Origin of the sequence: Streptomyces sp. NBC_00076, from assembly GCF_045041235.1 — a bacterium.
Lineage (GTDB): Bacteria > Actinomycetota > Actinomycetes > Streptomycetales > Streptomycetaceae > Streptomyces.
In genome coordinates, this window is sequence record NZ_CP108242.1 from 7,818,974 (window position 1) to 7,876,644 (window position 57,671).

Annotated in this window: 32 protein-coding genes and 1 pseudogene (2 of these 33 running past the window's edge); 22 read left to right on the top strand and 11 right to left on the bottom strand. The window is 71.0% G+C overall.

All coding sequences use genetic code 11. From position 1 onward, the window contains the following. From OHA64_RS35205 to OHA64_RS35215, 3 genes are all read left to right on the top strand, one after another. Positions 1–594 carry the 3' end of a type I polyketide synthase gene (locus OHA64_RS35205; RefSeq protein ID WP_405620120.1) on the top strand. 9,687 nt of this gene lie to the left of the window's left edge, so 594 of the gene's 10,281 nt are visible here — the last part of the coding sequence; its start codon lies off the left edge, out of view; its stop codon occupies positions 592–594. An 82-nt stretch (positions 595–676) separates the two neighbouring features. Beyond that, positions 677–16,600, top strand: a complete 15,924-nt coding sequence (locus OHA64_RS35210) for a type I polyketide synthase (protein WP_405620122.1) — start codon at positions 677–679, stop codon at positions 16,598–16,600. A 154-nt stretch (positions 16,601–16,754) separates the two neighbouring features. After that, on the top strand, positions 16,755–28,337 hold the full coding sequence (locus tag OHA64_RS35215; RefSeq protein WP_405620124.1) for a type I polyketide synthase: 11,583 nt from the start codon (positions 16,755–16,757) through the stop codon (positions 28,335–28,337). A gap of 106 nt (positions 28,338–28,443) precedes the next feature. Here the strand turns inward: OHA64_RS35215 and OHA64_RS35220 are convergent, their stop codons facing one another. After that, positions 28,444–29,964, bottom strand: coding sequence for an ArnT family glycosyltransferase (locus tag OHA64_RS35220; protein WP_405620126.1), 1,521 nt, complete (start codon positions 29,962–29,964; stop codon positions 28,444–28,446). A 335-nt stretch (positions 29,965–30,299) separates the two neighbouring features. Here OHA64_RS35220 and OHA64_RS35225 point away from each other — a divergent pair, with 335 nt between their 5' ends. The 5 genes from OHA64_RS35225 (at position 30,300) to OHA64_RS35245 (ending at position 36,066) form a co-directional block, all read left to right on the top strand. Then, positions 30,300–31,739: a class I adenylate-forming enzyme family protein gene (locus tag OHA64_RS35225; protein ID WP_405620127.1), complete on the top strand. Its 1,440-nt coding sequence runs from the start codon at positions 30,300–30,302 to the stop codon at positions 31,737–31,739. Positions 31,740–31,789: 50 nt separating this feature from the next. After that, entirely contained in the window at positions 31,790–32,740 is a 951-nt protein-coding gene (locus OHA64_RS35230; RefSeq protein WP_405620129.1) for an ACP S-malonyltransferase, read from the top strand. After that, complete coding sequence (locus OHA64_RS35235; protein ID WP_405620131.1) at positions 32,740–34,011, top strand: cytochrome P450; 1,272 nt, start codon at positions 32,740–32,742, stop codon at positions 34,009–34,011. The genes OHA64_RS35230 and OHA64_RS35235 overlap by 1 nt, the downstream gene beginning before the upstream one ends. A 65-nt stretch (positions 34,012–34,076) precedes the next feature. Then, the gene (locus OHA64_RS35240) at positions 34,077–35,195 is read left to right on the top strand and encodes an agmatinase family protein (protein WP_405620133.1); all 1,119 of its coding nucleotides are present in this window, start codon (positions 34,077–34,079) and stop codon (positions 35,193–35,195) included. 124 nt (positions 35,196–35,319) lie between these two features. Continuing rightward, on the top strand, positions 35,320–36,066 hold the full coding sequence (locus tag OHA64_RS35245; protein ID WP_405620135.1) for a thioesterase II family protein: 747 nt from the start codon (positions 35,320–35,322) through the stop codon (positions 36,064–36,066). 150 nt (positions 36,067–36,216) lie between these two features. Here OHA64_RS35245 and OHA64_RS35250 read toward each other — a convergent pair whose 3' ends face one another. Continuing rightward, complete coding sequence (locus OHA64_RS35250; protein ID WP_405620137.1) at positions 36,217–36,414, bottom strand: hypothetical protein; 198 nt, start codon at positions 36,412–36,414, stop codon at positions 36,217–36,219. Between the two features lie 460 nt (positions 36,415–36,874). After that, entirely contained in the window at positions 36,875–37,264 is a 390-nt protein-coding gene (locus tag OHA64_RS35255) for a hypothetical protein (RefSeq protein WP_405620139.1), read from the bottom strand. Here OHA64_RS35255 and OHA64_RS35260 point away from each other — a divergent pair. Together OHA64_RS35260 and OHA64_RS35265 are read left to right on the top strand one after the other, a co-directional pair. Further along, positions 37,263–37,985, top strand: coding sequence for a sensor histidine kinase (locus tag OHA64_RS35260; RefSeq protein ID WP_405620141.1), 723 nt, complete (start codon positions 37,263–37,265; stop codon positions 37,983–37,985). The two genes, OHA64_RS35255 and OHA64_RS35260, sit on opposite strands and share 2 nt — an antisense overlap. A gap of 10 nt (positions 37,986–37,995) precedes the next feature. After that, a complete protein-coding gene (locus OHA64_RS35265; RefSeq protein ID WP_405620143.1) occupies positions 37,996–38,658 on the top strand; it encodes a response regulator in 663 nt (220 codons plus the stop codon). A 347-nt stretch (positions 38,659–39,005) separates the two neighbouring features. On the opposite strand, the gene OHA64_RS35270 is transcribed toward OHA64_RS35265, so the two are convergent. Next, positions 39,006–39,785 carry a sensor histidine kinase gene (locus OHA64_RS35270; RefSeq protein ID WP_405620145.1) on the bottom strand — a complete coding sequence of 260 codons (780 nt, stop codon included), beginning with the start codon at positions 39,783–39,785 and terminating at the stop codon, positions 39,006–39,008. On the opposite strand from OHA64_RS35270, the gene OHA64_RS35275 reads away from it, so the two are divergent. The 4 genes from OHA64_RS35275 (at position 39,784) to OHA64_RS35290 (ending at position 44,876) form a co-directional block, all read left to right on the top strand. After that, positions 39,784–40,173, top strand: coding sequence for a hypothetical protein (locus OHA64_RS35275; protein ID WP_405620139.1), 390 nt, complete (start codon positions 39,784–39,786; stop codon positions 40,171–40,173). The genes OHA64_RS35270 and OHA64_RS35275 overlap by 2 nt on opposite strands. Positions 40,174–40,495: 322 nt before the next feature. Continuing rightward, positions 40,496–41,053, top strand: coding sequence for a PH domain-containing protein (locus tag OHA64_RS35280; RefSeq protein WP_405620147.1), 558 nt, complete (start codon positions 40,496–40,498; stop codon positions 41,051–41,053). Further along, the gene (locus OHA64_RS35285) at positions 41,050–42,630 is read left to right on the top strand and encodes a PH domain-containing protein (RefSeq protein WP_405620149.1); all 1,581 of its coding nucleotides are present in this window, start codon (positions 41,050–41,052) and stop codon (positions 42,628–42,630) included. Before OHA64_RS35280 ends, OHA64_RS35285 begins: the two co-directional genes overlap by 4 nt. A gap of 98 nt (positions 42,631–42,728) precedes the next feature. Then, entirely contained in the window at positions 42,729–44,876 is a 2,148-nt protein-coding gene (locus tag OHA64_RS35290) for an MMPL family transporter (RefSeq protein ID WP_405620151.1), read from the top strand. A 139-nt stretch (positions 44,877–45,015) separates the two neighbouring features. Here the strand turns inward: OHA64_RS35290 and OHA64_RS35295 are convergent, their stop codons facing one another. Beyond that, positions 45,016–45,276: a DUF5988 family protein gene (locus OHA64_RS35295; protein WP_405620153.1), complete on the bottom strand. Its 261-nt coding sequence runs from the start codon at positions 45,274–45,276 to the stop codon at positions 45,016–45,018. 149 nt (positions 45,277–45,425) lie between these two features. On the opposite strand from OHA64_RS35295, the gene OHA64_RS35300 reads away from it, so the two are divergent. Continuing rightward, positions 45,426–47,021 carry a methylmalonyl-CoA mutase gene (locus OHA64_RS35300; protein WP_405620155.1) on the top strand — a complete coding sequence of 532 codons (1,596 nt, stop codon included), beginning with the start codon at positions 45,426–45,428 and terminating at the stop codon, positions 47,019–47,021. 56 nt (positions 47,022–47,077) lie between these two features. Then, positions 47,078–47,497, top strand: a complete 420-nt coding sequence (locus OHA64_RS35305) for a cobalamin B12-binding domain-containing protein (protein ID WP_405620157.1) — start codon at positions 47,078–47,080, stop codon at positions 47,495–47,497. 99 nt (positions 47,498–47,596) lie between these two features. On the opposite strand, the pseudogene OHA64_RS35310 reads toward OHA64_RS35305, so the two are convergent. After that, a pseudogene (locus OHA64_RS35310) lies at positions 47,597–48,262 on the bottom strand (DUF418 domain-containing protein); the annotation flags it as partial. A gap of 659 nt (positions 48,263–48,921) precedes the next feature. Between OHA64_RS35310 and OHA64_RS35315 the strand changes: the two are divergent. Next, positions 48,922–49,260, top strand: coding sequence for a MerR family transcriptional regulator (locus OHA64_RS35315; RefSeq protein WP_405620159.1), 339 nt, complete (start codon positions 48,922–48,924; stop codon positions 49,258–49,260). Between the two features lie 242 nt (positions 49,261–49,502). Further along, on the top strand, positions 49,503–49,706 hold the full coding sequence (locus OHA64_RS35320; RefSeq protein WP_008734837.1) for a cold-shock protein: 204 nt from the start codon (positions 49,503–49,505) through the stop codon (positions 49,704–49,706). A gap of 265 nt (positions 49,707–49,971) precedes the next feature. On the opposite strand, the gene OHA64_RS35325 is transcribed toward OHA64_RS35320, so the two are convergent. Then, entirely contained in the window at positions 49,972–50,859 is an 888-nt protein-coding gene (locus tag OHA64_RS35325) for a YihY/virulence factor BrkB family protein (protein WP_405620161.1), read from the bottom strand. 202 nt (positions 50,860–51,061) lie between these two features. Between OHA64_RS35325 and OHA64_RS35330 the strand changes: the two genes are divergently transcribed. Then, on the top strand, positions 51,062–51,229 hold the full coding sequence (locus tag OHA64_RS35330) for a DUF5670 family protein (protein ID WP_405620163.1): 168 nt from the start codon (positions 51,062–51,064) through the stop codon (positions 51,227–51,229). Positions 51,230–51,465: 236 nt separating this feature from the next. Then, the gene (locus OHA64_RS35335) at positions 51,466–52,617 is read left to right on the top strand and encodes an FUSC family protein (RefSeq protein ID WP_405620165.1); all 1,152 of its coding nucleotides are present in this window, start codon (positions 51,466–51,468) and stop codon (positions 52,615–52,617) included. Between the two features lie 634 nt (positions 52,618–53,251). Here the strand turns inward: OHA64_RS35335 and OHA64_RS35340 are convergent. Further along, positions 53,252–53,437 carry a DUF397 domain-containing protein gene (locus OHA64_RS35340; RefSeq protein ID WP_405620167.1) on the bottom strand — a complete coding sequence of 62 codons (186 nt, stop codon included), beginning with the start codon at positions 53,435–53,437 and terminating at the stop codon, positions 53,252–53,254. Next, a complete protein-coding gene (locus OHA64_RS35345; protein ID WP_405620169.1) occupies positions 53,434–54,300 on the bottom strand; it encodes a Scr1 family TA system antitoxin-like transcriptional regulator in 867 nt (288 codons plus the stop codon). The genes OHA64_RS35340 and OHA64_RS35345 overlap by 4 nt, the downstream gene beginning before the upstream one ends. Before the next feature lie 252 nt (positions 54,301–54,552). On the opposite strand from OHA64_RS35345, the gene OHA64_RS35350 reads away from it, so the two are divergent. Next, the gene (locus OHA64_RS35350; protein WP_405620171.1) at positions 54,553–55,032 is read left to right on the top strand and encodes a hypothetical protein; all 480 of its coding nucleotides are present in this window, start codon (positions 54,553–54,555) and stop codon (positions 55,030–55,032) included. A 509-nt stretch (positions 55,033–55,541) separates the two neighbouring features. Continuing rightward, positions 55,542–55,733 (top strand): hypothetical protein, encoded by a 192-nt coding sequence (locus OHA64_RS35355; RefSeq protein ID WP_405620173.1) that lies wholly within the window; start codon positions 55,542–55,544, stop codon positions 55,731–55,733. A 70-nt stretch (positions 55,734–55,803) separates the two neighbouring features. Here OHA64_RS35355 and OHA64_RS35360 read toward each other — a convergent pair whose 3' ends face one another. Both OHA64_RS35360 and katG read right to left on the bottom strand, forming a co-directional pair. After that, positions 55,804–56,322, bottom strand: coding sequence for a lamin tail domain-containing protein (locus OHA64_RS35360; RefSeq protein WP_405620175.1), 519 nt, complete (start codon positions 56,320–56,322; stop codon positions 55,804–55,806). 363 nt (positions 56,323–56,685) lie between these two features. Next, on the bottom strand, positions 56,686–57,671 hold the 3' end of the coding sequence (katG, locus tag OHA64_RS35365; protein ID WP_405620177.1) for a catalase/peroxidase HPI. 1,237 nt of this gene lie beyond the right edge of the window; 986 of the gene's 2,223 nt are visible here — the last part of the coding sequence; the start codon falls outside the window, past its right edge; the stop codon is at positions 56,686–56,688.

The window sequence follows — 57,671 nt, forward strand, 5'->3', positions numbered from 1 at the left end:
GCAGCCGGCGCGGCCGACGGCCCGGCCGCGACCGGAAGCGCGCCCTTGCTGGCGCGCCTGGCCGGACGCGACTCCGCCGAGCGCGACAAGATCCTCACCGAGCTGGTCTGCACCCATGTGGCGGCCGTCCTGGGGTACGAGTCCGCGGCATCCGTCGACGCCCACCGGGCCTTCCGCGAACTGGGCTTCGACTCCCTCACCGCCGTCGAACTGCGCAACGCGGTCAACGCGGCCACCGGGCTGCGCCTGCCCGCCACCCTCATCTTCGACTACCCGAACCCGGCCTCCCTCGCGGCCCATCTCGCCACCGCCCTGCCCCTGGACGAGGCGGGCGCGACGGGCGCGTCGACAGTTCTCGACGAGCTCGAGCGGCTGGAGAAGGCCCTGACGACCGTCCAGGCGGACACCATCGCCCAGTCGAAGATCGGCATCCGGCTGCAGAGCCTGCTGTCGCGCTGGAACGACACCCAGCGCGGCGGCCCCACCACCCCAGCCGGCGCCACCGCCACCGCGGTCGGCGACGACCTGGACCTGGACACGGTCTCCGACGAGGAGCTCTTCGAGGCGCTCGATGACGAACTCGGCCATTCCTGACGGCCCGCCCGGGCACCCCGCGGTGCCCGACCCGGCCCGCACCCGCACGACCCCTTTCACACCACGAGGAGCTGACGGAGCAATGTCGAACGAGGACAAGCTGCGCGATTACCTCAAGCGGACGACCTCCGACCTGCGTCAGGCTCGTCGTCTTCTGCGCGAGATGGAGGAGCGCGACCAGGAGCCCATCGCCATCGTCGCGATGAGCTGCCGCTACCCCGGCGGGGTCGGCAACCCGGAGGAGCTGTGGAAGCTCGTCGCCGACGGGACCGACGCTCTGACCCCCTTCCCCACCACCCGCGGCTGGGACCCCGACGCCCTCCACGACCCCGACCCGGACAACCCCGGCACGAGCTACGCCCGCGAAGGCGGCTTCCTGCACGACGCGGACCGCTTCGACGCCAGCTTCTTCGGCATCTCACCGCGCGAGGCCCTGGCCACCGACCCGCAGCAGCGACTGTTGCTGGAGACCTCCTGGGAACTGTTCGAGCGGGCCGGCATCGACCCCACGACGCTGCGCGGCAGCCGCACCGGAGTCTTCGCCGGCGTCATGTACCACGACTACGCCTCCCGGCTGCACACCGTCCCCGAGGAGGTCCAGGGCTACCTGGGCACCGGCGCGTCCAGCAGCATCGTCTCCGGCCGCGTCTCGTACGTGTACGGCCTCGAAGGCCCGGCGGTGACCGTGGACACGGCGTGCTCGTCGTCGCTGGTCGCCCTGCACCTGGCGGCACAGGCGCTGCGGCAGGGCGAGTGCAACCTCGCCCTCGCCGGCGGTGTCACCGTGATGTTCACGCCCGGCACCTTCGTCGACTTCAGCAAGCAGGGCGGCCTCTCCACCGACGGCCGCTGCAAGCCGTACTCCGACGCCGCCGACGGCACCGGCTGGGGCGAGGGCGTCGGCCTGCTCCTCCTGGAGCGGCTCTCCGACGCCCGGCGCAACGGGCACCCGGTGCTCGCGGTCGTCCGCGGCTCGGCCGTGAACCAGGACGGCGCCAGCAACGGCCTCACCGCCCCCAACGGCCCCTCGCAGCAACGAGTGATCCTCCAGGCGCTCGCCAACGCCCGGCTCGCACCCGAGCAGGTCGACGTGGTGGAAGGACACGGGACTGGTACGACGTTGGGTGACCCGATCGAGGCGCAGGCGTTGCTGGCCACGTACGGGCAGGGGCGGTCGGAGGATCGGCCGTTGTGGCTGGGGTCGGTGAAGTCGAACATCGGGCATACGCAGGCTGCCGCGGGTGTGGCCGGTGTGATCAAGATGGTGATGGCGATGCGGCAGGGTGTGTTGCCGCGGACGCTGCATGTGGATGCGCCGAGTTCGCATGTGGACTGGTCGGCTGGTGCGGTTGAGCTGCTGACGGAGGCTCGGGAGTGGCCGGAGCGGGACGACGCGCCGCGTCGGGCGGGTGTGTCGTCGTTCGGTGTGAGCGGCACGAACGCGCATGTCATCGTCGAGCAGGCGCCGGCCGAGGAAAAGCCTGCCACCGCGGCACCTGCGCCGTTCGGTGTGGTGCCGTGGCTGGTGTCCGCAAGCGACGACGACGCCCTGCGTGAGCAGGTGGAACGGCTGCGTGCGTATGCGGGCTCCCGCGGCGACCTGGATGCCGGCGATGTGGGCTGGTCGCTGTTGTCCGCGCGGGCGGTGCTGGAGCACCGGGCGGTGATCCTCGGCAGGGGCCGTGACGACTTCCTCCAGGGCCTGGAGGCGCTGGCTTCCGGTGGTCCGGGGGTGGTGTCCGGGTCGGTGGTCGAGGGTCGGCTCGGGGTGTTGTTCACCGGGCAGGGCAGTCAGCGGCCGGGGATGGGGCGGGAGCTGTACCAGACGTTTCCCGTCTTCGCGGACGCTCTCGACGAGGTGTGTGCCCACTTCGATCCGTTGCTGGAGCGGCCGTTGGCCGAGGTGTTGTTCGGCTCTGAGGCTGAGGCGTTGGAGCAGACCGGGTACGCGCAGCCGGCGTTGTTCGCGGTCGAGGTGGCGCTGTTTCGGCTTGCGGAGTCGTTCGGGTTGCGGCCGGAGGTGCTCGGTGGGCACTCGGTGGGTGAGCTGGTGGCGGCTTATGTGGCGGGGCTGTGGTCGCTTCAGGATGCGGTGCGGCTGGTGGCGGCCCGGGGCCGGTTGATGCAGGCGTTGCCTGAGGGTGGCGCCATGCTCGCGGTGCAGGCCGCTGAGGAGGATGTAGCGCCTTTGCTGGAAGGTGCGGTGGGTGTGGCGGCGGTGAACGGGCCGTCGCAGGTGGTCCTGTCCGGTGACCGTGCCGCCCTGGAGGCTCTCGCGGAAACCTTCAAGGCTGAGGGTCGTAAGACGCGGTGGCTGCGCGTCTCCCACGCGTTCCACTCGCCGTTGATGGAACCGATGCTGGATGACTTCCGGCAGGTCGCCGAGGGGCTCACCTACGAGGCGCCGAGTCTGCCGGTCGTGTCGAATCTGACCGGCCGCATGGCCACGGCGGAGGAGCTTCAGGACCCGGACTACTGGGTCCGCCACGTCCGTGAGGCGGTCCGCTTCCACGACGGTCTGACCACCCTGGCGGCCGACGGTGTCACGACCGTCGTCGAGCTGGGCCCGGACGCGGTCCTGACCGCGATGGCTCACGACACCCTCACCACCCCCGAAGCCCAGGCGGGCCTGATCCCCGCCCTGCGCAAGGACCGCCCGGAACCGGACACCTTCCTGGCCGCCCTGGCCCAGGCCCACGTCCGAGGCGCGACCGTCGACTGGACCCCGCTCCTCGCCCCCACCGAGACCCGCCGCCGCGTCGACCTGCCCACCTACCCCTTCCAGCACGAGAGCTTCTGGCTGCACGCCCCGGCGCTCACGGGTGACGTGACCTCGGCCGGTCTCCTGGCTGCCGATCATCCACTGCTCGGCGCCCGTGTCCAGGTCGCGGGGAGTGACACGCGGCTGTTCACCAGCCTGCTGTCGGTCGACTCGCACCCTTGGCTCGCCGACCACACCGTCGGCGGCGAGGTGCTGCTGCCGGGCACGGCCTTCGTCGAACTCGCCGTGCGCGCCGGGGACGAACTCGGCTGTGACCTGCTCGAGGAACTGATCCTGGAAGCCCCGCTGGTGCTGCCCGAGAACGGCGACGGCCGGCAGCTCCAGCTCTGGGTCGAGGAGCCTGACGAGACCGGGCGGCGCACGTTCACGCTGCACTCGCGCGGCCAGGGCGACCCCGACGGCGTACTCGACGAACCGTGGATCCGGCACGCGACCGGCGTCCTGAGCGCCGCCGAAGGAGCGGAGGCCGGCTTCGAACTGACGCAGTGGCCGCCGTCCGACGCCGTCGCCGTGGAGAGCGATGACCTCTACGCAGGTTTCGCCGCAGCCGGCCTCGGCTACGGTCCCGCGTTCCAGGGAGTACGGTCCGTCTGGCGCCGCGGGGACGAGGTCTTCGCCGAGGTCGCGCTGCCGGACGAGCACCGCACCGATGCCGCCGAGTACGGCCTGCACCCCGCCCTGCTCGACGCGAGCCTGCACGCGATCGCCTTCACCGCCGCCGGTGACGGTCAGGCGCGCCTGCCGTTCTCGTGGAGCGGTGTGTCCCTGTTCGCCACCGGCGCGTCCGTACTGCGCGTACGGCTGACCGCGGCCGAATCCGGTTCGGTGACCCTGGCAGTCGCCGACGACACGGGCCGACCGGTCGCTTCCGTCGACTCCCTCGTCCTGCGCGCCCTCAGCGCGGACGACCTCGACACCCCGGCCGCCGGCGGCGAGCACGACTCGTTGCTGCGGGTGGAGTGGGCTGTCGGGTCGGTTGTGGGTGGTGGGGTGGCTGGTGGTTCCTGTGCGGTGGTCGGGGACGGTTCTGGCGGCTTCGAGGGTGCTGGGGTGTTCGCGGACGTGGGGTCTTTGATCGCTGCGGTGGAGGGGGGTCTGGAGGCGCCGGAGTGTGTGGTGGTGCCGGTCCTGGTGCCCGGTGCCGTGTCCGGTGTCGCGTCTGCTGATGTGGTGCGGTCGGTTGTGGGTGGTGTGCTGGACGAGGTGGGTGCGTGGTTGCGGTTCGGGGGTGCTGGTGAGTCGCGCGTTGTGGTGGTGACTGAGGGCGCGGTGGGTGCTGGTGGTGTGGTGGCGGATCCGGTGGGTGCCGCGGTGTGGGGGCTGGTGCGGTCGGCGGTGTCGGAGCATCCGGGGCGTGTGGTGCTGGTGGATGTGGACGGCCGTGCCGAGTCCTGGGAGCGGGTGCTGGAGGTCGCCGGCGGTGAGGAGTCGGAGGTCGCGCTTCGCGAGGGCGTGGTGTGGTCGCCGCGGCTGGTGAAGGCCGCGGGGGCCGGGCTTGCGGTCCCTGCCTCGGGAGCGTGGCGGTTGGGTTCGCGGGAGCCAGGGACGCTGGAGAACTTGGCGCTCCTTGCCGACGCGGAGGCCGGTGCGGAGCGCGAGCTCGGCGCGGGTGAGGTGCGGGTCGCGGTGCGCGCCGCCGGCGTGAACTTCCGGGATGTGCTGATCGCGCTGGGGATGTATCCCGGTGATGCGGAGATGGGCACCGAGGGCGCGGGTGTCGTGCTCGAAGTGGGTCCCGAGGTGTCTCATGTGGCGGTCGGCGACCGGGTGTTGGGCCTGTTGGACGGTGGCTTCGGCCCGGTGGTGGTGGCCGACGCCCGGTTGGTGGCGCGCATGCCCGACGGCTGGTCCTTCGCCCAGGCGGCCTCGGTGCCGACCGTGTTTCTGACGGCGTGGTTCGCACTACGCGACCTGGCGGGGGTGCGTGCGGGTGAGCGGGTGCTGGTGCACGCGGCCGCGGGTGGTGTGGGAATGGCGGCGGTGCAGCTGGCGCGGCATTGGGGCGCGGAGGTGTTCGCGACGGCGAGCACCGGCAAGTGGGACGTGGTGCGCGGCCTGGGAGTCGACGAATCGCGGATCGCGTCATCACGGTCGGTCGACTTCGCCGATCACCTGCTGCGGGCCACGGACGGGCGTGGTGTGGATGTGGTGCTGAACTCGCTGGCGGGCGAGTTCGTGGATGCCTCGCTGCGGCTGCTGCCGGGCGGTGGCCGGTTCGTGGAGATGGGCAAGACCGACCTGCGTGATCCCGGAACCGTCGCCCAGCACCACCCCGGCGTGGATTACACCAGCTTCGACCTCGCGCAGATATCGCCCGACCGTGTGCGCGAGATGCTCACCGAGGTCATGGAGCTGTTCGGGCGTGGCGTGCTGGAGCCGTTGCCGGTGCGGGCGTGGGATGTGCGTCGGGCGGTCGATGCTTTCCGGTATCTGAGTCAGGCCCGGCATGTGGGCAAGGTGGTGCTGACTCTGCCGTCTTCGTTGGAGGCGTCTTCGTTGGAGGCGTCGGGGACGGTTCTGGTGACGGGTGCGTTGGGTGGTCTGGGTCGGCTGGTGGCCCGGCATCTGGCGGAGCGGCACGGGGTGCGGGAGCTGTTGCTGGTCTCCCGTCGTGGTGAGGCGGCGCCTGGCGCGGGTGAGGTGCGTGCGGAGCTGGAGGCGCTGGGCGCACGGGTGTCGATCGCTGCCTGTGATGTGGCGGACCGGGAGGCGCTGGCCTCGCTGCTGGAGGGTGTCGCTGATCTGTCGGCGGTGGTGCATGTGGCGGGTGTGGTGGACGATGGTGTGTTCACTTCGCTGAGCCGCGAACGTCTGGAGGGGGTGTTGCGGCCGAAGGTGGACGCGGCGCTGAACCTGCACGAGTTGACCGCGGATCGGGATCTGTCGGCGTTCGTGTTGTTCTCCTCGGCGGCTGGTGTGCTGGGCAGTGCGGGGCAGGCGAACTACGCCGCGGCGAACGCGTTCTTGGACGCGTTGGCCGAGTACCGGCGTGCGCGGGGGCTGCCGGCGACGTCGCTGGCGTGGGGGTTGTGGGCCGAGCAGGGTGGTATGGCCGGTTCCCTGGGGTCGGGTGATGTGGAGCGGATGCGGCGGGCGGGGGTCAACGCCCTGGACGCCGGGGAGGGTCTGGCCCTGCTGGATGCGGGAGTGGAGACCTCCGGTGGCGCGCTGGTGGCGATGAAGCTCGACCTGCGAGCCCTGCGGGCGCAGTTCGGCGTACACGTACCGCCACTCTTCCGCACCCTCATCCGCGGCAACCGCACCCGGCGCGTCGTCGAGATCGCCGCGACGACCGGCGGTGGTACGTCCTTCGCCGACCAACTGGCCGCTCTGGTACCGGAGAACCGTGACCAGGCGGTGCTGGATCTGGTCCGCGCGCAGGTCGCCGGCGTACTCGGATACGCCTCGCCGGACGATGTCGTGGCGACGAAGGCGTTCAAGGAGCTGGGCTTCGACTCCCTCACCGCCGTCGAACTCCGCAACCGCCTCACCGCCGCGGCGGGACTCCGCCTGCCCGCCTCGCTGATCTTCGACTACCCGACCCCCAAGGCCCTCGCCGCACACCTGCGCACGGAACTCCTCGGAGCCGACGCCGAGGCGGCCGTACCGTCCACCATCCGCGAGGCGGCGCAGCAGGCCGCGGTGCTCGACGAGCCGATCGCGATCGTCGGCATGAGCTGCCGCTTCCCCGGCGGCGTGCGGACACCGGAGGACCTCTGGCGCCTGCTCACCGACGGGGAGGAGGCGATCACCGAGTTCCCGGACGGCCGTGGCTGGGATCTGGGGGCGCTCTACGACCCCGACCCGGAGAACTCCGGTACGAGCTACGCCCGCGAGGGCGGTTTCCTGCACGACGCGGGCGAGTTCGACGCCGCTTTCTTCGGTATCTCGCCGCGCGAGGCCCTGGCGATGGACCCGCAGCAGCGGCTGCTGCTGGAGACGTCCTGGGAGGCGTTCGAGCGGGCCGGCATCGACCCGGCCGCCCTGCACGGCAGCCGAACGGGCGTGTTCGCCGGCCTGATCTACCACGAGTACGGCTCACACCTCACGAGCGTCCCCGAGGGCGTCGAGGGCTACCTCGGCACCGGAACCTCCGGCGCCATCGCCTCGGGCCGCATCTCCTACACCTTCGGCCTCGAAGGCCCGGCGGTGACGGTCGACACGGCCTGCTCGTCGTCCCTGGTCGCCCTGCACCTGGCCGCGCAGGCACTGCGGCAGGACGAGTGCACCCTGGCCCTCGCGGGTGGCGTCACGGTGATGCCCACCGCCGGTACCTTCATCGACTTCAGCCGCCAGCGGGGCCTCGCCCCCGACGGCCGCTGCAAGCCCTTCGCCGCCGCGGCCGACGGCACCAGCTGGGGCGAGGGCGTCGGCATGCTCGTCCTCGAACGCCTCTCCGACGCCCGCCGCAACGGCCACCGGGTCCTGGCGGTCCTCCGAGGCTCGGCCGTGAACCAGGACGGCGCCAGCAACGGTCTCACGGCCCCCAACGGGCCGTCGCAGCAGCGCGTGATCCGCGCCGCCCTCGCCAACGCCCGCCTGACGCCCGCCGACGTGGACGCGGTCGAGGCCCACGGCACCGGCACGCCCCTCGGCGACCCGATCGAGGCGCAGGCGCTCATCGCCACCTACGGCAAGGACCGGCCCGACGACCGGCCGCTCCTCCTCGGCTCGGTGAAGTCCAACATCGGGCACACGCAGGCCGCCGCCGGTGTCGCCGGGGTCATCAAGATGATCCTCGCGATGCGGCACGGCGTGCTGCCCCCCACGCTCAACTTCGACGAGCCGACCCCCGAGGTCGACTGGTCGGCCGGTGCCGTGGAACTCCTTCCCGAGACCCGTGAATGGCCGCAGAGCGACCACCCGCGTCGGGCCGGCGTGTCGTCCTTCGGTGTGAGCGGCACCAACGCGCACGTCATCGTGGAACAGACGCCGGCTGAGGAACCGGCCGAGGGCGAGACGCCGTCGGAACCGGTGGTGTCGGGTGTGGTGCCGTTGGTGCTGTCGGCCAAGTCCGAGGACGCGCTGCGGGGGCAGGCGGCGCGGCTGCGGGAGCACATGACGTCCGGTTCCGAACTCGCCGACGTGGCCTGGTCGCTGACGGCCGCGCGGTCGCGATTCGAGCATCGGGGTGTGGTGCTGGGCCGGGACCGGGAGGAGCTGCTGGCGGGGCTGGAGCGGTTGGCCGGGACGGACGCCCCCTCTCCGGGTGTGGTCGCGGGTCGGGCCGCTCCGGGCACTGTGCGGCCGGTGTTCGTGTTTCCGGGTCAGGGGTCGCAGTGGGCGGGGATGGCGGTCGAGCTCCTCGGCTCCAGTCCGGTGTTCGCGGAGCGGATGCGTGAGTGTGCGGGGGCGTTGTCGGGGTTCGTCGAGTGGGATCTGTTCGAGGAGCTGGGTGGTGAGAACTTCGATCGGGTGGATGTGGTCCAGCCGGTGTTGTTCGCGGTGATGGTGTCGCTGGCCGAGGTGTGGCGGGCGGCGGGTGTTGAGCCTGCGGCTGTGGTGGGTCACAGTCAGGGTGAGATCGCTGCGGCGTGTGTGGCGGGTGCGCTCTGCCTGGAGGACGCCGCCCGCGTGGTCGCGCTGCGCAGTCAGGCGATCCGGGCGTTGTCCGGGCGGGGTGGCATGGTGTCGGTGCCGTTGCCGATCGGGGAGGTTGGGGAGCTGATCGGCGGCTGGGAGGGCCGTATCGATGTCGCCGCGGTGAACGGTCCGGCGCAGGTGGTGGTCTGCGGTGAGCCGGAGGCCTTGCGGGAGCTGGTCGCTCACTGCGAGCGGAATGACGTCCGGGCGCGGACCATCCCGGTGGACTACGCCTCCCACTCGGTACAGGTGGAGGCCATCGAGGACCAGCTCGATCAGTCCCTGGCCCCCGTCGCACCGCGAACCCCCGACATCCCGGTGTTCTCCACGCTGACCGGCGCGTGGCTGGACGAGCCGATGGACGCCGGCTACTGGTACCGCAATCTCCGCCACACGGTGCTGTTCGAGGAGGCGACGCGGGGTCTGCTGGCCGAGGGGCACACGCTGTTCCTGGAGATGAGCCCGCACCCGGTGCTGACCGTCCCGGTGCAGGCGACCGTCGAGGCCACCGGCCACCCGGCCGCCACCGCGCTGGGCTCCCTGCGCCGCGACGAAGGCGGCGCCGACCGCATGGTCACCTCCCTCGCCGAGGCCCACGTCCACGGCGTGGAACTGGACTGGAAGGCCCTCTTCCCGGGGGCCAGGACGGTCGAGCTGCCCACGTACGCGTTCCAGCGCGACCACTACTGGCTCCTCTCCCCGCAGGACGCCTCCCGCGCTGCCCCCGCGGCCACCGGCGACGAGATCGACGCCCGCTTCTGGGAGGCGGTGGAGCGCGAGGACCTGGAACAGCTGGCTGCCGAGCTGGCCGTCGACGAGGAAGCGGCGTCCGAGCAACTGGGTGCCGCACTGCCGGTGTTGTCCTCCTGGCGGCGGCAGCGGCGTGAGCGGTCGGTGGTGGACGGCTGGCGTTACCGGGTGGAGTGGAAGCCGCTGACCAGCGGACTACCCACCACCCTCACGGGCCGCTGGCTCATGGTCGTCCCGGAGGAAGCGGTCGGCCACCTGTGGGTCGCCGGGGTCGCCGAGGCCCTGACGCGAGCCGGTGCCGAGCCGCACGAACTGCGGCTGACTGCCGACGAGATGACGCGGGAGGTACTGGCCGAGCGACTGTCGGACGCTACGGACGTCGTCGGCGTCGTCTCCCTGCTCGCCCTCGCCGAGCAGCCGCACGGCACGTACGCCGTCCTGCCCGCCGGGCTCGCCGCCACGGTGGAGCTGGTGCAGGCACTGGGCGACGCCGGGACAGGCGCCCCGCTGTGGGCGGTGTCTTGCGGAGCCGTGGCGACCGGTCGCAACGACCGGGTGGACAGCCCCGAGCAGGCCCAGACCTGGGGACTCGGCCGGGTCGTGGCCCTGGAGCACCCCGACCGCTGGGGTGGCCTCATCGACCTCCCCGCTATCCCCGACCCCCGCGCACAGACCCGCCTCACCGGCATCCTCGCCGGAACCGGAACCGGAACCGGAACCGGAACCGGAACCGGGATCGGTGACGAGGACCAGCTCGCCATCCGCGACTCCGGCGTCTACGTACGCCGCCTCGTCCGCGCCGAACCCTCCACCGCACCGGCGAAGAACCCCGACCGCACCCCCTGGAACCCCCGCGGAACCGTCCTGGTCACCGGCGGCACCGGCGCCCTGGGCCCCCATATAGCCCGCTGGCTGGCCCGCAACGGCGCCGAGCACCTCGTCCTGACCAGCCGCCGCGGCCCGGACGCGCCCGGAGCCGAGGGACTGCGGGAGGAGCTGGAGGAGCTGGGTGTCCAGGTCACCATCGCCGCGTGTGACGTGGCCGACCGGGACGCGGTCGCCGCGCTGTTGGACCGGCTGAAGGAGGGCGGCCACACCCTGCGTGCCGTGATCCACGCGGCAGCCCTCATCGAACTCGACTCCGTGGCGAACACCTCGCTGGAGACGTTCGCGGAGATCGTCGCGGCGAAGGTCGCCGGTGCCGTGATTTTGGACGAACTCCTGGCCGCCGACGCCGAGTCCGGCACGGACACGCTGGACGCCTTCGTCCTGTTCTCCTCCATCGCCGGCGTGTGGGGCAGCGGCGACCACGCCGCCTATGCCGCCGGGAACGCCTACCTCGACGCCCTCGCCGAGAACCGCAGGGCGCGCGGTCTGACTGCCACGTCGATCGCCTGGGGCGTCTGGAACGTCGTCAACCCGCATGGCAGCGGCAGCGCACCCCAGGACGTGGACCCGGACCAGCTGCGTCGTCAGGGCCTGCCGTTCCTCGACCCCGACCTGGCGTTCGCGGGCATGCGGCAGGTCCTGGACGACGACGAGACGTTCCTCGCCGTGGCCGACGTGGACTGGGACCGGTTCGTACCGGTGTTCACCTCCCGGCGCGCCCGCCCGCTGCTGAACGACCTGCCCGACGCCCGGCGCGTCCTGGCCGAACAGCAGCAGGACACGGACGGTGACACCGACGACGCCGTCTCCGAGCTGCGCCGCCGCCTGACCGGGCTCCCCGCGCCCGAGCAGGAGCGGATCCTGCTCGACATCGTGCTCTCGCACGCGGCCGCGGTCCTGGGCTACGAGTCCGCCGGAGCCCTGGACCCCGAACGGGCCTTCCGCGAGTTCGGCTTCGACTCGCTCACCGCGGTCGACCTGCGCAACCGCCTGAGCCGGGCCACCGGCCTGCGACTGCCCACGACGGTCGTCTTCGACCACCCCAACGGCCTGAGCCTGGCCGCCCACCTGCGGACCCAGGCCCTCGGCGCCGCGGCCACCGCCGACCCGGCGGCCGGGGCCACCGCGCCGAACACCGTGGCGGTCGACGAACCGGTCGCCATCGTCGCGATGAGCTGCCGCTACCCGGGCGGCATCGCCGGCCCCGAGGACATGTGGGAGGTTCTGCGCTCCGGCGCCGACGTCGTCGGCGGCTATCCCACCAACCGCGGCTGGGACGTCGACCACCTCCACGACCCCGACCCCGAGACCCCCGGCACCACCACGGCACGGGGCGGCGGCTTCCTGCACGACGCGGGCGCCTTCGACCCGGCCTTCTTCGGGATCTCGCCGCGCGAGGCCCTGGCGATGGACCCGCAGCAGCGGCTGCTGCTGGAGACGTCCTGGGAGGCGTTCGAGCGCGCCGGCATCGACCCCCGGGCGATGCGCGGGCGCGCCGCCGGAGTCTTCGTCGGGACGAACTACCAGGACTACGGCACCGGCCCCGGCCAGATCGCCGCGGGCGCCGAGGGCCACGTCCTGACCGGCAGCGCGCCCAGCGTGGTCTCCGGCCGCATCTCCTACACCTTCGGCCTCGAAGGCCCGGCGGTGACGGTCGACACGGCCTGCTCGTCCTCCCTGGTCGCCCTGCATCTGGCCGCGCAGGCGCTGCGGCAGGGCGAGTGCGACATGGCCCTCGCCGGCGGTGTGGCCGTGATGTCGTCACCGGGTTCGCTCATCGCCTTCAGCCAGCAGCGGGGCCTGGCGTCCGACGGCCGCTGCAAGGCCTTCGCGGCGGCTGCCGACGGCATGGGCATGGCCGAGGGCGTCGGCATGATCCTCCTGGAACGTCTCTCCGACGCCCGCCGCAACGGTCACCGGGTCCTGGCGGTCGTCCGAGGCTCGGCGGTCAACCAGGACGGCGCCAGCAACGGTCTCACGGCCCCCAACGGGCCGTCGCAGCAGCGCGTGATCCGCGCCGCCCTCGCCAACGCCCGCCTGACGCCCGCCGACGTGGACGCGGTCGAGGCCCACGGCACCGGCACCACCCTCGGCGACCCCATCGAGGCCCAGGCCCTGCTGGCGACGTACGGCCAGGAGCGGCCCTCGGACCGCGCGCCGCTGTGGCTGGGCTCCGTGAAGTCCAACATCGGCCACTCGCAGGCCGCTTCGGGCGTCGCCGGAATCATCAAGATGGTGATGGCGATGCGGCACGGAACGCTGCCGCAGACACTGCACGTGGACGCGCCGACCCCCGAGGTCGACTGGTCCGAGGGCGCCGTCGAGCTGCTGACCGAGGCCCGCGCGTGGCCGGAGAGTGGTCAGCCGCGTCGGGCGGGCGTCTCGTCGTTCGGCATGAGCGGTACGAACGCCCACGTGATCGTCGAGCAGGCACTGGAGACCGAGACCGATACGACGGACGAGCCGGCCTTTGTCTCGCCCGTGGAGTCGACTGTCCCGCCCGTGGAGTCGACGCTGTTGCCGCTGGTGGTCTCGGCGAAGTCGGAGCAGGCTCTGCGCGCTCAGGCGGCAAGGCTGCGCGAGCATCTGCAGACGCACGCCGATCTACGACTCGCCGACGTGGCCTGGTCGCTGACGGCCGCGCGGTCGCGGTTCGAGTACCGGGGCGCGGTGCTGGCCACGGACCGTGACGAGCTGCTGTCCGCCCTGCGGCACCTCGCCGAAACGGACACGCCTTCGCCGGGCGTCGTCGCGGGTCGGGCCGCTCAAGGCACTGCGCGGCCGGTGTTCGTGTTTCCGGGTCAGGGGTCGCAGTGGGCGGGGATGGCGGTCGAGCTCCTCGGCTCCAGTCCGGTGTTCGCGGAGCGGATGCGTGAGTGTGCCGGAGCGTTGTCGGCGTTCGTCGAGTGGGATCTGTTCGAGGAGCTGGGTGGTGAGAACTTCGATCGGGTGGATGTGGTCCAGCCGGTGTTGTTCGCGGTGATGGTGTCGCTGGCCGAGGTGTGGCGGGCGGCCGGTGTTCGGCCCGCGGCCGTGGTGGGTCACAGTCAGGGTGAGATCGCCGCGGCGTGTGTGGCGGGCGCGCTCTCCCTGGAGGACGCCGCCCGCGTGGTCGCGCTGCGCAGTCAGGCCATCCGTAAGCTGTCCGGCAAGGGCGGCATGGTCTCGCTGATGCTGCCGGAGGACGGCACCCGCGACCTCCTGACGGCATGGGAGGGCCGTATCGGCATCGCCGCCGTCAACGGTCCGGCGCAGGTGGTGGTCTGCGGTGAGCCGGAGGCCCTGCGGGAGCTGGTCGCCCACTGCGACCGGCACGACATCCGGGCCCGCACCATCCCGGTGGACTACGCCTCGCACTCGGCCCACGTCGAGGTGATCGAGGACCACTTGGCCGAGGCCCTGTCCCCGGTGAAGGCCGACGCCCCCGAGATCCCGGTCTTCTCCACGCTGACCGGCGCCTGGCTGGACGAGCCGATGGACGCCGCCTACTGGTACCGCAACCTCCGCCACACGGTCCTCTTCGAGCAGGCGACGCGGGGTCTGCTGGCCGAGGGGCACACCCTGTTCCTGGAGATGAGCCCGCACCCGGTCCTGACCGTCCCGGTGCAGGCGACCATCGACGCCACCGAGCACCCGGCCGCCACCGCGCTGGGCTCCCTGCGCCGCGACGAAGGCGGCGCCGACCGCATGGTCACCTCCCTCGCCGAGGCCCACGTCCACGGCGTGGAACTGGACTGGAAGGCCCTTTTCCCGGGGGCCAGGACAGTCGAGCTGCCCACGTACGCCTTCCAGCGCGACCACTACTGGCTCCTCTCCCCGCAGGAGGAGGCGCCCGGTGACGGTGCCGGGACGGTCGTGGACGAGGTGGAGGCCCGCTTCTGGGAGGCGGTCGAGCGGGAGGACCTTCAGGAGCTGAGCTCCACGCTCGTCGACGTCGACGAGGGATCCCTCGGCGCCGTACTGCCCGTGCTGTCGTCCTGGCGGCGGCAGCGACGCGAGCGGTCGGTCGTGGACGCCTGGCGGTACCGCGTCGCGTGGAAGGCGCTGCGGGACGAACCGTCCGCCACTCTCACCGGCCGCTGGCTGGTCGTCGTCCCGGACGCCGCCGCCGACCATCCGTGGGCGGCGCAAACCGTCGAGGCCCTGTCCCGGGCGGGCGCGGAGACGTTCGGCGTACGCGTGGCTGCGGGGGAGTCGACCCGCGAGGCGCTGGCCGAACAGCTCGGCGTCGCCGATGTCGCCGGCATCACCGGTGTCGTCTCGCTGCTCGCCCTCGACACCACCGCCCGCAAGGACCACCCGGCGGTCACGGCCGGTCTGGCCGCCACCGTCATGCTCGTCCAGGCGCTTGGCGACGCCGGGATCGACGCCCGGCTGTGGGCGGTGTCGAGCGGCGCGGTGTCGACCGGCCCGGCCGACACGGCCGCCTGGCCCGATCAGGCGCAGCTGTGGGGGCTCGGCCGGGTGGCGGCCCTGGAGTACCCGGACCGCTGGGGCGGTCTCGTCGACCTGCCCGCGGCCCCCGACGCCCGCAGCGCGGCCCGGTTCGCCGGGATCCTGGCGGGAGCCGGGGACGAGGACCAGCTTGCGGTGCGCGGCTCCGGCACCCTCGTACGGCGCTTCGTGCGCGCCCCGCTGGACGCGGACACTGCGTCGGAATGGACGCCCCGCGGTACGGCGCTGGTCACGGGTGGTACCGGGGCTGTCGGTGGGCATGTGGCGCGGTGGCTGGCCCGCAGCGGTGCCGAGCATCTCGTCCTCACCAGCCGGCGGGGCCTTGACGCTCCCGGTGCCGACGATCTCAAGGCGGAGCTGGAGGAGTTGGGCGCTCGGGTCACCGTCGCGGCTTGTGACGTGGCCGACCGGGACGCGCTCGCCGCGCTCCTGGAGCAGCTGACCACGGACGGGCACACCCTCCGCTCCGTCTTCCATGCCGCCGGGGTCGGGCAGGGGCAGCCGCTGGCCGACATGTCGGTGGCGGATGTGGCCGGGGTGCTGGAGGGCAAGGTCGCCGGGGCGGTTCACCTCGACGAGCTGCTCGACGGTGCCGAGCTGGACGCGTTCGTGCTGTTCTCCTCCAACGCAGGCGTGTGGGGCAGCGGCAACCAGGGGGCGTACGCCGCCGCCAACGCGCATCTCGACGCGCTGGCCGAGCGGCGGCGGGCGCGCGGCCTGGTCGCGACGTCCGTGGCCTGGGGGCTGTGGGCCGGCGGCGGCATGGCGGGCGACGACGGGGAGGAGCAGTTCCGCCGTCGGGGTCTGCGGCCGATGGCTCCCGAGCTCGCGGTGGCGGCCCTGACGCAGGCCGTGGCCTACGACGAGACGTTCCTGGCGGTGGCCGATCTGGACTGGGAGCGGTTCGGGCCGGCGTTCACCTCGTCGCGGCCCAGCCCGCTTATCGGGGAACTCCCCGAGGTCCGCAAGGCCTTGGAGGTGACGGCTGGGGAGGACCCGGGCGACGACGACACCTCCTCCTCGGAGCTGCGGCGCCGGCTCATCCCGCTCACCGAGCCCGAGCGCGAGGTGATCCTGCTCGACCTGGTCCGCACTCACGCCGCGGCCGTGCTCGGCTACGACGGACCGGAGGCCGTGGACGCCCACCGGGCCTTCCGCGAGCTGGGCTTCGACTCGCTGACCGCGGTAGAGGTCCGCAACCGCGTGGGCCAGGCCACCGGGCTGCGGCTGCCGACCACGCTCGTGTTCGACTACCCGACGTCCGTGGCGCTGGCCCAGTACCTCCGTGCCCAGCTCATCCAGGACGACGCCACGGGCGTGGCGTCCACCCTGCGCGAACTGGACCGGCTGGAGGCCGGCCTGACCACCATCGCGCCCGACGACAGCGCCCGGATGCGCATCACCATGCGGCTCGAAGCGCTGATGGCGAAGTGGAAGGACACCGACGCGGAGGCCCCGGCCGACGGTGAGACGGTCTCCTCCCGGCTCGAAACGGCGTCCGCGGACGAGGTCTTCGACTTCATCGACAAGGAGCTCGGCATCTCCTGAGCACTCGATCTCCTGAGGCGATCGGCATGTTCTGAGCCAACAGCAACGGCGCGGGCGGGAACGCCGACGGGTTCTTGCCCGCGCCCAGATGCGGACCTTGCGGCCCCTGCGGGCCGATGCGGCTTCTGTGACTACACGAACAGGTGAGTTTCCCATGGCGGAACAGCAAAAGCTCCTCGACTACCTCAAGCGCGTGACCGCAGACCTCCATGAAACGCGTCAGCGGCTGCAAGAGGTGGAGTCACAAGAACCGGAGCCCATCGCCATCGTGGGGATGAGCTGCCGCTACCCCGGCGACGTACGCTCGCCCGAGGACCTGTGGCGCCTCGTGGCCGACGGCCGGGACGCGCTCTCGGACTTCCCCGCCGACCGTGGCTGGGACGTCGACGCGCTGAACGGCCGGACCGACGGGGCCGCCGCCGACGGTCCCGAGCGCGTCGGCGGCTTCGTCCACGACGCCGCCGACTTCGACGCGGCCTTCTTCGGCATCTCGCCTCGAGAGGCGATGGCGATGGACCCGCAGCAACGGCTGCTCCTGGAGACAGCCTGGGAGACCTTCGAACGGGCCGGCATCCCCCCGGCCGCGCTGCGCGGCAGCCGCACCGGCGTGTTCGTCGGCGCCACCGCCCAGGGCTACGGCTCCACCCTCATGGCGTCCCCGGACAACGTCGAGGGCTACCTGCTGACCGGAGACGTCACCAGCGTCGTGTCCGGCCGCGTCGCCTACGCCCTGGGCCTGGAGGGTCCGGCGGTCACCGTCGACACGGCCTGCTCGTCGTCCCTGGTCGCCCTGCACCTGGCCGCGCAGGCGCTGCGCCAGGGCGAGTGCGACCTGGCCCTCGCCGGCGGTGTCGCCGTGATGGTGACGCCCGGCGCGTTCGCGGAGTTCGGCCGCCAGGGCGGCCTCGCTCACGACGGCCGCTGCAAGCCGTACGCCGACGCCGCCGACGGGACCGGCTGGGGCGAGGGCGTCGGCGTCCTCGGCCTGGAGCGCCTCTCCGACGCCCGCCGCAACGGCCACGACATCCTCGCGGTGATCCGCGGTTCCGCCGTGAACCAGGACGGCGCGAGCAACGGGCTCACGGCACCCAACGGACCCTCGCAGCAGCGGGTGATCCGTGCCGCCCTCGCCAACGCCCGCCTCACCACCGGTGACATCGACGCCGTCGAGGGTCACGGCACCGGAACCGTGCTCGGCGACCCCATCGAGGCCCAGGCCCTCCTGGCCACCTACGGCCAGGACCGCCCCGCCGGCCGGCCCCTGCTGCTCGGCTCCGTGAAGTCCAACATCGGCCACACCCAGGCCGCCTCGGGCGTCGCCGGCGTCATCAAGATGGTCATGGCCCTGCGCAACGACCTGCTGCCCGAGAACCTCCACACCGACCGGCCCAGCTCGCACGTGGACTGGTCCACGGGCGCGGTGGAACTGCTGACCGAGGCCCGTGAGTGGCCCGAGAGCGGCCGGCCGCGCCGGGCGGGTGTCTCGTCCTTCGGCGTCAGCGGCACCAACGCCCACGTCGTCGTGGAGCAGGCTCCGGCCGAGGACCCGGCGGAGGAACCCGTCGCGGAGGCCGGTCCGGCGCCGCTGCCCTCGGGCGTCGTACCGTGGCTGGTGTCCGCCCGGAGCGCCGAGGCCCTGCGGGCGCAGGCCGAGCGGCTGCGCGAGTACGTGGTGACGGGCGCCGGCGTCGACCCGGTGGACGTGGGCTGGTCACTGCTGTCGGGCCGGTCGGCGCTGGAGCACCGCGCGGTCCTCTTCGGCACGAGCCGCACGGACCTGGTCGCCGGCCTGGACGCGCTGGCCTCCGGCAGCCCGGGCCCGGTCTCCGGAGCGGTGGCCGAGGGCCGGCTGGCGGTGCTGTTCACCGGCCAGGGCGCCCAACGGCTGGGCATGGGCCGGGAGCTGTACGACACCTTCCCGGTCTTCGCGCGGGCGCTGGACGAGATCTGCGCCCACTTCGACCCGCTGCTGGAACGGCCGCTGGCCGACGTGATGTTCGGCGAGGACGCCGACCTCCTGGGACAGACCGGATACGCCCAGCCGGCGCTGTTCGCGATCGAGGTCGCCCTGTACCGCCTCGCGGAGTCCTTCGGGCTGCGTCCGGAGATCCTCGGCGGGCACTCCATCGGCGAACTGGTCGCGGCACATGTGGCCGGCCTGTGGTCGCTTCAGGACGCGGTGCGGCTGGTGGCGGCCCGGGGCCGGCTGATGCAGGCCCTGCCCGAGGGCGGCGGAATGCTTGCCGTCCAGGCAGCCGAGGACGAGGTCACCCATCTGCTGGAAGGGCTGACGGACCGGGTCGGCGTGGCGGCGGTGAACGGCCCGGCGCAGACCGTCCTGTCCGGCGAGTCCGGCGTCCTCGAAGAGCTCGCGGAGACCTTCACCGTCCGTGGCCGCAAGACCCGGTGGCTGTGGGTCTCGCACGCGTTCCACTCCCCGCTGATGGAACCGATGGTGGAGGAGTTCCGGCAGGTCGCCCAGGGCCTCGTCTACGAGACGCCGAGCCTGCCGCTCGTGTCGAACCTGACCGGCCGTATGGCCACGGCGGACGAACTGCGCGACCCGGAGTACTGGGTCCGCCACGTCCGCGAGGCGGTCCGCTTCCATGACGGTCTGACCGCCCTGGCCGGCTTCGGCGCCACGACCATCGTGGAAATGGGCCCGGACGCGGTCCTGACCTCGATGGCCCACGACACCCTCACCACCCCCGAAGCCCAGGCGGGCCTGATCGCATCCCTGCGTAAGGGCCGTGACGAACCGGAGACGTTCCTGACCGCCCTGGCCCTGGCCCACGTCCGTGGCGCCACGGTCGACTGGAGCCCGCTGTTCGCCCCGGCCGGCACCCGGCGCCGGGTCGACCTGCCCACGTACGCCTTCCAGCACCAGCGTTACTGGCCCCGCTTCGGCATCGGCGGATCGGGCGACATCTCCGCGACTGGACTGGCGGCGGCCGCACACCCGCTGCTCGGCGCCGCGATCGCCCTGGCGGACGCGGACGGCTTCCTGTTCACCGGACGGCTGTCCCTGCGGTCGCATCCGTGGCTGGCGGGCCACGCCCTGGGCGGCACCGTGCTGCTGCCGGGCACGGCCTTCGTCGAACTGGCCCTGCACGCCGGCCGGACCATCGGCAGCGCGTTCCTGGAGGAACTGACGCTCCAGGCCCCGCTGGTACTGCCCGCACACGGAGCCGTGCAGATCCAGCTCGCCGTCGGCCCGGCCGACACCGCGGGCCGCCGCACCGTGAACCTCTACTCACGATCCCAGGAGGCCTCGGCCCACGAACTGTGGTCCGACGAACCGTGGCTCCACCACGCCACCGGAACCCTGACCCAGACGCCGCACACCGCATCCGGGACAGCCCTGACGCAGTGGCCGCCGTCCGGCGCCGAGCCGGTCGGCACGGACGCTCTCTACGACAGCCTCGCCGAAGCCGGATTCGCCTACGGTCCCGCGTTCCAGGGACTGCGGTCCGTCTGGCGCCGCGGGGACGAGGTCTTCGCCGAGGTCGCGCTGCCGGACGAGCACCGCACCGATGCCGCCGAGTACGGCCTGCACCCCGCCCTGCTCGACGCGAGCCTGCACCCGCTGGGCCTCGGCACCTTCGTCAGCGACACCGAGCACGGGCGCATGCCGTTCTCGTGGAGCGGTGTGTCCCTGTTCGCCACGGGCGCGTCCGTACTGCGCGTACGGCTGACCGCGGCCGGAACCGACGGCGTCTCCCTCACCGTCGCGGACGCGTCCGGCGAGCCGGTCGCCGAGGTGGAGTCCCTTGCCCTCCGGCCGGTCGCGGCACCGGAGACGCAGGGGAGCCCCCGGCACGACTCGTTGCTGCGGGTGGAGTGGGCTGTCGGGTCGGTTGTGGGTGGTGGGGTGGTGGGTGGTTCCTGTGCGGTGGTCGGGGACGGTTCTGGCGGCTTCGAGGGTGCTGGGGTGTTCGCGGACGTGGGGTCTTTGATCGCTGCGGTGGAGGGGGGTCTGGAGGCGCCGGAGTGTGTGGTGGTGCCGGTCCTGGTGCCCGGTGCCGTGTCCGGTGTCGCGTCTGCTGATGTGGTGCGGTCGGTTGTGGGTGGTGTGCTGGACGAGGTGGGTGCGTGGTTGCGGTTCGGGGGTGCTGGTGAGTCGCGCGTTGTGGTGGTGACTGAGGGCGCGGTGGGTGCTGGTGGTGTGGTGGCGGATCCGGTGGGTGCCGCGGTGTGGGGGCTGGTGCGGTCGGCGGTGTCGGAGCATCCGGGGCGTGTGGTGCTGGTGGATGTGGACGGCCGTGCCGAGTCCTGGGAGCGGGTGCTGGAGGTCGCCGGCGGTGAGGAGTCGGAGATCGCGCTTCGCGAGGGCGTGGTGTGGTCGCCGCGGCTGGTGAAGGCGGCAGGGGCCGGGCTTGCGGTCCCTGCTTCTGAGGCGTCTTCGTTGGAGGCGTCGGGGACGGTGCTGGTGACGGGTGCGTTGGGTGGTCTGGGTCGGCTGGTGGCCCGGCATCTGGCGGAGCGGCACGGGGTGCGGGAGCTGTTGCTGGTCTCCCGTCGTGGTGAGGCGGCGCCTGGCGCGGGTGAGGTGCGTGCGGAGCTGGAGGCGCTGGGCGCCCGGGTGTCGATCGCTGCCTGTGATGTGGCCGACCGGGAGGCGCTGGCCTCGCTGCTGGAGGGTGTCGCTGATCTGTCGGCGGTGGTGCATGTGGCGGGTGTGGTCGACGATGGTGTGTTCACTTCGCTGAGCCGCGAACGTCTGGAGGGGGTGTTGCGGCCGAAGGTGGACGCGGCGCTGAACCTGCACGAGTTGACCGCGGATCGGGATCTGTCGGCGTTCGTGTTGTTCTCCTCGGCGGCTGGTGTGCTGGGCAGTGCGGGTCAGGCGAACTACGCCGCGGCGAACGCGTTCTTGGACGCGTTGGCCGAGTACCGGCGTGCGCGGGGGCTGCCGGCGACGTCGCTGGCGTGGGGGTTGTGGGCCGAGCAGGGTGGTATGGCCGGTTCCCTGGGGTCGGGTGATGTGGAGCGGATGCGGCGGGCGGGGGTCAACGCCCTGGACGCCGGGGAGGGTCTGGCCCTGCTGGATGCGGGAGTGGAGACCTCCGGTGGCGCGCTGGTGGCGATGAAGCTCGACCTGCGAGCCCTGCGGGCGCAGTTCGGCGTACACGTACCGCCACTCTTCCGCACCCTCATCCGCACCACCCACGTCCGCAAGGTGAGGGACGTGGAGTCGGCCTCGTCCGGCACCGAGCGGCCGCTCGCCGAGCGCCTCGCGCCGCTGGGGGAGGAGGAGCGGATCCAGGAGCTGGTCGACCTCGTCCGCGGTCAGGTCGCCGCCGTACTGGGCTATCCGTCGCCCGAGTCGGTCGACGCCACGAAGGCGTTCAAGGAGCTGGGCTTCGACTCCCTCACCGCCGTCGAACTCCGCAACCGCCTCACCGCCGCGGCGGGACTCCGCCTGCCCGCCTCGCTGATCTTCGACTACCCGACCCCCAAGGCCCTCGCCGCACACCTGCGCACAGAACTCCTCGGAGCGCTGCCCGCCGCAGCCGACGCCCCGGTCCGCAACGGCGCCGCCACCGACGACGAGCCGATCGCGATCGTCGCGATGAGCTGCCGCTTCCCCGGCGGCGTCAAGTCACCCGAAGACCTCTGGCAGATGGTGTCCTCGGGCCGCGACGGCATGTCCGGCTTCCCCGGCAACCGCCACTGGAACCCGGCCGCGGCGGGGGGCATGTCCGCCGGCGAGGACGCAACCAGCGGCGCCTTCCTGCACGACGCCGACGAGTTCGACCCGGAGTTCTTCGGGATCTCCCCGCGCGAGGCCCTGGCGATGGACCCGCAGCAGCGACTGCTCCTGGAAACCGCCTGGGAGGCCTTCGAGCGGGCCGGCATCGACCCCCGGGCGATGCGCGGTGGCCCGCTCGGGGTGTTCGTCGGTACGTCCTCCCAGGGGTACTCGGCAGCGATGGCCGCCACCGAGGGCGTCGAGGGCTATGTCATGACCGGTGACGCGCCGAGCGTCGCCTCGGGCCGCCTGTCGTACACCTTCGGCCTGGAAGGCCCCGCGGTCACGGTCGACACGGCCTGCTCGTCCTCGCTCGTGGCGGCCCACCTCGCCGCACAGGCGTTGCGCCGCGGCGAGTGCGACCTCGCCCTCGTCGGCGGTGCGACGATCATGGCGACACCGGCCGCGTTCGCCGAGTTCGGCCACCAGGGCGCGCTGTCCTTCGACGGCCGCTGCAAGCCCTTCGCCGCCGCGGCCGACGGCACGGGATGGGGCGAGGGCGTCGGCATGCTCCTGGTGGAACGTCTCTCCGACGCCCGCCGCAACGGTCACCGGGTCCTGGCGGTCCTCCGAGGCTCGGCGGTCAACCAGGACGGCGCCAGCAACGGTCTCACGGCCCCCAACGGGCCGTCGCAGCAGCGCGTGATCCGCGCCGCCCTCGCCAACGCCCGCCTGACGCCCGCCGACGTGGACGCGGTCGAGGCCCACGGCACCGGCACCACCCTCGGCGACCCCATCGAGGCGCAGGCACTAATCGCCACCTACGGCAAGGACCGGCCCGCCGACCGGCCGCTGTGGCTGGGCTCGCTGAAATCCAACATCGCCCACACCCAGACCGCCGCCGGTGTCGCCGGAATCATCAAGATGGTGATGGCGATGCGGCACGGCACGCTGCCCCAGACCCTGCACGTCGACGCACCGACCCCCGAGGTCGACTGGTCGGCCGGTGCCGTCGCACTCCTCACCGAAGCCCGGCCCTGGCCCCAGCACGAGGGCACACCGCGCCGCGCGGGCATCTCCTCCTTCGGCATCAGCGGTACGAACGCCCACGTGATCGTCGAGCAGGCACCGGCCGAGGAGAGCGTCGACGCCGAGGTACCGCCGGAGCCGGTGGTGTCGGGCGCCGTGCAGCTCGTGCTGTCGGCCCGGACCCCGGAGGCGCTGCGGGGGCAGGCGGCACGGCTGCGCGAGCATCTGCGCAAGCACGCCGATCCGCAACTCGCGGACATTGCCTGGTCGTTGGCTGCCACGCGGTCGCGGTTCGAGTATCGGGGCACGGTGCTGGGCTGGGACCGCGGTGAACTGCTGACGGGGCTCGACCGGCTGGCCGGGACCGACGTCCCTTCGCCGGGTGTGGTCGCGGGTCGGGCCGCTCCGGGCACTGTGCGGCCGGTGTTCGTGTTTCCGGGTCAGGGGTCGCAGTGGGCGGGGATGGCGGTCGAGCTCCTCGGCTCCAGTTCGGTGTTCGCGGAGCGGATGCGTGAGTGTGCGGGGGCGTTGTCGGGGTTCGTCGAGTGGGATCTGTTCGAGGAGCTGGGTGGTGAGAACTTCGATCGGGTGGATGTGGTCCAGCCGGTGTTGTTCGCGGTGATGGTGTCGCTGGCCGAGGTGTGGCGGGCGGCGGGTGTTGAGCCTGCGGCTGTGGTGGGTCACAGTCAGGGTGAGATCGCCGCGGCGTGTGTGGCGGGCGCGCTCTCCCTGGAGGACGCCGCCCGTGTTGTCGCGTCGCGCGGTCAGGCCATCCGTGAGCTGTCGGGCGAGGGCGGCATGGTCTCGCTGATGCTGTCGGAGGACGGCACCCGCGACCTCCTGACGGCCTGGGAGGGCCGTATCGGCATCGCCGCCGTCGACGGCCCGGACCGGGTCGTGGTCTCCGGCGAACCGAACGCCCTGCGGGAACTGATCGCCCACTGCGACCAGCACGACATCCGGGCCCGCACCATCCCGGTGGACCACGCCGCCCAGTCCGCGCAGGTCGAGGCCATCGAGGACCGGCTCGCCCGGGCCCTGGCCCCGGTGACACCGGCGACGCCCGGCATCCCGCTGCTGTCCACGCTGACCGGCGCCTGGCTGGACGAGCCGATGGACGCCGGCTACTGGTACCGCAACCTCCGCCACACGGTCCTCTTCGAACAGGCCACCCGACACCTCCTCGCCGAGGGACACACCCTGTTCCTGGAGATGAGCCCGCACCCGGCCCTGACCGCCCCGCTTCAGGCCACCATCGACACCACCGGGAGCCCCGCGGTCGCCCTGGGCTCCCTGCGCCGCGACGAAGGCGGCGCCGACCGCCTGCTCACCTCCCTCGCCGAGGCCCACGTCCACGGCGTGGAACTGGACTGGAAGGCCCTCTTCCCCGGGGCCAGGACAGTCGATCTGCCCACGTACGCCTTCCAGCGCGACCACTACTGGCCCAAGCCGCTCACCGATGCGCACGGCGGCGACGTGGCCTCGGTGGGCCTGGAGGCGGCGGGGCATCCGCTGCTCGGCGCGTCCGTCGAGCTGGCCGACTCCGGCCAGTACGTCCTCACCGGCCGGCTGTCCCGCCGTACGCACCCGTGGCTGTCGGACCACGCGGTGGGCGAGACGGTGCTCGTGCCCGGGACCGCGCTGGTGGAGATGGCGCTGCGGGCCGGGGACGAGGTCGGTTGCGACACCGTGGAGGAACTGACGCTCCAGGCCCCGCTGATCGTCGGCGCGGACGACTCCGTGACCGTACAGGTCTGGGTGGGCGCGGCGGACGAGTCGGGGCGGCGTCCCGTGACCGTGTCCTCGCGGGGCCACGGCACCGCGCACGGGATCTGGACCCGGCACGCCACCGGCACCCTCGGCGGCTCCCGGCACCTGAGCCCCGACGACACCCTGGCGACCTGGCCGCCCGAGCGGGCCCGCTCCCTGGACCTCGACGGGTTCTACGAAGGGATCGCGGAGGCCGGACTCGACTACGGACCGGCGTTCCGCGGGCTGCGGGCCGCCTGGCGGGAGGAGACGGGTGGCACGACCGGAGTGGTGTACGCCGAGGTCGCGCTGCCCGACGCCGAGCATCCGGACGCGCAGGCGTTCGGCCTGCACCCGGCGCTCTTCGACGCCGCGCTGCACGCCGTGGCCCTGCTGCCCGGCGGCGAGGACGGGGTCCGGCTGCCGTTCGCGTGGAGCGGGGTCTCGCTGCACGCGCAGGGCGCCACGGTCCTGCGGGTGCGGGTCACGCCGTCGGCCGACGGCGGCGTGGACGTGTTGCTCGCGGACGACGCCGGTGAGCCGGTGGCCCGCGTGGACTCCCTCCAACTGCGCCCGGTCGTCGCCGACCAGCTGCGGGCGGCATCCGGCGGCCCGGGGCAGGACGCGCTGTACCGCGTCGAGTGGACGTCCGTCCCGGCCCCGGCCGCCCGCCCGCTGTCCTGGGCGACCATCGGCCCCGACGACCTGGAGACGGCCGCCGCACTGGTGGCGTCCGGCGTACCGCTGGACCGGTACGCCGACGCGCCCACACTGCTCGCCGCACTCGACGCCGGGGCGCAGGCCCCCGACGCGGTCCTCGTGTCCTTCACCCCCGGTCCGGACACGGCGGTGGCCGACAGCGCCCGTACGGCGCTGCACCGCACCCTCGAACTGCTGCAGACCTGGCTGGCGGACGCGCGGCTGGCCGACACCCGCCTGGTCCTGGTCACCCGCGGCGCGGTCGCCGTCGACGGCGGTGACGTGCCGGACGTGGCGCACGCCGCGCTGTGGGGCCTGGTCCGCGCCGCCCAGTCCGAGAACCCGGGAGGGCCGGGCTTCCTCCTGGTGGACGTGGACGATCCGGAGTCCGCCGGTGCCCTGCTGGCCGTCGGACTCGGCCTGGACGAAACCCAGCTGGCGATCCGGAACGAAACCCTCCACACACCGCGCCTGGTCCCCGCGCCCCAGTCCGCCGCACCCTCCGCGAACGACACCACCCCGCACGGCACCGTCCTGATCACCGGCGGCACCGGCGCCCTGGGCTCACTGCTCGCCCGGCATCTCGTCGTCACGCACGGCCGGCGGCACCTCCTGCTGACCAGTCGGCGCGGCCCGGACGCCCCGGCAGCCGCCGAACTCGTCGCCGAACTGGCGGAGCTCGGTGCCACGGCCCGGGTCGTGGCCTGCGACGCGGCGGACCGGGACTCCCTCGCCGCGGCCCTCGAGGCCGTGCCGGAGGAGCACCCGCTGACGGCGGTCGTACACACCGCGGGCGTCCTGGACGACGGCCTGGTGACCTCCTTGACGCCCGAGCGGCTGGACACGGTGCTCCGGCCCAAACTGGACGCCGCCCTCAACCTGGCCGACCTGACGGCCCGGCACCCGCTGTCGGACTTCGTCCTGTTCTCCTCGGCCGCCGCCACCTTCGGCAGTCCCGGACAGGGCAACTACGCCGCGGCGAACGCGTTCCTCGACGCCTTCGCGCACCGGCTGCGGGCCGCCGGGGTGCCGGCCACCGCCATGGCCTGGGGCCTGTGGGCCGAGCGCAGCGAGCTGACCGGCGCCCTGGACGAGGCCGACCTCACCCGGATCTCCCGCGGCGGTGTGCTGCCGCTGGCCTCCGAGGAGGGCCTCGCGCTGTTCGACACGGCCCGCCGCGCGGGCGAGCCCCTGCTGCTGCCGGTACGCCTCGACCTCGCGGTCCTCGGTGCCGGCGGTCGCTCGGGCGTGCCGCCGCTGATGCGGCGGCTGGTGCGCGGACCGGTTCGGCGTACGGCGGTGGGTGCGGACGCCGCGGCCCGGGAGGCGGACGACTTCGCCCGCCGGCTGGCCGCCGCGGATCCGGCCGAGCTCCAGGACCTGCTCATCGGGCTGGTCCGGGACCAGGCGGCGGTCGTGCTCGGCTACGACTCGGCCGACCGCGTCGAGGCCGACCGGGGCTTCTTGGAGCTCGGCTTCGACTCCCTCACCGGGGTCGAGCTGCGCAACCGCCTGGCGACCGCCACCGGGCTGCGCCTGCCGGCCACCCTGGTCTTCCAGAACCGGACGCCGCAGGCCCTGGCCCGCCGCCTGGCCACCGACCTGGCCGACCACCGACCGGCCCTCGCCCCCGCCGCGGCGGCGGATCCCACCCCGCCCCCCGCCTCGGGGCAGGGCGCCAGCGACACGGCCCTGCCCCCGCCCCTCCCCGGCCCCGGCCCGACGTCACACTCCGCCCCCCGAAGCGCCGCCTCCCTCTCCGCCCTGTACGACGAGGCCGCACGCAGGGGCCGGGCCGACGACTTCATCCCGGTGCTGCGGACCATGTCGGATTTCCGGACCTCCTTCACCACGGAGGCCGAACTCGGCGAGCCGCGGCAGCCCTTCCCGCTCGCCCGCGGCACGGAGCCGGTCGGCGTGGTGCTGTTCACCTCGTACATGGGACGGTCCAGCGCGTACGACTACGCCCGCTTCGGCGCCTACTTCCGCGACCGGCGCGACGTCCACGTCATCACCCAGCCCGGCTTCCTGGAGGGCGAGTTGCTGCCCGCGGACAAGCAGGCGCTGGTCCGGCTGCACGCGGACACCGTGCAGCGGTCCTTCGGCGGGCGGCCGTACGTCCTGGGAGGGCACTCCTCCGGCGGGCTCATCGCGCACGCCGTGGCCCGGGAGCTCGAGGACCGGGGCGAGGGCCCGGTGGGCGTGGTGCTCGTCGACACGTACGTGGACGAGGAGGCGCTCGGCGACATGACCGCCGCGATGAGCGAGGGCCTCGCCACCCGGTACGAGGACGTTCCCGGCGAGGAGGGCGACGACTGGGGCGACGCCTGGGCCACGGCGATGGCGCGCTACATGTTTCTGGGCCTGCGCCCGGACCCGATCCAGGCACCGACGCTCCTGGTGCGGGCCGGTGAGCCGCTCGTCGAGTGGACGAAGGAGTACGACTGGCGGCCGCAGTGGAAGCTGGAGCACACCGTCGTCGACGCGCTCGGTGATCACTTCTCGGTGATGGAGGAGCACTCCGCCGGCACCGCCCGCGTCATCGAGGACTGGCTCGACCGACTCTGACCGGCACACGACCGAGGCCCTCGGAGACATCAGGTCTCCGAGGGCCTCGGTCGTGTGCCCGCCGGGGGAGTGCCCCCGAAAGGAGCGGTCCCCGTGACGCGAACCGTCAGGACAGGTGCCGGTACCCGGGCCAGATCCGAGACCACGGCGTGGTCCGGCCGTCGAGGGTCCACACGGGAACGCCGTCGAGATAGCTCTCGCCCGGCCCGCCGGCCACCGTGGCCGCTTTGCTGACCCGCGAGAAGTACGGCCGGAGCCGGTCCACGTCGGAACCGACGTAGACGACCGCACCGGACCTCTCCGGCGGCGCCCCGAAGTAGGCGTAGCCGCGGTGGCCGCTGTAGGCGGACGGCAGGTCGCGGCCGGCGCCGAAGAAGTCCACGGCGCCGGCCTCCTCGTAGTACTGCGTGACGACCACGGCCCGCCCCCGCTCACCGGCGGGCAGCGAGAGGTACGCGTCCTCGACCGCGTCGACGAACTGCGGCCAACGCAGCGTCTCGGCGGCCACCGGGTTGTTCGCCGGCTGCTCGGTGCGGGTCACCTGGGAGACCGGGTACACCGGCAGCGAGACGGCCACGGTCACCAGCGCGGTCACGCCGTAGGCCGGCCAACTGGCCAGCCAGCGCCACCAGCGGGCGCCCCCGCCGCGCTCCAGGGCCACCGCACCCGCCGCCCACAGCGGCGCGAACAGACCCGCCACGTACGCCGGCCGCCCGTCGATGACGATCTGCACCACGGCCAACCCCACGAACGCCCACCCCAGGAACCGGTGGGCGGCGAACTCCGGGGCGCGCAGCAGCTGTACCAGCCCGTACCCGAGGACCACGGCGAACACGAAACCGGACAGGACGACGAGGTACGGCAGGAAGCCCGCGCGTCCGCCGAGGATGTGCTCGTCGGCGAGGACCTGGGACATCTCCAGCTGGGGCCAGCCGTTGCGCGCCTGCCACACCAGACCCGGCACCGAGGTGACCACGGCGATCGCCGCGCCCGCCCACAGGGCCCGGCGGCGTAGCAGTTCACGTGGCCCGACGGCCAGCAGGCACACCGCGACGACGGCCCAGTAGCCGACGATCAGGTACTTGGCCTGCAGGGCCAGCGCTGTGGCCAGGCCCGCCCACAGCAGCAGCCGGTCCTCACGGGTGCGGGTCCAGCGCACCAGCAGCCAGGTGACCGTCGTCCACAGCGGCAGATCGACCACCATGGTGGACAGCGCGTGCCCGCTGATGAGGGTCGCGGGGGCGAAGCCGTACGACAGCGCGGTGAGCACCTGGGCCCGGCGCCGGCCGCCGAACTCCTGGGCGATCAGGGCGGCCACGACCGCGCCCGCGAACGTGAGCAGGGCCGGCAGCAGGCGCAGGGCGAACAGTGAACCGCCGGTCAGAACGTCGATGCCGTGCGCGAGCAGCGGGAGCAGCACCGGCTGGTCGGCGTAACTCCAGCTCAGGTGCTTTCCGGCGCCCAGGAAGTAGAGTTCGTCGCCCTGGTAGCCGTAGCGCGTGCTCACGATGAGCAGCACCAGGAGCGGGGCGCCGGCGGCCAGGGTCACCGCACGGCGGGCGAGCGGGTGCGGGCCGGATTCCTTCTCGGGGGCCGTGGTGGTCCCGTGCAGCTGGGTCGTCGTCATGACCGGCCCCCCGGCCCTGCCGGACGGCGGAAATGCTGGGCAGCGAATATCACCGGAAACCTCCGTGGAAGAAATAGGAATTCGGGATTGGCCAGTCCGGTCCGTCGGTGCGGTAAACATGGACGACAGTAGCGCCTCGCCCCGTCCCCCGACTTATCCCGGAGAATGGGATTGTTCCTGTTCAGGGGGCGTTAGGGGGCAGATAGGGGTTCTGCGGCGCGGCTCTGCCGCATAAGTTCGCCCATGAGTCCATGACGGCCTGTCCGTGCGGTCAAATCTCGTCAGTACTCAGCACCGGGAAAAAGTTCTCACGACCGGGAAAGGGGACGGCGCCGATGACGCCGAACATATTCACGGGTGATTCGGCCCGGACCTTCGCTGAATTCGAGACCGATACGCTCAGGGCCGCGGCGGTCCTACGCGCGGACGGTGTACGCCCCGGAGACCGGGTCCTGCTCAAGGCCGGCAACTCGGCGGCCTGGCTGAACGCCTTCTTCGCGCTGATGCACGTCGGTGCCTCCATCGTCCTGGTCGACCAGCAGGAGCACGCCCGCGAGACGGCGCGGATCATCGAGCGCACCGGCGCCAGGATGTGCCTCTACGACGAGGATGCCCCGATCCCCGTCGATGCGGGCCGGCCCCGGTATCTGTACGGGCTGCTCGTCGACGCGGCCGGACGCACCCCCGCCGACCGGTCCCTGTCCTTCGACACCTGGTGCGCCCTGCCGGACGGCCTGATCATGTGGTCCTCCGGCTCCACCGGCACCCCGAAGGGCATCGTCAAGTCCGGCGCCCGCTTCCTGGAGAACCTGCGCCGCAACGCCGAGCACATGGGCCACGGGCCCGGCGACGTCCTGCTGCCACTGCTGCCCTTCGCACACCAGTACGGGCTGTCCATGGTGCTGATCGCCTGGCTGGCCGAGTGCTCGCTCATCGTCGCCCCCCACCGCCGCCTGGACCGCTCGCTGCTGATGGGCGGGCAGTGCGGGGTCACCGTGCTGGACGCCACCCCGGCCACGTACCGCAGCATCCTCAACCTCGCCCGCCGGCAGACCGAGGTGTGCGGCGCCCTGGCAAAGGTGCGCATGTTCTGCAGCGGCGCCGCCCCCCTCGACCCGGCCCTGTCCGACGAGTACGCCGACTTCTTCGGCCACCCGCTGCTGGACAGCTACGGCAGCACCGAACTCGGCAACATCGCCTTCGCCACCGTCGACAACCCGGTCGCGTGCGGCCGGGTCATGCGGGGCTTGGAGCTGAGGGTCCGCGACGACCTGGACCACGACCTGCCGCCCGGCGAGCTGGGCGAGATCGTCGTCAACACGCCCGACATGATGGCCGGTTACCTCGCCGAAAACGGCACCCTCGCCCCCGTCCAGCAGGGCTGGTACCGCACCGGCGACCTCGGTCACCTGGACGCCGCGGGCAACCTGTTCGTGGCCGGCCGCAAGCTGGCCGTGCACCGCATGGGGTACACCCTCTACCCGGAGATCATCGAGCGGAAGGTCGCCGCGGCCGGCTGCATGGCCAAGGTGATCGCGCTGCCAGACGGAGCGCGCGGCAGCGAACTCGTCTTCTTCGTCGAGGACCCGGCCGGCCGGGACGCCGCCCACTGGCGCCAGGTCATCAAGGACGCCCTGCCCGCCTACGAACACCCCAACCGCGTCACCGTCATCGACGGCTTCCCCCTCAACCGCAACGGCAAGCCGGACCGGCTCTCCCTGGAGCGGCAGGCCGCGGGGGACCGCGACGCGCCGGCCCTGGCCGGGTCCGCCTGACCGGCGGGCCGGATGACATCCGTACGACGAGTGAGACAGAGCGGACACTGATGACTACCGAACAGGCACGCACCGCCGTGGTGTTTCCGGGCATGGGCCCCTCGCGCTTCAGCGAGGTGGGCAAGTTCATGATGATCGACCCCTTCGTCCGCGACCGGCTCGCCGTCGCGGACGAGGCACTGGGCCGTTCGGTCCTCGACGGATTCCGCGGCGAAGGCGACGACTACGGGGAGTTCACCCAGATCGCCTTCCTCGTCAACTCGGTCGCCCTTGCCGACCGGGCACGCGAGACGCTCGGGAAGGACCCCGACGTCTGCGTCGGCTTCAGCTTCGGCCTGAAGTCCGTGACCGCCTTCTCCGGCGCCCTGCCGTTCTCCGAGACCGTTCGCCTGGCCTTCGAACTCGCCCACTGCGAGCGGAAGTTCTTCGAGGAGCAGTACCAGGACCTGGTGACGCTCGTCGTCACCCGGCTGCCCGACGAACGGCTGAACGAAGTCCTCACCGAACTCGCCGACCGCGGCGATTTCCACGAGATCTCCGGTTACCTCAAAGAGGACATGTACATGGTCACCCTGCGGGAGTCGGCCCTGGAGTCCGTCCAGCGGCACGTCAGTGCCCTGGGCGGCTACTCGCTGTACTCCATGAAACCCCCCGCCCACTGCCCGGCCCTCTCCGTGATGCGCGACCGGGTAGAGGAAGAGGTGCTCCGCAAGTTCGACCTCCAGGACCCCCGCATGCCGATCGTCGCGGACCACGACGGCTCCCTGGTGACCACCGCGGACCAACTGGGCACCCTGCTTCTCGACTCCTTCGACCACCCCGTCCGCTGGCCCCCGATCGTCGCCACACTGCGCGCCCAGGGCGTGAAGCGGGTGCACGTCACCGGCCCCGACCGGCTCATCCACCGCCTCGACTCCACCACCAGCGCCTTCGACGTCATAGCCCTCGGGCCGGAGCAGGCGCTCCGGCCAGCCCGCACCTCCTCGCGCAGGGAGCAGTGATGGCCGTACTGACCGACAGCCGGCTCGCCGGATGGAAGTTCAGCGCCAAACTGGGCGCGACCCGCGGGCTGTTGCGGGCCATCGGCGTGTTCGGCGACCCGTTCACCCACCTCCTGATGGGCCAGGAGGACCCCTATCCGCTGTATGCGCGGGTACGGCAGCGGGGACCGCTGCACCGCAGCCACCTGGGCACCTGGGTCACCGGCAGCCACCAGGTCGGCAGCCGCATCCTGCGCGACCGCTCCCTCTTCCTCAACCGCGAGGAGGGCGGCGTCCCGGGCCACGAGATCATGGACGACATCCCGTGGAACAGCTCCATCCTCGGCCTCGACCCGCCCGACCACACCCGGCTGCGCCGCCTCGCCCAGCCCGCGTTCGGGCCGAAGATGATCAGCAAGTACCAGATCGAGGTGGAGAAGCTCTGCCACGGCCTGCTCGACCAGGCGGCCACGGCCGACGAGTTCGACATCATCGAGGACTTCGCGGGCCCGCTGCCGCTGCTGGTGATCGGTGAACTGCTGGGCGTGCCGGAGGAGTACCACGAGCGGTTCATCCGTGCCGGGCGCAAGGTCGGCCCGGTGATCGACGGTGTCACGTCACTCACCATGGCCCGCGACTTCCGCGCCGCCGTCGACGACCTGGACGAGGTCTTCACCGAGCTGATCGCGGTGCGCGCCGCCGACCCGGGCGACGACCTGGTCAGCCGTCTCACCCTGGCCAAGGAGGACGGCAAACTCAGCACCGAGGAACTGCTCGCCTTCTGTACCGTCCTCGCCGTCACCGGCTTCGAGACCACCACCAACCTGATCGGCAACGCCGTTCTCGCCCTGACCCGCGACCGCGAGCAGTGGAACCTGCTGCGCGACGACCCCGGACTCGCCCGCGGCGCGGTCGAGGAGACCCTGCGCTACGACTCGCCCGCCCTCCAGGCCCAGCGCGTCCCGCACGAGGACACCACACTGCACGGCCACCACATCCGCGCGGGCAGCTCCATGGTGGTGCTGATCGGCGCCGCCAACCGCGACCCCGAGGTCTACAGCGACCCCGACCGCTTCGACCTGACCCGCCGGGACCAGGCCGAGCACCTCTCCTTCTCCGGAGGCATCCACTACTGCATCGGCGCCCCACTGGCCCGCATGGAGGGCGAGACAGCCCTGCGCGTCCTGGTCGAGCGGCTGCCCGACCTGCACGTCAGTGGCCCGGTACGGCGCCGCAGCTCGCCGGTGATCAGCGGCTGCACCCGCCTGCCGGTCAGCGGCCGCGCCCGCTGACCGGCACCGGCCCGCGAGCGCGCGCGGCCGCCCTCGCACACCCAGCACCGCGAACGAGGAGAGAGATGAGCGAGACACCCGAATCGGAGAACTGGCGGCGGGAGGTCGACCGTTCGTTCCTCCCGGGGCGCACCCCCGGTCCCATCGACCTGCGCCGCTACTACGTTCAGCCCTCCTACTCGGGCATCCCCACCTTCATGGGCGTCCCCCTGGCCCTGACCCAGGAGGACCTCAGGGCCGGCGAGGTGGACGTGGCGGTCGTGGGCTGCCCCGTGGACGTCTCCAGCGGCCACCGCGGAGCCGCCTACGGCCCCCGCGCCATCCGCTCCGACGAGCGCTACCTGTACAACACGCCCGAGGGGTTCGTGCACTCGGCGACCCGCGTCAACCCGTTCAACATCCTGAAGGTGGTCGACTACGGCGACGCGGCCGTCGACCCCTTCGACATCGTGCGGTCCATGGAACCCATCCGCGGCCTGGTCCGGGAGATCGCCCAGGTGGGCGCCCGGCCGGTGGTCCTCGGCGGCGACCACTCCCTGCTGTGGCCGAGTGTGGGCGCCCTGTCGGAGGTGCACGGCCGCGGCTCCATCGCCGTCATCCACTTCGACGCCCACCCGGACTGCCACGAGGAGCTGTTCGGCCACCGGGCCACCCACACCACGCCGATCCGCCGGCTCATCGACGAGGAGATGGTGCCCGGCCCGAACATCATCCAGGTGGGGATCCGGACCATCTCCGGCCCCGACGACCAGCTGTTCAACTGGATGCGACGGGCCGGCATGCGCTCGCACTTCATGGCCGAGATCGAACGCATCGGCCTGCCCGCAGTCGTGGACAAGGTCATCGAGGAGGCCCGCGCGGTGGCCGACCACGTCTACCTGTCCCTGGACATCGACGTTCTCGACCCGGCCTTCGCCCCCGGCACGGGCACCCCCGAACCGGCTGGCCTCACCACCCGCGAGCTCTTCACCGCGCTGCGCCGGATCGCCCACGAGACCGACCTGATCGGCATGGACGTCGTCGAGGTCGCCCCGCACCTGGACGCCGGGTACTCCACCGCCATGAACGCCCGCAGGGCCGTCTTCGAGGCCCTCACCGGCCTGGCCCTGAACCGCATCAAGATCTCGAGCAAGAACTACGCCAACCCGATCGTCGCCGGCGAGGTGCGCTTCCCCATGGGCTAGGAGTTCCCCTCCTTCCCCGCCCCTCAACCCCGTACCTTCGAAGCCGGTACTTCCCCGAACCCCGGACGACCCGAGGCGGGCCCGTCCCGCCCCCGGTCGTTACCGCCACCAGGATGGACCCACTATGACGACAGCTCCCTCGACCGACTCGTGGGTGCGCCGCTACCACCCCGCACCGGACGTATCCACCCGGCTGGTGTGCTTCCCCCACGCCGGCGGCTCGGCCAGCTTCTACTTCCCCGTCTCCGCGGCCCTGAACGGCGTGACCGAGGTGGCCGCCCTGCAGTACCCCGGGCGCCAGGACCGGCACACCGAGAAGGGCATCGACACCATCGCCGAGTTGGCCGACCGGGCCCACGAGGCGCTACGGCCCTGCTCGGACCGTCCGCTGGTCTTCTTCGGCCACAGCATGGGTGCCGTCCTGGCCTTCGAAGTCGCCCGCCGCTTCGAACAGGACGGGCAGGGACCCGTACACGTCTTCGCCTCCGGACGGCGCGCCCCCTCCACCTACCGCGCGGAGAACGTCCACCTGCGCGACGACGACGGCATCATCGCCGAGATGCGCAAACTCAGCGGCACGGATCCCCGGGTACTGGGCAACGACGAGGTGCTGCGCATGGTCCTGCCGGCGATCCGCAGCGACTACACCGCCATCGAGAACTACCGGGCCGACCCCGGCGCCACGATCGCCGCCCCGATCACCGTCCTCACCGGTGACGCCGACCCGCGGACCACCCTCGACGAGGCACGGGCCTGGGAACAGCACACCACCGGCGACTTCGACCTCAAGGTGTTCCCGGGCGGCCACTTCTACCTCACCGAGCATGTCACCGAGGTGATCGAGGTCATCCGCGAGCGGCTGACGGCCTGAGCCGGGAAAGCCACCGAAAAGACGCGCCCATTGCACCGAAAAGACGCGCCCATTGCTGGGCGCGTCTTTTCATGTGACGGGACAGAAAAAATCCCGGTGGCCGACGACGGGGGATGCATCGGCCACCGGGAGTCTCTGGGGACAACCGATTCAGTTGTGCGCGGCCTTACGGGATCGAGAGGCGGTCATCACGATAATGACGACCCCGAGAAGGCCGATCGCGATACTCACCCACGAGGGTGTGCTGTCCGGCAGCAGTGCCGTGACACCAAATTCCGTGTCCCAGACTTTTTCGGTCAGGAAGGATCCGAATCCCTGGACCGCCAGGACGATGCCGATCCACAGCATGCCGCTCCTCAATATTGTTCCGGTGAGCGTCTCGTGTTTGTCACGCTCGGCCCGGCACCCGACTTCCGGTTGCCGACAAGAACAATTGAACACCTTTCGCAGCTGCCTCCGTAAGTGGGAAACGTTGGCACCTCTACCGACGAAAGTTGCTATTCGGCCGTGTGCCGCGCCCGCCCCGCGCCTGCCGGCCCTCTTCGCCGAGCCGCTCGTGAGGACCGAAGTCGCAGGTCAGCCCGCCAACTACTACTCCGCGTCGATACCTACTAGGCTCGCTCGCGACCAATGTGGCGACAAGCCGATGTGTACGGGGGTGAGTTGGCATGCGGGCGGGCTGGACTGCCGGTGGGTGCCACTCGCATGAGTCTGCCTGGCGTCCATCGGTGCTGGATGTTTTTCTGGTCGTTGGGCTCGTGGTGCTCAATGTGTATGTGGCGGTGTGGAGTGGTTTGCCGGAGGGGGGTCATTCCGGTGCGGGGCGTTGGGCGGGGTTGTGCTTGCAGGTGGTGGTGGCGTTGGCGCTCGTGTGGCGTCGCCGGTGGCCGTTGGTGGTGCTGGGGGTGGTGGTGGTCGCCGGCGTGGTGATGTCGGTGTCGGTGTGGTGGGCCCCGGGGGTGTTGGTGGGGTCGGGTGCGGGGGGTGTGTGGGTGCCGGCGGCGACGCCGTTGGCGGCGTACGCGGCGGTGCTGTACGCGCGGGGGGCGCGGGTGGCGTGGGCGCTGATCGCGGTGGCGTCGGTGGTGGCGATGCGGCCGTGGGCGCTGTCGTACGAGGTGGCGGCGGCCGGGGTGGTACTGACGGCGGTTCCGGGGCTGTTGGGGATGTATGTGGGGGCGCGGCGGAATCTGATCATGGCGTTGAGGGAGCGGGCGGAGCGGGCGGAGCGGGAGCGGTTCTTGCTGGCGGAGCAGGCGCGGGCGGAGGAGCGGGTGCGGTTGGCGGGGGAGATGCACGATGTGGTGACGCATCGGGTGAGTTTGATGGTGTTGCAGGCGGGGGCGTTGCGGGTGTCGTCGTCGGATGAGGGGGTGCGGGCGGAGGCGGAGGTGTTGCGGGCGGCGGGGTGTCAGGCGTTGGAGGAGTTGCGGGATTTGGTGGGGGTGTTGCGGTCGCCGGTGAGTGTGGAGGCGGGGTCGGTGTCGGCGGTGGGTTCGGTGGGTGGGCCTGTTGGTGGTGTGGGGTTGGGTGTGGGGGTGTTGGTGGAGGAGTCGCGGGGTGTGGGGGTTGAGGTGGAGTTGGTGGAGTCGGGGGATGGTTCGGTGGTGTCGCCGGTGGTGGCGCGGACGGGGTTTCGCATCGTGCAGGAGGCGTTGACGAATGTGCGGAAGCACGCGCCGGGCAGTGGGGTGCGGGTGGAGGTGCGTTATGAGGCGGATCGGGTGCGGTTGTCGGTGTGCAACGGACCGGCGCGGGAAGCGGTGGATGAGGCGTTGGCGGCAAGCGGGTCGGGAAGTGGCCTGAAAGGCCTGGGGCAGCGAGTGGAACTCGTGGGCGGCACCTTCGAATGGGGCCCCCTGCCCGACGGCGGCTTCCGCATCGAGTCCGCCCTACCCACTGAACCTTCGGCTGTATAGACTGCCGGGCATGGGGCACAGATTAATTCGGGTGTTGGTCGTGGACGACGAGCCCATGGTCTGTGCACATTTGCGCACCATTCTCGGATCCTCCGAAGATATCGAAGTCGTTGACGAGGCTCATGACGGAGCGGCCGCGGTGGAAGCGGTGATCCGGCACCGCCCGGACATCGTTCTGATGGATCTGCGAATGCCGGGCGTGGACGGCCTGACCGCCATCGAGCGCATTTCCAAACTCGACCAGCCACCGAGGGTCGTGGCCCTCACCACATTCGACGCGGACCAGTACGTCCTGCGGGCGTTGCGCAGCGGGGCCAGTGGGTTCCTGGTGAAATCAACGCCGCCCGAGGACCTGATCGGTCTGGTGCGCGTGGCGGCCGACGGCCACACGATCCTCTCGCCCGTGGCCGCACGCCGCCTGGTGGCCGCCTCTTCCGACGAAGAGGCCGCGCGTGAACGTGCCAAGAGCCTGGTGGGCAGACTCACCGAACGTGAGACGGACGTCCTGACCTGCCTCGGCGAGGGCCTGTCCAACGCCCAGATCGCCTCGAAGCTGTTCCTCAGCGAGGCTACCGTCAAGGGCTATGTCTCGCGCATGCTGGTCAAGTTGGAGTGCACCAACCGCACCCAGGCCGGCCTGCTCGCCTACGACGCCGGACTCGTCACTCGCTGAGGAAGGACTCCGGGAGGTTCCGGTGAAAACCCGGTGGCGGCTGCTGAATCAGAACGCAGCGCATTGTCGTCAAGCCGGTGAACAGGTGCCGGTTCAGCCGCTCGCGGCCAATTCGACGCGGAAGCCGCCGTTTGGGCAGAGGGGCCCCTTCTCCGACGAAGAGGCAGCGCGCGAACGTGCCGAGAGTTTGGTGGGCAGGTTCACCGAACGCGAGACGGCCGTCCTCACCCGCCTCGCCGGGGTCTTCGCTGGGAGAAAGGCTCCGGGAAGTTCCGGTAAAAATCCGGTGGCGGCTGGTGAAACTGTAGGCAACGCCTTGTCGCGAAAACCGGTGAACGGGTGCCGGTTCAGCCGCTCGAGGTCTGTGAAACCGAGGCGCCGGGCTTGCTGGGGCGGATCCACGACATCGTCGTAGGCACATACGTCGGCAGAACCGATTCGATGCGGAAGCCGCCGTCGGGCAGGGGGCCCCATTCGAAGGTGCCGCCCACGAGTTCCACTCGCTGCCCCAGGCCTTTCAGGCCACTTCCCGACCCGCTTGCCGCCAACGCCTCATCCACCGCTTCCCGCGCCGGTCCGTTGCACACCGACAACCGCACCCGATCCGCCTCATAACGCACCTCCACCCGCACCCCACTGCCCGGCGCGTGCTTCCGCACATTCGTCAACGCCTCCTGCACGATGCGAAACCCCGTCCGCGCCACCACCGGCGACACCACCGAACCATCCCCCGACTCCACCAACTCCACCTCAACCCCCACACCCCGCGACTCCTCCACCAACACCCCCACACCCAACCCCACACCACCAACAGGCCCACCCACCGAACCCACCGCCGACACCGACCCCGCCTCCACACTCACCGGCGACCGCAACACCCCCACCAAATCCCGCAACTCCTCCAACGCCTGACACCCCGCCGCCCGCAACACCTCCGCCTCCGCCCGCACCCCCTCATCCGACGACGACACCCGCAACGCCCCCGCCTGCAACACCATCAAACTCACCCGATGCGTCACCACATCGTGCATCTCCCCCGCCAACCGCACCCGCTCCTCCGCCCGCGCCTGCTCCGCCAGCAAGAACCGCTCCCGCTCCGCCCGCTCCGCCCGCTCCCTCAACGCCATGATCAGATTCCGCCGCGCCCCCACATACATCCCCAACAGCCCCGGAACCGCCGTCAGTACCACCCCGGCCGCCGCCACCTCGTACGACAGCGCCCACGGCCGCATCGCCACCACCGACGCCACCGCGATCAGCGCCCACGCCACCCGCGCCCCCCGCGCGTACAGCACCGCCGCGTACGCCGCCAACGGCGTCGCCGCCGGCACCCACACACCCCCCGCACCCGACCCCACCAACACCCCCGGGGCCCACCACACCGACACCGACATCACCACGCCGGCGACCACCACCACCCCCAGCACCACCAACGGCCACCGGCGACGCCACACGAGCGCCAACGCCACCACCACCTGCAAGCACAACCCCGCCCAACGCCCCGCACCGGAATGACCCCCCTCCGGCAAACCACTCCACACCGCCACATACACATTGAGCACCACGAGCCCAACGACCAGAAAAACATCCAGCAGGACTCCGCGGCCCAGGAAGCGAATCGGGCTTTTCACGCCAGCCACCGTACTGGCGGTATGGAGCAGGAGGTGCGGGCGCGTTGCATTGCCGGACGCAGACCGTACGAAAGTTGGTATCGCACGGCCAAGAAAGACACCTTGGTCGCTCCCACTTCCCACGAAGCGCTCTCCCGCACACCCGCTCCGGCTTGCTTGGCTGATGACGAAAACGCCGAAGAGGGGCCCGAGGAGAGGGACGAGCAGTGCGACAAGAGGAGCGGCGGTCACCGCGGGACGCGGTGGCGGGGGACGCCCCGGACACCGGCCGGGGGCACCCGACCGGCCGACTCGTGCCGCGCCACCGCGTGTCCCGGCGTGCCGTGAGCTGGTGGATGACGCAGAACCTGCTGTTCGTCGTCCCGGTCCTGGCCGGTCTCACCACCGCCTACGCGCTGGCCCCCGACGCCCGGGTCTGGTTGGCCGCCGCCCTCGCCGTGGCCTGCCCGCTCGGTGCTCTGTACGTCCTGCTGACTCCGTGGTGGCGGTACCGCGTCCACCGCTGGGAGACCGGCGGCGAGGCCGTCTGCACCACCTCCGGTTGGATCGTCCGCGAGTGGCGGGTCGCGCCCTTCAACCGGATCCAGACCCTGGACACCAAGCGCGGCCCGCTCCAGCAGCTCTTCGGGCTGTCCGCGGTGACCGTGACCACCGCTTCGGCCGCCGGCCCCGTGACCATCGAGGGTCTCGACCACCAGCGCGCCGTCGACATGGTCGAGCGCCTGAGCGAACACGTCCGCGCGCTGCAAGAGGACGGCACGTGAGCAGCCGTACGAAGGCTTACGACGTGTCCGAGGGGCCCTCCGCCCGGGAAGAGGCGGAGCTGGAAGCGGCGTGGCAGCGGCTGCACCCGCGGATGGTCGTCGTCAGCGTCAGCTGGCTGGCCGGGCCGACGGTACCGCTCGTCGGGACGATGACCCTCGCCGCCGGGCGGCTGAACGCGCACGGCTGGATCGCGCTCGGCTCCTACATCGTCGTTGCCGCGGTCCAGGCCGGCCACGAGTGGGTCCGCTACCGCACGACCCGCTTCCGGTTCACCGACCGCAAGGTCGAGTTGCAGTCAGGACTCCTCTTCCGCAAGGAGAAGTCGATCCCGCGGGACCGGGTGCGCAGCGCCGACCTGACGGCCAACCCGGTGCACCGGCTCTTCGGCCTCGCCGCAGTGAAGATCGGCACCGGCGAGCACCAGGGGCGCGACGAGGACGAGCATCTCGTCCTGGACGGGATCTCCCGCGAACAGGCCGTCCAGGTCCGGGCCCTGCTTCTGCGTCAGGCACCGGGCGACGCGGGCACGGCACCCGAGTTGCCCGTGCGGCTGGCCCGGATGCGCTGGACCTGGGCGCGCTACGCACCGCTGACCTTCACCACCCTGGCCGGGGTGATGGCCGTCTTCATCGGCCTGTCCAAACTCCTGGACACCTTCGGGATCGACATCACGAAGCTGGGTACAGCCCGCGCGGTCTGGGACTGGCTGTCGTCCCTGCCGGCGGCCGTGGCGGTCGCCGTGGTCATCGCCGTCCTGCTCGCCATCGGTGTGGCCGGCGCCCTGGTCGCCTTCGCCGAGGCGTGGTTCGGGCACCGTCTGGAGCGCGAGCCCGGCGGCTCGCTGCACATGACGCGCGGGCTGCTCACCTCACGGTCGGTGTCCGTGGAGGAACGCCGCATCCGCGGCGTCGAGATCGTCCAGCCGCTGCCGCTGCGCTGGGCCCGTGCGGCCCGCGTCAACATCCTGGCCACCGGGCTCAGCCGACGCGGCAGCCATCTGACGCACCCGGCGCAGCTGCTGCCGGCCGCCCCCCTGGCGGCTGTGCACGAGGTGACCGCCAAGGTGCTGCACGACGTCGCCTCACCCATCGCCGAGGCGGTGCTGCACGGCCACCCCCGGGCCGCGCTGCGCCGCCGGCTGCTGCGCGGCTGCCTGCTGCTGCCCGCCACGGTCGCGGCCGTGCTCGGCGGTATCGCCGCGACCGGCCTGCTGCCGTGGTGGAGCCTCGGCGGCGCCGCACCGCTGGTGCCGTTGGGCGCGCTGTTCGCCCGTGACGCCTACCGGGGCCTCGGGCACGGGCTGACCGAGGGATACGTCGTGGTGCGGCAGGGCACGTTCGTGCGCCGCACGGTGGCGCTCAGGCGGGACGGGATCATCGGCTGGCGCGGCAGGCAGTCGTACTTCCAGCGCCGCGCCGGACTGCTCACGCTGAGCGCCACCACCGCGGCGGGCCGGGGCGTGGTCCGCATCCCCGACATGGACGCCGTCGAAGCACTCCGGTTCGCCTCGGTGGCGGTTCCCGGCCTGCTCGACCCGTTCATGGAACGCACGCAGGCCGGCGCCCTGCCGCACTGACCGACCCGACCCAGCACCGACAGCGCCACACAAGACAGAAGAGCCCCGCCAAGCCCTGGAAAGACCAAGTGCTCCGGCGCGGCCGGAGTGGAGGAACCATGTTCAAAGCATTGGGCCGTTTCGTAGTAGCCCACCGCTGGCTGGTGATCATCAGCTGGCTCATCGCCGGAGCGGCCGTCATCGGTTTCGCGCCGACCCTGACCACCACGACCGACCAGTCGGAGTTTCTCCCCAGTCACTACGAGTCGATCCAGGCGCAGAAAATCCAGGAGAGGGAGTTCCCGCAGGGATTCAGTCCTTCCGCGATCGTGGTGTTCACGCGCGAGGACGGCAAAGCCCTCGGCGAGGACGATTCCCGGAAGGTGGCCGAGATCGGCCAGACCATGCAACGCAAGAAATACGACAAGGTCGAACAGGTCATCGTCGCGCCACCGTCCCCGCACAAGAAGGTGCAGACGGTGCTGGTGTCCATGGCCGACGTGGCGGCCGGGGACAAGAGCCAGCAGCACACCGTCGTCGACATGCGCGACGACCTGAAGCCACTGGTGAAGAGCACCGGTCTGAAGGTCGGCGTCACCGGTGACGCGGCCACCGCCTACGACGCCGAGGAGGCGGGCAAGAAGGCGGACGGCCTCATCTGGGTGGGCACCCTCGTCCTGATCGTCGTGCTGATGACCATCATCTTCCGCAGCCCGACCATCACGATCGTCACCATCGCCGGGATCGTCCTGGTCTCCCAGGTGGCCAACGGACTCATCGCGACCGCCGCCAAGGTCTTCCACCTCAAGGCGGACAGCTCCGTGTCCTCGCTGCTGATCGTGGTGCTCTTCGGCGTAGGTACGGACTACATCCTGTTCCTGATGTTCCGTTACCGTGAGCGGCTCCGGATCGGAGAAGACCCGAAGACCGCGATGATCTCGGCGATCGGCCGGGTCGGTGAGGCCATCGCCTCCGCGGCCGGCGCCGTCATCGTCTGTTTCATGGCGCTGCTGCTGTCCTCGCTGGGTTTCCTCGCCTCCATGGGCCCCTCGCTGTCCATCGCCATCGCCGTGACCCTGCTCGCCTGCCTGACCCTGATCCCGGCGGTCATCTCGCTGATGGGCACCAAGGTGTTCTGGCCCTCCAAGGCCTGGCGTCACGAGGCGCGCGCGGCCCGCTTCGGCGCCGTGGGCGACGCCGTCGCCCGCCGCCCCGGGCTGTTCGCCGCCGGCTCCGGCCTGCTCATGATCGTCCTGGCGGTCGGGGCGCTCGGCTACAAGCCGACCTTCGCGTCCGAGGCGTCCGCCGACTCCGCCCAGGAGTCCTCCGTCGCCCTGCACGCCATGCGTGAGGACCTGCCCGCCGGCAGCACCAACCCCAGCACCGTGCTGCTGCGGTCCACCAACGGCGAGAAGCTCCGCGGAGCCGACATGACCGCCTACGCCGAGCGGCTGAAGGACGTTCAGGGAATCGGCTCGGTGTCCCGCACCCAGCTGAGCAAGGACGGCCGCACCGCCGAATTCAGCGTGATCCTCTTGGTCGACCCCAATGGCAGCAAAGCCATGGACATCGTCCGGGGCCCACTGCGCACCGCCGCCCACCGAGGCGCCCCGGGGGGCACCGAGGCCAAGGTGGGTGGCGTGACGTCGGTGTACGTAGACATCAACGAGGCCGTCAACCGCGACTTCTCGGTGGTGTTCCCGACCGCGGCCGCACTGATCATGCTGATCCTCGGCCTGCTGCTGCGCAGCCTCGTCGCGCCGATCTACCTGATGATCTCCGTCGCCCTCGGGTTCGGCGCGACCCTCGGCGCGAGCGTGGTGCTCTTCCAGCACATCGAGGGCCAGGCCGGGCTGACCTTCTTCCTGCCGGTCATCATGTACCTGTTCGTCGTGGCCATCGGCACCGACTACAACATCCTGATGGTGGCCCGTCTGCGGGAAGAGGCCAAGGAAGGCCTCACCGCCCGGCAGGCGACGGCGAAGAGTATCCGGCACGCGGGCCCCACGGTGGCCGCCGCCGGCGTGATCCTGGCCGGCAGCTTCGCCGCGATGCTGCTCGCCAGCGAGCCCACGCTGGCCCAGACCGGTTTCGCCGTCGCCTTCGGCATCCTCATCTCCTCCTTCGTCATGGCGATGTTCTTCACCCCCGCGCTCACGGCCCTCCTCGGCCGTACGGCATGGTGGCCCCACCGCATCGCACCGACGGCGACCCCCGCTCCGGACCGGGCGGAAAGCCGCACCCCGTCGACGGCCGACCGGCGCTGAGGCTGGAGAACGCGAAAGGGGGACCGCCACCCGATCGGGTGGCGGTCCCCCTTTCGCACGGGCCCCGGGCATGTCGCCGGACGGCACAGCGCCCCGCCGGGGGTCGGCGGGGCGCTGTGCTGGGGGGTGCGGCTCTCGGCTACTCTGCGATCTTGGTCCGTCCGGTCCACCGGAACTTCGCGGGAGCGGACACGGCGCCCTCGTCCGCCTTCTGCAGGGGTGCGCCGATGGATTCGTAGTGCTCGTATCCATTGAGATAACGGATCTTTATCTTCTGTTCGGAGAAGATCACTTCGTCGAGTTCAGTGAGCCTCACCGTCCCGCACAAGTGACTGGGACCGCCTTCCAGTTCGACCTGGCTCTGCGCGGTGGCGGGGGATTCTTGGGCGACCATACGCATGGGCCTCCTCTCGTCTCTCCGGAATCCTCTCTGCTGCGGTCACCTTTTGACACCCCTGGATTGCCCCTACGGATTGCCGCATATCCAGGGGTACGCGAAAGCCTGAGCCGGCCCCTATCGTCGGAGTCTGCGGCAGAATTCGCCGTCCCGTGTTTAAGGAGCCCGTCGTGCGTGAGTCGGAGTCCGGACTACCCATCGAATCGGTCTACGGGCCGGAGGCTCTGAAGGGCTGGGACCCGGCCGAGAAGCTGGGGGAGCCGGGGAAGTTCCCCTTCACGCGGGGTGTGTATCCGTCGATGTACACGGGCCGGCCGTGGACGATGCGCCAGTACGCCGGTTTCGGCACGGCGACGGAGTCCAACGCCCGGTACAAGCAGCTGATCGCCAACGGCACCATGGGCCTGTCGGTGGCTTTCGACCTGCCGACCCAGATGGGCCACGACTCGGACGCGCCGATCGCGCACGGCGAGGTCGGCAAGGTGGGTGTCGCGATCGACTCGATCGACGACATGCGGGTGCTGTTCGGCGGGATCCCGCTGGACAGGGTCTCCACGTCGATGACGATCAACGCCCCGGCGGCTGTGCTGCTCCTGCTCTACCAACTGGTGGCGGAGGAGCAGGGGGTGCCCGCGGACCGGCTGACGGGCACGATCCAGAACGACGTGCTGAAGGAGTACATCGCGCGGGGTACGTACATCTTCCCGCCGAAGCCGTCGCTGCGGCTGATCGCGGACATCTTCAAGTACTGCAAGGCCGAGATCCCGAAGTGGAACACGATCTCGATCTCCGGCTACCACATGGCGGAGGCGGGTGCGAGCCCCGCGCAGGAGATCGCGTTCACCCTCGCGGACGGTATCGAGTACGTGCGCACGGCGGTCGCGGCGGGCATGGACGTCGACGACTTCGCCCCGCGCCTGTCGTTCTTCTTCGTGGCCCGTACGACGATCCTGGAGGAGGTCGCCAAGTTCCGTGCCGCCCGCCGGATCTGGGCGCGGGTGATGCGTGAGGAGTTCGGCGCGAGGAACCCCAAGTCGCTGATGCTGCGGTTCCACACGCAGACGGCGGGTGTGCAGCTGACGGCGCAGCAGCCGGAGGTGAACCTGGTGCGCGTCGCCGTCCAGGGCCTGGCCGCGGTGCTGGGCGGCACGCAGTCGCTGCACACGAACTCCTTCGACGAGGCGATCGCCCTGCCGACGGACAAGTCCGCGCGCCTCGCGCTGCGCACCCAGCAGGTCCTGGCCCACGAGACGGACGTGACCGCCACGGTGGACCCCTTCGCGGGCTCCTACGTCATCGAGAGGATGACCGACGATGTGGAGGCGGCGGTGCTGGAGTTGATGGCGAAGGTGGAGGAGCTGGGCGGCGCGGTCGGCGCGATCGAGCGCGGCTTCCAGAAGGGCGAGATCGAGCGCAACGCCTACAGCATCGCCCAGGAGACGGACTCCGGCGAACGGGTCGTGGTCGGCGTCAACCGCTTCCAGCTCGACGAGGAAGAGCCCTACGAGCCGCTCCGCGTCGACCCCGCAATCGAGGCCCGGCAGGCCGAGCGCCTGGCCGAGCTGCGCGCCGAGCGCGACCAGGCCGCGGCGGACGAGGCCCTGAACGCGCTGAAGAAGGCCGCCGAGGGGGAGGACAACATCCTCTACCCCATGAAGGACGCTCTGAGCGCCCGCGCCACCGTCGGCGAGGTCTGCAACGCACTGCGCGAGATCTGGGGGACGCACAGCCCCGCCGACGACAGCTAGACAGCTAGGCAGTGCCCCACCCCCGACAACTCCGGCAGGACAAGGAGAACCCCCGTATGCCGACCGCACCTCTCCGCGTCGTCGTGGCGAAGCCCGGTCTGGACGGTCACGACCGAGGCGCGAAGGTCATCGCACGGGCGCTGCGCGACGCGGGCGTCGAGGTCATCTACACCGGACTCCACCAGACGCCCGCCCAGATCGTCGCCACGGCCGTGCAGGAGGACGCCGACGGCATCGGCCTGTCGGTCCTCTCCGGCGCGCACATGACCCTGTTCACCGAGGTCGTCGAGCTGCTGCGAGAGGCGGACGCCTCCGACATCGTCGTGTTCGGCGGCGGCATCATCCCCTACGGCGACATCGTCCAACTCCTGGAGAGCGGAGTCGCCGCCCTGTTCACCCCGGGTGCGTCCATGCAGGAGGTCGTGGAGTGGGTCACGACCCACGTGGGGAAGACGAATCAGCCAGCCCCCCACTGACCGGCGAGAGCGGGGTCCACCGGCGATGGGCCAGGTAGGCCACCGTTGGAACCGCGCTCCTTGCGGTTGGTGATCTGATCGCGCTCCGTCGGACGCGTCTCAGTCAATGCGCCGGGCGATCCCGGTCGCCCGGCCCATCAGCCATTCGAGCGGCCCCCGCTGGAAGAAGCGGGACCATACGGTGGCGAGGACGGTGACGGACGCGATGAAGCCGAGCAGGACGTACAGGGGCGGGACGGTTACTTCCTCGGTGCGCAGGAGCCAGATGGCGACGATGTGGTACACGTACGCCGTCAGCGACATCGAGCCGACCGTGATGACGGGCCCGGCCAGGCGGCGCAGCCGGTGGAAGGCGTCCGTGGCGGCCAGGCACGCGGTGATCACCAGGACCGCCACCCCGGTGTTGCCCACGATGGAAAGGGTCGCCTCGCTGTGCGGGGAGGCGGCCAGCATCCGGGAGGGGGTGTCACCGAAGATGCCGACAGTGCCGGGCGATGCGGACGCGATGGATGCCATGCCCGATCCTCCTTCGGCTTCCCGGACGGCTTCGGCGGCCCCGGGCCGCACCGGGCACGAGGCGCAGCGCCAGCCAGGAGCCGCCGTAGCCGGTGACGGCGAGGGCGGCCCCGGTGAGGGCCAGGCGTATCCGGACAGCCGTGGCGGCCGGGTCGGGGCGGCCAGGTCGAGGCGGGCGACGGCCATGCCGGCGAGGACGAACGGGACCCAGGTCAGGGCCGGGTAACCGCCGGTGAAGAGCAGCGAGACGGAGAAGTAGTGGGGGGCAAGATGTGAGAGCCGGCATCCGGAGCGAGCCGAGGCGGATCCCGCCGGTGAGTTGGTTGTCGCAGCCATAGCCAGGGCCACCAGGTCACCGTCTGCGACGGCCGGCCCCTGTCCCGGACCGCGGGCCCGATCCACCGGCCGTCGAAGCCGACCAGCCACCAGTAGGCCCGCCCCACGGACCCGGCATGTGTACCGTCGCCCCGGAACTGGTTACCTCATCCTCGGTAGGGCGGAAATCTATGCCGGCTGGAGTAGACATTGGGTCGTGGTGTGGTTATGGTTTCTCTCATAGTCGAGGTCGAGGAAGGCCTGGCAGAGACGAACTGCCGGTCAGCAGTACGCAGTAGAGCGCAGTACCCCGTTTGGCAAGCAGTCGATCACCGAGGGAAGAACGGAGGAGCCAGGCGCCATCAGGATCGCCCGGGCGGACGTCTTGAGCCCGGGTACCGCAGGACATCGATAGTGAGGTGGTCTCCGGTCGAGCAACCGCGATCCCAGCACCCCCGACAGCATCCAGGTCGGGTCTGCGGAAACAGAAGGCCGGCGCGGTATCAGGGCCGGCAGATGGTGTAGCAGTTCCTTCGGGGCCCTGGTGCCGTACGGCACCAGGGCCCCTCGACACGTTCCACAGAGAGGTGCAAGTGACAGCAGACGATTCCTTCGGTCGCCTCGACGACGACGATTACCCCGCCTACACCATGGGCCGAGCCGCCGAGATACTCGGCACCACCCCCAACTTCCTCCGCGCCATCGGTCAGGCCCGGCTGATCACCCCGCTCCGGTCCGAGGGCGGCCACCGGCGCTACTCCCGCTACCAGCTGCGCATCGCCGCTCGCGCCCGGGAACTCGTCGACCAGGGCACGCCCATCGAGGCCGCCTGCCGCATCATCATCCTCGAGGACCAGCTCGAAGAAGCCCGGCGCATCAACGCCGAACACCGTCGCGCCGCCGGATCACCCAAGTCCTCAGCCGTCGTATGAGACGAGCGTGGGTGCCGGCATCGACGGGCACCCGCCCGTGCGATTTCGGTACTGGACGTGATCAATTCAGTGGTGACGTGGTGTGCGGGCGTGTAGCGTCTGCATCAGCTGTCGTGGTTCGGATTTCCCCATTGCCCACGCCTTGGCGTGGGCGTTTTGCTGTGCCGTGCCGCAGGAACCAGGGCGATCACCTCTGCCTTCCACATGGTGTGGGAGGCGTTCATCGACTGGAAGGCATGACTATGGCTACGGGAACCGTGAAGTGGTTCAACGCGGAGAAGGGCTTCGGTTTCATCGCCCAGGACGGGGGAGGCCCGGATGTCTTCGCGCACTACTCCGCCATCAACTCCTCGGGCTTTCGTGAGCTCCAGGAGGGTCAGATCGTGACGTTCGACGTGACCCAGGGCCAAAAGGGCCCGCAGGCCGAGAACATCAACCCGGCCTGACCTCACGTCTTCGGCCGAGGGCCGGTGCACTCCACGTCATATGACTGGAAGCGGCGCGAACAGGGCCGCTTCCAGCCGGGCAACCGGACGAGGGGACCCGCTCTCGTGCACAGGATCAGGGCCGCGCAGCCATGGCTGCGCGGCCCTGATCCGTTCCGCCACGGGCCGGGGATCCGCACCGAGGCATCGCGCCACTCGCGAGATTTCCGTCCCTCCGGCCTGTGTCCCGGCATCGCGCCCTCGCGAACCGGCCTGCTGTCCACGACTACGGGCGGCCGGCCGCAGGTACGGGAAGACCGGCACATTCCCCGTGCTCGGACTTCGCCAGCTCCGCGTTGAACTGAGCGCCGACCAGGAGGGACAGGTTGGACAGCCACAGCCAGACCAGGAAGACCACGACGCCCGCCAGCGAACCGTACAGACGGTCGTACGTGCTGACATGGGAGGTGTAGGCGGCGAATCCGAGTGAGACGGTCAGAAGGAGCACCACCGCCAGCGCGCCGCCGGGCGCCATCCTCCCGACAGGGCGGGAGGATGGCGGTCCTGATCGGTACAGGACGAGCACCAGGGTCACGGCGACCGCGGCCACCACCGGCCACCGCAGCGTGTCCCAGGTGACCCGCGGACCGGTACCCAGATTCAGAGCCTGGCCCAGACGCCCGGCCAGGCTGCCGGTGAGCACCAGCGCGAGGGTCGACGTGAGCAGCAGGGAGATCAGGACCAGGGCAGTGGCGACGATGCGGGGAGCGGTGCGCCAGACCGGCCGGTTCGCGCTGATCCGATGCATGGCGTACAACGCCCGGCGGAAGACGCTCAGATAGCTGCATCCCGACCACAGGGCTCCAGCCCCTCCGACGAAGATCAGCGTCCATGCCGCCGACGACTGGGCGGACATCTGACGCAGGGTGCTGAGCAGCAGATCGCGGGACGCGGCCGGGGCGGCCTGCGCCATGCGGTCGATGACCTCCGGCTTGGCCGTGGGCATGGTCAGACCCAGGATCGACAGGAGCACCAGCAGCAACGGGAACAGGGCCAGGACCGCGTAGTAGGTCAGCGCAGCGGCCCAGTCCGTTATGTCGTCGTCCCAGACAGCCACCGGTGTCCGGCGCAACGCCGCCCACCACCGAACCGTGTGACCGTCTGCATCGTCCATGACGGGGATGCTCTCACCCTCCGTCCTCGGACCACCACTCAGCCCGGGATCCTTCTGCCCGGTGTCTTCCGGGTGCATGGCCGGCGTGGAAGGGGGCATTCCACAGTGCGGCGGTATGCCCTCCAACCTGTGAAAGAAACGCGCCTTTTGTGTGTTTGTAGGTGCAAGTTAAGAGCACCTGATGGCCAGGAGGTTGATAACAATGGTTCCCCTGCTTCTCGTTCTTCTTCTGGCTCTGATCCTCTTCGGCGCGGGCTTCGCGCTGAAGGCACTGTGGTGGATCGCCGTCATCGTGCTGGTGGTGTGGCTGCTGGGCTTCGTGGTCCGGCCCGCCGCAGGCGGACGCAAGGGCCGCTGGTACCGGTGGTGACCCGCACCGTCGACTGAGTACGACGGGAGCGGCGCCGTACCAGGCGCGGTGGTGGGTGTGTCTGAGGGGGTGGGCCCGGCCTGGGACGGCCGGGCCCACCCCCTCACAACGCCGTGCGGACGGCGCGGGGTTCACCCCCCTGTTTCAGGGTGCTCGTTGCGGTTACGCGTCCGGTTCCAGTCCTTGACTCGCGGGACCGGGGGCAGAGAGGGCAGTCGGAGCGCGTGGTGGATCGGGTGCGGAGCGGTTGGGTATGGGTGGAGCGCGCGTGGAGTTCGCCCGGGCATGAACGCAACACAGTCCTTCTGGTCGCGAAGAGCGCGCTGGCGGCGACGCTGGCGTGGTGGATCGCGCACGAACTGCTGAACGCGCAGTCGCCGGCGTTCGCACCCTTCTCCTCGGTGCTGGTCATGAACGTGACGATCTACAAGTCCATGTGGCAGACCCTGCGTTACGTCGCCGCGGTCATCGTCGGAGTGGCCGTCCAGGCGGCGATCGGCTTCACCGCCGGCCCCGACCTGTTCGCCTTCGTCGTCGTCGCTCTCATCGCGTTGACACTGGGGCAGTGGTCGGCTCTGGGAGAGCAGCGTTCCCAGGTCGCGACGGCTGCCTTCTTCGCCTTCTCCACCTACGCGGCAGCCACCACGAATGCCGACAGGGCCCTCCAGCTCGGGCAGATCGTTCTTCTCGTCCTCATCGGCTGCGGCCTCGGCCTGATCGTGAACCTGTGCATCGCACCCCCGCTGCGCTATCACAGTGCCGAGCAGGGCCTGCACACCCTGGCCGCCGCGATGGAATCCCTGCTGGACGACATGGCCGACGGCCTGAGCAGCGGCGATATCGATGACGAGCGAGCCGAGCACTGGCGTGCGGCGGGGGAGCGCGGGCAGCGCGCGGTCGGGCAGGCGCGTGCCGGGCTGAGTACGGCGGAGAACAGCCTGCCGTTCAACCCCCGGCGCCTGCTGCCCGCCCACCGCGGGCACATGGGCTTCGGCCGCTACCGTCGGACCCTGGATGCCATGGAGCGCGCCGTCTACCAGCTGGCCTCACTCACCCGCAGCCTCGGCCGATGGCGCGAGTCGGAGAGCACCTACACCTACACTCCCGTCCTCGAGGCATACGCCGACTTCGCCCTGCACCTGCGCGACATCGCCCATGTCATCGCGGAGATCGACAGCGACACCCTCGCCGACCAGGCCGAGGAGATGTGCCAGCTGGCCAGTGTCGCGCAGAAGGCGCTGCAGAAGGTTCTGGACGCCGCGGAGAAGCACGGGCTGCCCCTCGCGGACGTCTCCCGCCCGTACGGGGTCCTCGTCGTCGAGGCCACCCGCTTGATGGAGGAGTTCCAGAACACCTGCGACGTCCTCCAGGACACCGCCGACGACTGACGCCTGGCGTGTTCGCTTCTCCTGACGTCCTTCCGATGACGCGTCATATGGAGTCTTCGGCGGTGCCGGGGCCCCGGCCGCCAGTCGGACTACCTCCTCCGTACCGGGTGGCCTGGCGAGAGATGATCGCGCCTGATACGGAACGGGCTCTATATGTAGCGACGTCGGCCCGGCGTGGAACCGGTCGACGCCGCTCCGTACTGAGCAAGCACGCCGAGCTGCGTTGGTAGAGATTGATGCTCTGGTGGCGGTCTGGAAGCTGACGTCCTAGTGGCCCTGTACAAGGCCCGCTTCCCGATCATGCAGGACTTCGACGCTGTCATTTGGTTCGACGCGAACGAACGCAAGATCGCAGGGGTTCGCCACGCGTATGGCTTCGGGCAGACCAAGGAGCACTACGGGCATCTCCTCGCATACCAGAAGGGAGAAGGCCTCACACCCCCCGACGGCTACACCGCCCCTTCTACAAGGCCGACCGAGAGAAGGAGATGCGCGCCGCGCACGCCTACTTCTCCAAGCGGCTCCAGGAAGCGGTCGACAAGGGGGGCATGGGACCCCAGCGCGTAAGCAGAAGCGCCCCGTTCCGGGTGGGTCCGGAGCGGGGCGCTCGTACGTGCAGGAAGTGCGGGAGGGATCAGGCCTGGGTCGCGTACGAGAGGAAGGTGGTCCAGGCCGCCGAGGTGAGGGCGAGGTGCGGGCCCTGGCGCACCTTGGAGTCACGGACGTGGACGGTGTGCGGGCACGCTGCCACTTCGACGCAGTCGTCGCCTTGGGAGCCGCTGTAACTGCTCTTGAACCAGGCCAGGTCGGACGTGTTCATAGCGCTCCTCGCATTCGCTTCAACAGGCCCAGGGAGTCCTCGGGGGTCAGGGCCTGTGAGCGCATCTTGGCATAGCGCTGGTGGAGTCGGCTGATCTCTTTCGGGGCGGTGATGAGTCGCCCGTTCTCCTGCCCCTCCGAGTACCCGAACCACCGGTTGTCCGGCGTCTCAGCCAAGCGCATAGGCCCGTCCAACCCGGCATGCACCGGCTGGCGCAAGGGCATCAGCTGGAACTCCACGTTCCAGTGCCGTTCGATCAAGCCCAGCAGGTGGTCGTACAGTTCCCGCGTGACCTCGTCGCCGCCCGTGCACCGTTCCAGTACCGCCTGCTCGACGATGAAGCTGAACGCCGTTGGGGGCTTGCGGCTCGTCGACAGCAGTTCGTGCCGGGCCATGCGGGCCGCGATGCGCTCGTTCATCTCCTCCTCGGCAGGGAGGGGCGGCACGCTGTACGACACCGCCCGCGCGTACTCTTCCGTCTGCAACAAGCCAGGCACCACCCGGCATTCGTAGCTGTACAGGCTCACCGCATCAGCCTCGAACTGCGCCCACTGCCGGAACCAACTGGCCAGCCCGGGTTGCCGAGACAGATGTCGAGCCGCCCCCCTCAACACCCCGAACGCGTCCAGCACCTCCTCCGCCCGCTCCACGAAGTCCGGAGGCGGGAAGCGCCGGCCCTGCTCAATGCTGGCCACCGTCGGCATCGAGTACCGGACCCTCGGGGCGAACTCCTCCTGGGCCAGGCCCGCTCGTTTGCGGAAGGCCTTGACGACCTCGCCGAACGTCTTGAGGCTGTCCGACACCTCCGGTTCACCGCCGCCACCGCAGCCAAGGGCGCCCGTCCCGCCCGTACCCTCCGCCATGCCAGGCCCTCCGTTCACGCGTGCCTGTCAAACCCCGCCAACTCACCAATGGTCACGGACGGTTACCCCCACTGTCCATCCCGTGAACTCGTACGCTGATCCCGCGTACGAGTCGCTGACCTGGTGAACCGCCCCCGGGCTCCGACGGTTTGGGGCCATGAATCAACCGCTCCTCACGGAGACCCGGCTACCGTACGTATGTTCACGCAGCGGTTCAGAAATGACGACGCGATGAAGGAGTGAGGGCCGGCAATGGATCTGGTACTCGACCCGCCGCGCGGGGTCGCGCCGATCCTGCTGGGTACGACGCTCGACGAGGCGCTCGCCGCGGTGCCCGACTGGGGCGAGCCCCGTGTGCTGCGGCGCCCGAGCCGGAACTCGGCGAAGGCGTCCTGGACCCTCGATCACGTCGACGTACAGGCCCTGGTCGAGGGCGGGACCCAGATCACCGCGATCGAGTTGTGGTGGCCCGGTGAGGGCCGCACCTCCAGCACGCGCGTCCTGCTCATGGGGGACGAGGTGTTCACCACCAGCGCCCAGGACCTCTTCACGCGCGCAGCCGAACGGGGCTGGACGGTCGATACGTCACAGCCCGAGTACCCCGTGATCCCCGGGGTGTCGATGGGCTTCACTCGGCAGACCTCACAGGAGGTCGAGCGGGACGCCGACGGCCTGCCGAGGTACGTCACCTCGGTCATGGTGGCCGACGAGGACTACTACAACTACCGCTGAGAAGGCCGCAGTCGGCATGACCGCATGTGCGGAACTGGACCAGCCGCCCTGCCCTCCTGGCGCCGTGGCTAGTGGCCCGTGGTCGAGAGGCGGAGGGCGGCAACCGGGCCCGGTCGCGGCCCGGGTGCCGAAGATCCGGTAAACCTGCACACCGTTCTACGGCAGTGCGCACGGAACCTGACCCGTAGTCACGACTGGGCCGCATTACGTCGGTCTCGGCGCGGGGGTTATCCGTCCTGGATACCCGTCGGCAACCCGTCGTACGTGCAGCGAAGAGGCGGGCCGCGTGAAGGAGTCGGTGGGTCCGGTCACCGGCCGGTCATACCGGTGACGTCGAGGTCCCGGCTGAGCCTCGTGCCGCTGGCCGTCCCCGTTTGGGCGTGCTTTGATCCAGCCCGTGGCGCAAAGTCGCCGGGAGAGCTGCCCGTTTCGGGAATCGGGTGAGCTCTGCCGTTCCGAGTAGCGCACGAAGAGCCCAGAAGCAGCACATACGAAGGGAACCGCACGTGATGAACCCTGCCTTCCAGGTCGAAGCAGCCGAGATCTCCGACGCCGACCTGGACAACGTCTCCGGTGGTCTCGGCCTCGGTGGCTCCGGTGGTCTCCTCCTCGAGACGCCGCTCGGGGACATCGCCGGCGGCCTCACGGCCGTCGGCTCGCTCGAGGGCCTTTCGGCGGGAGTCCACACCACCGCCCTGTGACGACACGTGTAACCCCTGTGGGCCCCGGATCGGATGATCCGGGGCCCACAGGGGTTTTCAGCGGGGTGGGTCAGCGGTGTCCGCCGCCCTGGTGGTGGCGGCCCCAGGAGCCGTCGCCGCCGCCGCGGTGGTGGCGGCCCCAGGAGAGGTCGTCGATGGCCCGGCCCCGGTCATTGGTCAGGGTGGCGGTGTCGGAGTGGTTGTCCCACGCGTAGTTGCGGCGGTCCTGGAACACGTCGCTGCGGTTGTCGCGGCCCTCGCCCGTGTGGACGCGGACGGTGGCACGTCCCTCCAGGCGGTAGTGGTGGAACGTGTAGGTGCGGCCGTCCTCGGCCGACAGCGTCCAGCCGTCCAGGTTCACGCTGTGACGGGTGTTGTTGGTGATCTCCACCCACTCCTTGTTCAGGGAGCGGTTGGACTTGTCGTCGCGGCCCGGGGAGTCGTACTGGGCCTTGCTGATTTCCACCTTCGACCGGTGCGGGCGGTGGTCGGCCGCTGACGCCGGCAGCGTCACTGCCCCCACCACGGCTCCGGCCGCGAGCGCGGCGGCGACCAGACGGCGGGCGGTGACAGGCTTGGAAACAGACATGAGTTCCCCTGTAGGTGCGGTGTGCTGGTGGCGGCCGGTCGGCCGCACACCCACACTTTGGCCCCGGTGTGCGGGGGATGCGGATGAGACGTGAACCATGTGACAGCCTGTCCACATCTCCGTAACTCTCGCCTGTAACGTCCATCTATGCGCTGAATGCACGATGTTGACGCCCCGACATGTCAGGGACCCTTGCGGCGCGGGGGACCGACCACTCGCCCGCCATGGCGCGCCACCCCACCACAGCGCGGGCCGTCACTCGAAAGTGGGTAACGGGGCAGCGCGGGGCCGCTGTCTCTTCCGGTCCCGCGAACACCTCAGGGCCGACCCGAGTGGGCCGGCCCTGAGATGGGAGACGGACGATCAGACCAGGTCGAACCGGTCCAGGTCCATGACCTTGTTCCACGCGGCGGCGAAGTCCTTCACGAACTTCTCCTTCGCGTCGTCACCCGCGTACACCTCGGCGAGCGCGCGCAGCTCCGAGTTCGAGCCGAAGACGAGGTCGGCACGGGTGCCGGTCCACTTGACCTCGCCGGAGGCGGCGTCGCGGCCCTCGAAGGTGGTCTGGTCCTCGGACGTCGACGTCCACGTCGTGCCCAGGTCGAGCAGGTTGACGAAGAAGTCGTTCGTCAGCGTGCCCGGGGCGTCGGTGAAGACGCCGTGCGAGGACTGGGCGTGGTTCGCGCCCAGGACGCGCAGGCCGCCGACGAGGACCGTCAGCTCGGGGGCGCTGAGGGTCAGCAGGTTCGCCTTGTCGAGCAGCAGGAACTCGGCCGGCAGGCGGTTGCCCTTGCCGAGGTAGTTGCGGAACCCGTCGGCGGTCGGCTCGAGCGCGGCGAACGACTCCGCGTCCGTCTGCTCCTGCGTCGCGTCCACGCGGCCCGGTGTGAAGGGCACCTCGACGTCGAAGCCGGCGTCCTTGGCGGCCTTCTCCACGGCGGCGGTGCCGCCGAGGACGATCAGGTCGGCCAGGGAGACCTTCTTGGCGCCGGAGTTGAACTCCCGCTGGATCCCCTCGAGGGTGCGCAGCACCGAGGCCAGCTCGTCGGGGTCGTTGGCCTCCCAGTCGCGCTGCGGCTCCAGGCGGATGCGGGCGCCGTTGGCACCGCCGCGCTTGTCGCTGCCGCGGAACGTCGAGGCGGACGCCCACGCGGCGGACACCAGCTGCGAGACGGTCAGGCCCGAGTCGAGGAGCTTGGCCTTGAGGCCCGCGATGTCGGCGGTGTCGACGGCCTCGCCCTCGGCCTCCGGCAGCGGGTCCTGCCAGACCAGGGTCTCGGCGGGAACCTCCGGGCCCAGGTACAGCGACTTCGGGCCCATGTCGCGGTGGGTCAGCTTGTACCAGGCGC

What these genes read in the sequence shown, in the direction of transcription:
- OHA64_RS35230 (WP_405620129.1), top strand. Translation starts at nt 31,790, where the DNA reads ATGACTACCGAACAGGCACGCACCGCCGTGGTGTTTCCGGGCATGGGC.
- OHA64_RS35330 (WP_405620163.1), top strand. Translation starts at nt 51,062, where the DNA reads ATGGTTCCCCTGCTTCTCGTTCTTCTTCTGGCTCTGATCCTCTTCGGC.
- OHA64_RS35340 (WP_405620167.1), bottom strand. Translation starts at nt 53,437, where the DNA reads ATGAACACGTCCGACCTGGCCTGGTTCAAGAGCAGTTACAGCGGCTCC.
- OHA64_RS35290 (WP_405620151.1), top strand. Translation starts at nt 42,729, where the DNA reads ATGTTCAAAGCATTGGGCCGTTTCGTAGTAGCCCACCGCTGGCTGGTG.
- OHA64_RS35305 (WP_405620157.1), top strand. Translation starts at nt 47,078, where the DNA reads ATGCCGACCGCACCTCTCCGCGTCGTCGTGGCGAAGCCCGGTCTGGAC.
- OHA64_RS35350 (WP_405620171.1), top strand. Translation starts at nt 54,553, where the DNA reads ATGGATCTGGTACTCGACCCGCCGCGCGGGGTCGCGCCGATCCTGCTG.
- OHA64_RS35220 (WP_405620126.1), bottom strand. Translation starts at nt 29,964, where the DNA reads ATGACGACGACCCAGCTGCACGGGACCACCACGGCCCCCGAGAAGGAA.
- OHA64_RS35245 (WP_405620135.1), top strand. Translation starts at nt 35,320, where the DNA reads ATGACGACAGCTCCCTCGACCGACTCGTGGGTGCGCCGCTACCACCCC.
- OHA64_RS35250 (WP_405620137.1), bottom strand. Translation starts at nt 36,414, where the DNA reads ATGCTGTGGATCGGCATCGTCCTGGCGGTCCAGGGATTCGGATCCTTC.
- OHA64_RS35360 (WP_405620175.1), bottom strand. Translation starts at nt 56,322, where the DNA reads ATGTCTGTTTCCAAGCCTGTCACCGCCCGCCGTCTGGTCGCCGCCGCG.
- OHA64_RS35225 (WP_405620127.1), top strand. Translation starts at nt 30,300, where the DNA reads ATGACGCCGAACATATTCACGGGTGATTCGGCCCGGACCTTCGCTGAA.
- OHA64_RS35320 (WP_008734837.1), top strand. Translation starts at nt 49,503, where the DNA reads ATGGCTACGGGAACCGTGAAGTGGTTCAACGCGGAGAAGGGCTTCGGT.
- OHA64_RS35240 (WP_405620133.1), top strand. Translation starts at nt 34,077, where the DNA reads ATGAGCGAGACACCCGAATCGGAGAACTGGCGGCGGGAGGTCGACCGT.
- OHA64_RS35325 (WP_405620161.1), bottom strand. Translation starts at nt 50,859, where the DNA reads ATGGACGATGCAGACGGTCACACGGTTCGGTGGTGGGCGGCGTTGCGC.
- OHA64_RS35345 (WP_405620169.1), bottom strand. Translation starts at nt 54,300, where the DNA reads ATGGCGGAGGGTACGGGCGGGACGGGCGCCCTTGGCTGCGGTGGCGGC.
- OHA64_RS35255 (WP_405620139.1), bottom strand. Translation starts at nt 37,264, where the DNA reads ATGATCAGATTCCGCCGCGCCCCCACATACATCCCCAACAGCCCCGGA.
- OHA64_RS35235 (WP_405620131.1), top strand. Translation starts at nt 32,740, where the DNA reads ATGGCCGTACTGACCGACAGCCGGCTCGCCGGATGGAAGTTCAGCGCC.
- OHA64_RS35295 (WP_405620153.1), bottom strand. Translation starts at nt 45,276, where the DNA reads ATGCGTATGGTCGCCCAAGAATCCCCCGCCACCGCGCAGAGCCAGGTC.
- OHA64_RS35270 (WP_405620145.1), bottom strand. Translation starts at nt 39,785, where the DNA reads ATGGCGTTGAGGGAGCGGGCGGAGCGGGCGGAGCGGGAGCGGTTCTTG.
- OHA64_RS35215 (WP_405620124.1), top strand. Translation starts at nt 16,755, where the DNA reads ATGGCGGAACAGCAAAAGCTCCTCGACTACCTCAAGCGCGTGACCGCA.
- OHA64_RS35265 (WP_405620143.1), top strand. Translation starts at nt 37,996, where the DNA reads ATGGGGCACAGATTAATTCGGGTGTTGGTCGTGGACGACGAGCCCATG.
- OHA64_RS35210 (WP_405620122.1), top strand. Translation starts at nt 677, where the DNA reads ATGTCGAACGAGGACAAGCTGCGCGATTACCTCAAGCGGACGACCTCC.
- OHA64_RS35260 (WP_405620141.1), top strand. Translation starts at nt 37,263, where the DNA reads ATGGCGTTGAGGGAGCGGGCGGAGCGGGCGGAGCGGGAGCGGTTCTTG.
- OHA64_RS35355 (WP_405620173.1), top strand. Translation starts at nt 55,542, where the DNA reads ATGAACCCTGCCTTCCAGGTCGAAGCAGCCGAGATCTCCGACGCCGAC.
- OHA64_RS35275 (WP_405620139.1), top strand. Translation starts at nt 39,784, where the DNA reads ATGATCAGATTCCGCCGCGCCCCCACATACATCCCCAACAGCCCCGGA.